The organism is Bradyrhizobium acaciae (assembly GCF_020889785.1).
GTDB classification, from domain to species: domain Bacteria; phylum Pseudomonadota; class Alphaproteobacteria; order Rhizobiales; family Xanthobacteraceae; genus Bradyrhizobium; species Bradyrhizobium acaciae.
In genome coordinates this window covers 1-57045 of sequence record NZ_JACMYK010000033.1, presented here as the reverse complement: position 1 = coordinate 57045, position 57045 = coordinate 1, and the positions used below count along the sequence as shown (strand labels likewise).

Below are 57045 nucleotides of genomic sequence, written 5' to 3'. Positions count from 1 at the left end.
TCTCTTGGAGCATTCGCACGAGCTCAATCCCTATGTGAGATGGGAAGTCGGCTTCCAGATCGAGCGCGGGCAGGAAATCGGGCCGCAGCTCCGGGCCCTGGGGATTGGTCCCCGCGACGTAAAGAAAGTCGTGCTCACCCATCTTCACATGGATCACGACGGCGGCCTTGCGCACTTCCCCAACAGCGAAATCATTGTCCCCGCCGGCGAGCTGGCGCAGGCTCGCGGATTGCTCGGGCGTATCCGGGGGTACCTTCCCCATCGTTGGCCCACATGGTTCGACCCAACACCGGTCGAGCTGCCGGCGGAACAATTTGGCTCCTTCAAGCGCAGCCAGCGGCTAACAAGGGCAGGTGACATCGTTGCGGTGGCAACCCCTGGACACACACCCAACCACATGTCTGTCATCGTTCAGGATGGCGACACCGCAATCTTCCTCGCCGGCGACACCTCCTACAATCAAGCGCTCATGCTTTCGGGCACGGTCGACGGGGTCAGCGCCGGCGTCGATATCGCCAAAGCCACACTTGATGCCATCAAGGCTTTTGCGCGAAGCCGTCCGACGATCTATCTGCCGACACATGATCCGGAATCGGGTCTCCGCCTTGTCAACCGGCAGCTTGCCGTATCGGCCGGTTAGTCGAATCGCGGGCGAGCGCGCGCACCAGCTTCAAGCAACCATTCATTAACCAATCTCGCTAACCGGCGCTCCATCTCGTTTGGATACGACTTTCGCGGGCCGGAGGTGCGCAAAAGTTACTTCCGGGCGAAACGCCTGGAAGCGATAGCGTCAGATGAATCAAAACAGCAGTGCCTCGTTCAACGTCGCCTCTGTGATCGGCAGCGGTCCGATCCGCTGGCTGATCCTCGGCGGCGCCGTGCTGATGGCTGCGATTGCGATCGGCGCCACCCTGATGGCCGAGAACTTCCGCGAGCGCGCCCTGCACAACAGCGAGCGCGAGCTCGAGAACACCGTGCTGCTGCTGGCGCGGCATTTCGACCAGCAGCTCGACGACCTCGAGGTGGTCCAGCGTGACCTGATCGCGTTCATGCACGTCAACGGGATTGCGACACCGGAGAACTATAAGCGCCGGATGTCCTCCGCCGACATCCATGCGATGCTCAAGTCCAAGATGGACGCACTGTCTAATGTCGGCAGCCTCAACGTGTTCGACGCCGATGGTGTCCTGATCAACAGCTCGGGCGCCTGGCCGCTGCCGCAGGCCTCGATCGCCGATCGCGACTACTTCAACATCTTCAGGTCCAGCCCCTACTCGCCCGACATGATGGTCGCGCCGGTGGTCAGCCGCGTCAGCGGAAATTGGACCACCGCTATCGTCCGCAAGGTCACGGGCCCGCATCGCGAGTTCCTCGGTGTGGTCGGGCGCGGCATCGAGCCGGCGACCTTCGAGAAATTCTTCTCGACCGTTGCGCTCGGCGACGGCGCCGCGATCTCGATGCACCATCGGGACGGCACGCTGCTGGCGCGCTATCCCCATGTCGAGGAGATGATCGGGAAGAACTTCCGCACCGGCCCGGCCAACCAGCAGCAGGTGTTCGAGCAGCCAGCGAGCACCTCGCGGCTGACCAGCCCGGTGGACGGCAAGGACCGCCTGATGTCGTCGCGCGCGCTCACCAAGTTCCCGATCGTGGTCGTCGCGACGACCACGACCGAAGCGGCACTCGCCAATTGGCGCGAGCAGATCGGCATCCTGATCGCGGTCACCGCCGCATCCGTGCTCGCGATCGCGATCCTGCTGACGCTCGTGGTACGCAAGCTGTTGCAGCAGCATCGCGCCCAGCAGCAGCGCCTGACCTTGGAGAAGCTCCGGCTCGACACCGCCGTCAACAACATGACGCAGGGGCTGCTGCTGTTCGATGCCGCGCAGCGGCTGGTGATCTGCAACAAGCGCTATATCGAGATGTACGGATTGTCCGTCGACGTCATCCGGCCGGGCTGCAGCTTCCGTGACGTCATCGTGCACCGCCACCTGACCGGTTCGTTCCAGGGCGACGTCGAGCGTTACGTCAACCTCGTGCTGCGCGACGTCGGCATCCGCAACACCATGGTGATCGCGACGCCCGACGGGCGCTCGATCCAGGTCGTCAACGAGCCCCTGGCCGATGGCGGCTGGCTTGCGACCCACGAGGACGTCACCGAGCGCCGCCGCGCCGAGGAGCGCATCACGCATCTTGCCCACTACGATGCGCTCACCGACCTGCCGAACCGCGCGCTGTTCCACGAGGAGATCAAGCGCGAGCTGCCGCATGTCACGCCCGACAGCCAACTGGCGGTGCTCTATATCGACATCGACGAATTCAAGGGCGTCAACGACTCGCTCGGCCACATGGTCGGCGACGAGCTGCTCAAGTCCGTGGCGAGGACGCTGAGCGGCGTGATCGGCGACGGCGATTTCGTCGCCCGGCTCGGCGGCGACGAATTCGCGATCGTGCAGACCGGCGTGAAGAGCAAGGTCGAGGTCACTGACCTCGTCGCCCGCATCTACGAGGTGATCCGCTCGCCCTATCAATGCCTCGGCCACCAGGTCACGACCGATGCGAGCATCGGCATCGCGTTGGCGCCGAAGGACGGCACCGATCTCGACCAGATCATGAAGAACGCCGACCTTGCGATGTATGCGGCGAAGTCGGCCGGCCGTCGCGTCGCGCGCTTCTTCGAGCCGGCGATGGATGCCGACGCCCGCGCCCGCCGCGAGCTCGAGATGGAGCTGCGGCAGACCATCGCCGCGGGCAGCGGGCTCGAAGTGTTTTACCAGCCCTGCGTCGACCTGCGCAGCAACGAGATCACCGGCTGCGAGGCGCTGGTGCGCTGGCGGCATCCGGTGCGCGGCATGATCTCGCCGGCCGATTTCGTGCCGATCGCCGAGGAGACCGGCCTGATCAACCAGCTCGGGGAATGGGTGCTGATGACGGCCTGCAAGGAAGCCGTCAACTGGCCCGATCACATCAGGCTCGCGGTCAACGTCTCACCGGTCCAGTTCCGCAGCGGCACGCTGGCGCTCAAGGTGATCGCGGCGCTGGCGGCGTCGGGCCTGTCAGCGAGCCGGCTGGAGCTCGAGATCACCGAGGCCGTGCTGATCCGTGACGACGAGACCGCGCTCGCCGCGCTGCACCAGCTCCGCGCCATCGGCATCCGGATCGCGCTCGACGATTTCGGCACCGGCTATTCGTCGCTGAGCTATCTGAAGCGCTTCCCGTTCGACAAGATCAAGATCGACCGCTGCTTCGTCACCGACATCGCCGATCCGCAGGGTTCGGCTGGCATCGTCGAGGCGGTCGTCAACATCGCCGCCGAGCGCAGCATGACCACGACGGCGGAAGGCGTCGAGACCGCGCAGCAGCAGCAAATGCTCCGCGAGCTCGGCTGCTCGGAAATGCAGGGCTATCTGTTCAGCCCGCCGAAGCCGGCCGCCCAGATCCGCGAGCTGCTGGCCGGGCATCGCCATGGCCCCGCCGCGGGTCCCGCCATCACACGCCGGCGCAAGCCTGTCGCCGGGGCGGCGTAAGGCCTCTCGGACGGGGCGAGCTCCAAGGGACGCCCCGCACTATTTCGGAATATTAGAAATATACCCTGAAATTGCCCGACGTGTCAAATTGACTGGTCCAGCGCCGGCCGCCGCCTGCTCCTTTGCATGGGGTTGTTTTCGATATTTTGGCAGCTGCGCAGCCCGGATGGAGCCCAACGGGTCGCGCGAACACGCGCCCGATGGGCTCTATCCGGGCTACGTCCGTCAGGTTCTAGTTCGGCACCGGCCGCTTCTGCGCAGCCTTGGTGTCGGCGTTCTTTGCGTCGGCGTTGACGGTGACGCCGCGCAGCTGGTTGAACGCCGCGGCCAGCGCCTTGTCGTTCTTCTCATCCGGCGGGACGTACGACTGCGAGCCGGTCTGCTCTGCGCCCTCGGCGGCGAGATGGCCGCGCATCGAGGCCTCGCCCTTCAACTCCGAGCGGGTCTTGAACTCGTCCGGCACGTCCTGCAGCACTTCGATGTCGGGCTTGATGCCGAGCGCCTGGATCGAATGGCCTGACGGGGTGAAATAGCGCGCCGTGGTCAGAGCCAGCGCGCCGTTGCCGGCGCCGAGCGGAATGATCGTCTGCACCGAGCCCTTGCCGAACGAGCGGGTCCCGATCAAGGTCGCGCGCTTGTGGTCGTGCAGCGCGCCGGCGACGATCTCGGACGCCGAAGCAGAGCCGCCGTTGATCAGGACGACCAGCGGCTTGCCCTTGGTCATGTCGCCGCCATGGGCGGTGAAGCGCTGGGTCTCTTCCGGATTGCGGCCTCGGGTCGAGACCACCTCGCCCCGCTGCATCAAGGTCGAGGTCACGGAAACCGCCTGGTCGAGCAGGCCGCCCGGATTGTTGCGGAGGTCGACGACATAGCCGGCGAGCTTGTCCTGCGGGATCTCCTTCTGGATCTCCGCGATCGCCTTGTGCAGGCCTTCGGTGGTCTGCTCGTTGAACGAGGTGATCCGGATATAGCCGATGTCACCGCCCTCGACGTGATACTTCACCGGGCGGACGCGGATGATCTCGCGGGTGATCGAGAGCTCGATCGGCTTGTCGGCGTCCTTGCGGACGATCTTCAGCCGGATCGAGCTGTTCGGCGCGCCCTTCATCTTGTTGACGGCCTGGTCGAGCGTCATGCCCTGGATCTGGTCATCGTCGATCGAGGTGATTACGTCGCCCGACATGATGCCGGCGCGCGAGGCCGGCGTGTCGTCGATCGGCGCCACCACCTTGACGAAACCGTCTTCCATCGTGACCTCGATGCCGAGCCCGCCGAACTCGCCATGCGTGGTCTCCTGCATCTCCGCCCAGCCCTTCTCGTTCATGTAGCGGGAGTGCGGATCGAGCGAGGAGATCATGCCGTTGATCGCCCCTTCGACGAGTTTGGAGTCCTCGGGCTTCTCGACGTAGTCGGTCTTGACCTTCTCGAACACCTCGCCGAACAGATTGAGCTGCGAATAGGTGTTGTCGGAATGCGCGGCGGCATTGGCGACGGCGAACAGATGCGCCCCCTGCGGCGAGGCCACGAGCAGGGTGAGACACGCGCCCGCAACCGTTCCGAGGAAGAAGCCAACATGTTTGCGCATTATCCGTGATCCCTTCGCTAACGGCCGGCAACGTTTCGCAATATGCGGCCTGCCTCACCCCGACGCGGGGCACCACACAACGGCTTTTTGGTCGGATCAAGGCCGCCTCGTCGCCGGACCATTACGGTCCTGTCACGATGCCCTGGTCCGCCCAAATCGGCCCCTCAAGTCAGCTCCGTGTCAGCCCAAAGTCGGCCTCTGGACCACCTTCCCGCAACCCGTTCTGCCAAGTCGAAGGCTGGGTCCCGAATCCGCGCTTGGCCCGCGTGCCCAGCCAATAGCCAAACTGCGGAGGAACATTGCGAAATGGCCCTTCAACCCCGAGTTTCAATGCCGCATCCATCGGCCAGTTGGGGTTATTGAGGATTTCCCGCCCGACCGCGATCAAATCTGCTTGTTTATCGTGCAGGATCTGCTCGGCCTGGTCGCCGTGAATAATCAACCCGACCGCCATGGTCATGATATCGGCATGGCTGCGGACATATTCCGCAAGCGGCACCTGATAGTTGTATTTGATCTCCTTGCCCAAAATCGGTGCCATCTCGCTGATTCCGCCCGACGAGCAGTCGATCACATCGACGCCCTTCGCCTTCAGGATCCTGGCCAGCCGGGCGCTCTGCTCCGGGCCCCAGCCGGCATTGTCCTCGACCGACAGCCGCACGAACAGCGGCTTGTGATCCGGCCAATGGGCTCGCACCGCCTCCGTCACCTCGATCAGGAAGCGCATCCGGTTCGATTCCGACCCGCCATACTCGTCATTGCGCTGGTTCGAACGCTCCGAGAGAAATTCGTGCACGAGATAGCCGTGGGCACCGTGCAGTTCGAGCACCTCGAACCCGGCTTGATGCGCGCGCCGCGCCGCCTGCCCCCAGGCCGCGACGAGGTCCTTCACCTCATGCGTCTCGAGCGCGCGCGGCACCGGCCAGCGCTCACTATGGGCGATCGCGCTCGGAGCCACCGGCGTCCAGGCGTCCCAATCCTCGATTGCGGCGCTGCGCTCCAGCGGACGGTCGCCCTCCCAGGGGCGGCTCGCACGCGCCTTGCGGCCGGAATGGCCGAGCTGGATGCCGGCAACCGCTCTCTGCTCCTTGATGAAGCCCGCGATGCGGCCGAGCGGCGCGATGAACTTGTCGTCCCAGATGCCGAGATCGCCGATCGTGCCGCAGCCGCGGCGCTCCACCTTGGTCGATTCGACGATCACGAGACCGGCGCCGCCGGCCGCAAACTTGCCGGCGTTCATCAGATGCCAGTCGGTCGGAAAGCCCTTCTCGGCGGAATACTGGTGCATCGGCGGCACCACGATGCGGTTCTTCAGCGTGACGCCGCGGATGGTCATCGGCGAAAACAGCAGCTTCTCGGACATCGCTTCCTCATCTGACGTCGCGACCCGGTGCGCCGGGTCGATTTTGTCGTTGCTGCCGACGATATACGCACCGTGCTGTGGCCGATAGGGGCACGGCGAAGCACGCGGAAGAAGCCTCACACCGCTTCGTTACCCGCAGGCTTTGCCGTCGCGTGTTGCGCCGTGATCAAGCTGGTCGTGTGTTCCATAGCGACAAATTCCTGCGCGCGCAGGAAATGATGGCCGCGAAGCGAGTTGTCCTAGGTAACCCAAGGAGAACTCTCATGAGGACCAGCACGATCGCGCTGCTCATCGCAGCGATCACGGCAACCGCGCCGATCGCGGCCGCGCAGAATCTGCAAAACGAAGCCGACAAGGGCGCCAAGACCCGCAACTCCGGTGAATCCGGCTATGTCGGCGATCAGCAGCGTTCCGGTGCAGCTGCCACGCCTCCGGGGCGCCCCGATGCCGCGACCGGTTCCACGGACGCCGCGACATCTCCGAGCGCCCAGAATTCCGGGACCGGCATCAGCGGGGCGCCGGGCAACAAGAACGGACCGCCCCCGGGCCAGAGCACGGTTGGCTCAGGCTCGCAAAACCTGCATGTCCAGGAGCAGGATCCGTCAAACGTCAAGGGATTGCCCGGCAACAAGAGCGGTCCGCCGGCTAAACGCTAAGCCCAGTGACGTTGACGTCAACCGAAGCGGCGCCACGCGAAACACCACGTGCGCGACGCTGGTCTGACTATCGAGCGGACTTGCTATTGAGCAGTCTTGCTATGGAGCGGTCTTGCGGATTGCGGAGACATCGGTCGGACAGCCGGCTCCGCAATCGACCGACTTCCTCTGATCGGTAACGCGCCACACCAGCAACGCGACCAGAACAACGACGGTGACGGTGAGCTTGGCCAATGCGTCGTGATTCAATGTCGGCTCCGAACAACAATCGGCATCAAGGAAAGAAACCCGCTGCAAACATGATGTGGCTCCAGCACCCTTGCGGGCCTGAAGGCCGGTGCCGAAACCGTCTATCCGACTCGCATACGATACGAGTTGGTTGACGTCATCATGATACGGTCTTGACGCGGCCTGCAACCTTCCCGGTCCGCATGGCAGCACGGCATCGCCGGCCGCAACGCGTTGGAACATCCGCACCTGTGTGCCGTTCGGTGGCTGTGCTCTGACCATTGCCCCAGAGTCACAACACCTCCTGCGGCCCCAGCCGTCACGCTGGGGCCGCAAAACCTCGAAGTTCCACGTACAGCGGAATTGATTGACGGAGTTCGCTTAGCCCATATGGGCTACGTCCTCATGGCGGCCGTCATATCCGAGCGAGCTTGGCAGCGCCCGCGGCGATCGCTTCGTTGAAGCTCGTGTCCCAGAATTTGCCAACCTCCGTGCGCGCGTCGAGCACTCCGAGCTTGAGGAAGGTGTCGGCGACCTTCTGGTGGGTTTCCGGCACGTCGGGCGTCACGCCGGCGAGCGAGAAGTCGTCGCTGCGACGGGCGAACTGGTCGAGAATGTCCTGCAACGGCAGATGGGTTTCGGCCACCTGCACGGCGGCCTAGATGGGAAAGTTCTTGTTGGCGAACGCATAGGCGCGCTGGATCCGCAGCAGCAGATCGCTCACCGCCGCGTGGCGCTGCGGATCGTCGACCGCCTTCGGATTGGCGTAGATCGGGAAGTTGCCCGAGAGATAGCCGACGCCGGTCTTGAGCAGGCGCGCACCCTGCTTGGCGATGGCGAGTTGTCCGTTGTAGCCGTAGATCGCCCAGGCATCGAGCTTGCCGGAGGCGAACGCCGAGTAGCCGTCCGACGGCGTCAGATTGATGGCCTCGATATCGCCGAACCCAAGCCCGGCTTCCTCGAGCTGCTTGGCCAGGAAATAATGAGCAGTCGTCGCGCGCACATAGCCGACGCGCTTTCCCTTGAGATCGGCAATCGAATGGATCGGCGCGTCCTTCGCCGCCACCGTGACCTGGATGTTGAGATCCTCATGGGTGACGGCAATGAAGCGCACCTTGGCGTTCTGGCGCGCGGCGAACATCGCCGGAATCTCACTGCCCGATCCGATGTCGAGCGCATCGCCGTTCAATGCCTCGATATGGAGCACGCCGTTGTTGAGCTCCTTCCATTCGATCCGGTACGGCGTCTTGTCCTCGCCCGCCGCCTCCAGCAGCGGACGCCAGCCGCCCTTGTAGTACGCCACCCGTAACGTGACGCCACCGAGATCGGCACCCCCGCCCGCTCCGGTTTCCGCGCGCGCACCACCCGCAATCAGGCTGCCTCCGAGCACACCTAGCGCGGAACGTCGAGAAAGAAGGGATGACGCAGTCACCGGCAGCTCCTGATCGGCAGTCACAACTGCCGCAAGCTTAGGTGAAAAGCCGGCGATGTATATGAGACGCTATTTCGTTTTTCGCCGCGCGCGAGAAAAGCCGTTCCAAGGATCGACGGCTTGGCGCGGTGAACCGTTTTCCGGTCAGCCTATCGTCCGCTACTTCGCAACCTCGTACACATCCGGATCGAAGCTCGAGCTCGGATGGGCGAATGCGTTGCGCAGCGCGGGCGAGATCGGGACGTTGTAGTTGATGCCCTTCGGCGGGGTCGGCTGCTCCAGCCACTTCCTGTACATCACCTCGATCTCCGGGCTCTGGTAGAGCTCCGCGGTGGCGCGGTCGGCGAGCGCCTTGAACGGCGCGTCCTCCCGGCGCAGCATGATGCCGAACGGCTCGGCCTTCGAGAAAGCCTCCTCGCTGATCATGTAGAGCGAAGGTTCTTTCGACCGCGCAATCGCGACCGCAAGCTGGACGTCGTCGAGTGCGTAGGCCTGGGCGCGATCGGTCTCCAGCATCAGGAATGCCTCGGCCTGGTCCTTGGCCGGCAGCACATTGGCACCAAGCTTGCGATCGGCATTGACCTTGATGAGCTGCGCGAGGTTCACCGATCCCGCCACCGCGGTGACCGACTTGCCCTTGAGGTCGTCGATCGAGTTAATGCCGGCGGATTTCTTGGCGGCAAAGCGCGTCGCGCTCAGGAAGTGCGTGTTGGTGAAGGTCACCTGCTTCTGGCGGTCCGCGCTGTTCGTGGTCGCCGAGCAATGCAGATCGATCGTGCCGTTGACCATCAGCGGAATCCGGTTCGAAGAGGTCACCGGGAGGTAGTCGACGGCGATGTCGGGCATGCCCAGCTCCTTCTTCACCGCATCGACGATCTTGAGGCAGATATCGAGCGCAAAGCCGATCGGCCGCGCGTTGTCGTCGAGATAGCTGAAGGGAACGGAGGCTTCCTGGAAGCCGAGCGTGACTTTCTTCGTCTCCTTGATCTTCTGCAGCGTGCCCGACAGCTCCTGCGCTGCCACGGGGCTCGCGGCGAGCGTGAGAACGAAAAGGACGGCGGGCAAACGCATCGGCAGCTCCTGTGCAGGGATCGGAGCGCGGTGATAGCGCATAGATAAGCATGGAGCCAGATGACGGCGTGTCTAACAGCTATCGCACTTTGCGATGGTCCGCCCGCGCCCTCAGACCGACCGCTGCGCTCCGCCCTCGAGCAGGCGGTCGCCGATCAGGCGAACCGCGCCGGGGGTCCAGGAATAATCGGCGCCCATCCGCAGGTCGCTGTCGTCGCGCGAAACGACCGCGCCACTGCGGGCATCGCGCAGTTGGAAGCCGACCGTGTATTCGGTCCGGCGGACCGCCTGATGACGCCGATCAGCGATTGATCCGCGCCGAGCTGTCGCGCAGTCGCAGCTTCGCGGGCCGCCGCAGTCGCGCAGCGCGCGCGCCTTGATGGGTTCCGCAGGCGCGCCGGCGGTATCGACCAGGCGGTACCGGCCCGACTGCGCAAGCTGGTCGCGCACGCCCCGGGTCACGTCGGCGAGTTTGGCGGCATCGGCGTCTGGCGGCAACGTTAGCGAAATCGCGCTTGCGATCGACGATGGCCGTGCGCTGTCGGGCAAGACCGCAATCAGTCCGCATATCGACCACGAGCTCGCGCTCAGCCACCTCGCCGGCGAGACCGCCGCCGCCGACCCGCTGACCGCGCGGGAATTCGAGGTGCTGCGTATGCTGCTCGCGGAAAAGACCACCGACGAAATCGCCGAGGCGCTGTACTTGAGCCCCAAGACGGTCGCGAACCTGCATTCCCTGATCAAGGACAAGCTCGGTATCGGCACGGATATCGAGCTGGTCCGCCTCGCGCTGCGGCAGGGCATCCTGACGCAGATCGATCTGGGCGAGCAGTGAGCCCGCGGCGGCGCCGGCTCACGATGCAAGCCCGCGCTCAGCGAGATCGGTGGCACAAAGAAAGGCCCCAGCGAGGGGGTACACACGCTGAGGCCAGAGCAACTTAGTCACCCAATCCTAGACCCCGCCCCGCTACTTTCATCTGCTCCTCCGGAGTACCGGAATCATACGGAGCCGAAGGCATGAACCCCTTTCCGCGCTCGTCCGTATCCGTACAGGTCAGGATTTTGCCATTCCTCCTGGGGTTAGAACCAACGCCGCCCGCCGTATTTCGATGCGGGCGGCGTTGTTGGTTTCCGGGCTGGAATGAAGCGAGGTGCCGATGTGCTCGCATAGCCGACATCCTCTAAAGTTCCCCGAGGAGGAACCGGAACGGACACTGACCCACGTTAGTTGGATAGAATGATTTCTCGAGACGGAGCGTCCAACGCCGTGACCCGGAAAACCTTGCAGGCACGTTCAGAGCAGGCGCTCGTCGTCATCATTCTCAGCACCGGCGCGCTCATCGGCTATCTCGGCCTGGCGCTCTCCCGGATGTGAGCCGCGCCCTTGCCCAATAGCAGAGATTCCGAAGGTCGCAGGAGGGCGAGAATCGGTCACTCATGTTCCAGGACCGGCGGCTTCCATGCGTCGGACGCCGTCTCTGGATAAATCTGCACCGTGCCAGGCTCGAAATAGCTCTCTGTCGCATATCCTTGGTCAAATCCGTACGATACCAACCAACGATTCTACCGCGCCATGATGCGCGCCGCTTCTTTGCGGCATAGTCACCCATTTGAAACTTTGCATCTGGGGGCCACTGATCGACCATCTCGCCTCCGAGCGAATTGCCTTAAAAAGAAGACATTATGGCCGGCCCACGCTTCGAAGCAATTTGCCGCGATGAGGTCGAGATCATCTCCGAGGGTTTCCACGAACGCGCCATCGTCGACGTCGGCTTCCTGCGGCGCCTGGGAGAAAAAGGGTGGCCTGACGGCTGCCCGCTGAGGCGTGCGTCGTAGGGTGAGCGGCGAAACGAAGAGCAAGACTCGGACGATTCATGTCGCGAGAATGCGGACGTATGCCCAACCAGCGGCGCCACACACTCGCTGTCGTCCCGGCGAAGGCCGGGACGACGGCAGTGTACGCGGGATCGGTCTCGCGACGAATGGAACGCCAACTGCAATTGCCCCTTACCGAAATCGAGGACGTTGCCGCCCGCCCGCAATTTTCGTACATCGTTTCACGCAATGACTTCGCACCTCTCTCCAGATTCCGTCGACGTGCTGCTGTTCGACATCGGCCGCGTCGTGCTCGACATCGACTTCGACAAGGTGATAGCGCACTGGGCGCAGCATGCCGGCTGTGCGCCGACCGAGCTCGCCGGCCGCTTCGTCGTCGACGACAGCTTCAAGCATCATGAGATCGGCCGGATCGACGACGCGGCGTTCTTCGATCACCTGCGCCGGACGCTCGGCATCGACCTCACCGATGTGCAGTTCCTCGAAGGCTGGAACGCGATCTTCACCGGCGAGATGCCGGGCATCGCCCCCCTGCTCGCGGCCGCAGCGAAGCGGATGCCGCTCTACGCCTTCTCCAACACCAATCCGGCCCATGTCGCACATTTCTCGGTCATCCATGCCGAGCTGCTCGGCCATTTCCGGACCGTGTTTCTGTCCTCGACCATCGGCCATCGGAAACCCGACGCCGCGGCCTACGATCATGTGGTAGAAGCCATCGGCGTGCCGGCGTCGCGGATCCTGTTCTTCGACGACCTGGCTGCCAATATCGAAGGCGCGCGGGCGCGCGGCCTTCATGCCATCCACGTGACATCGACGGATGACGTGGCAAGGACTTTGACCGCACTTGGGATTTGAACATTGGAATTTTGGGAGTTCTAAGCGTGGCCCTGATGCCGGTTGCCGATGCCCTGTCCGCCGTCCTCGCCGGCGCCGAACCGCTGCCGGAGGAGAAGGTCGCGCTCGATGCCGCCTACCACCGCACCCTGGCGCGCGACCTCGCGGCGCTGCGCACCCAGCCGCCGCAGCCCATGTCGGCGATGGATGGCTACGCCGTGCGAGCCGCCGACGCCGCTGACCTCTCGGCCCGGCTCAAGGTGATCGGCGAAGTCGCGGCCGGCCGGCCGTTCGGGCGGACGGTCGGTGCCGGCGAAGCGGTGCGGATCTTCACCGGCGGCGTGATCCCCAAAGGGGCCGACGCCGTCATCATCCAGGAAGATACCAGGATCGACGGCGACCACATCGCGATCACCGAGGTCGCAACCGCCGGACGGCACATCCGCCCGGCCGGCGTCGATTTCCGCGAGGGTGACGTGCTGCTCGCAGCCGGCAGCCGCCTCTCCGACCGCGCGCTGTCGCTGGCGGCCGCCATGAACTATCCCGAACTCGCCGTCCGCCGCCGTCCGAAGGTTGCGGTGCTCGCAACCGGCGATGAGCTGGTGATGCCGGGCGCACAGCCGGGCCCCGGCCAGATCGTCTATTCCAACGGCTATGCGCTGCGGGCGCTGGCCCGCGCCGAAGGCGCCGAGACCGTCGATCTCGGGATTGCCGCCGACACCGTGGAAGCAACCACCGCCGGCATCCGCCGGGCGCGCGAGAGCGGCGCCGATGTGCTGATCACGACCGGCGGGGCATCGGTCGGCGACCACGATCTGGTCAAGCAGTCGCTGGAGGCCGAGGGCGTCGACATGGCGTTCTGGCGGATCGCGATGCGGCCCGGCAAGCCGATGATGCACGGCCGTCTCGGCGCGATGCGGGTGATCGGCCTGCCCGGCAATCCCGTGTCCTCCTATGTCTGCGGCTTCCTGTTTCTGGTGCCGTTGATTCGGGCGCTGAGCGGCCGAAAGACGATCCATCATGTCCGCGCGACCGCTCTGCTTGGCCGCGACCTCGCCGCCAACGACCAGCGCGAGGACTATCTGCGCGCGCGTCTCGAAGAGCGCGAGGACGGCACGCTGATCGCAACGCCGGTGACGCAGCAGGATAGTTCACTGCTCGGGAATCTCGCTGCCGCACGGGCACTTCTCGTGCGTCCGCCGTTTGCGCCTGCTGCCGTCAAAGGCAGCGAATGCGAGATCCTGACGCTGCCTGAGTGAGGCTTTCGCGGCTCAACCGATTGCGCGTTGCAGAGCACGTTCACCGGAAATTAAGTGGTTGCGGAACACATATCGAACATATAGTGTCCGTTCATGATTTGTTTCGAGTACTGGTGTCTACAATCGGGAGGCCGCCAGGGAGCAGTGCAACGAGCGCTATGCTCCTGAGGTCAGGCCCGGCCTGCAGCCCCACCTGAAGAGTCTCGGAATCGAACGACGCTATCAACCGGGGGAATACTCGAGATGCTCACGCGCAAACAGTACGAACTTCTGCGTTTCATCAATGAACGTCTGAAAGAGGCCGGCGTGCCGCCCTCCTTCGACGAGATGAAGGATGCGCTCGACCTGCGCTCGAAGTCCGGTATCCACCGCCTGATCACTGCGCTCGAGGAGCGCGGCTTCATCCGCCGCCTGCCCAACCGCGCCCGCGCCATCGAAGTCATCAAGCTGCCCGAGCTCTCGGCCGGCGCCGGCAACGGCCGTCGCGGCTTCACGCCGAGCGTCATCGAAGGCACCCTCGGCAAGCGGACCAGCACGCCGCCGATCGCCGAGGACGACGGCAACCGGCCGGTCGCGGTCCCGGTGATGGGCCGGATCGCCGCCGGTACGCCGATCGAGGCGCTGCAGACCCGCAGCCACACCATCAGCGTGCCGCCCGACATGCTTGGCTCCGGCGAACATTATGCGCTGGAAGTGCGCGGCGACTCGATGGTCGATGCCGGCATCCTCGACGGCGACATGGCGCTGATCCAGCGCAACGACGTCGCCAACACCGGCGACATCGTGGTGGCGCTGATCGACGAGGAGGAAGCCACCCTGAAGCGCTTCCGCCGCCGCGGCGCGTCGATCGCGCTGGAGCCGGCCAACACCGCCTATGAAGTGCGCATCCTGCCGCCGAACCGGGTCCGCATCCAGGGCAAGCTGATCGGCCTTTATCGCAAATACTGAGGGCTGCGAGGAACGAGCGACACATCGGATCGTTCCTTGGAAGATAGCGCGGTATGCGGCCTGCCCGATGCGCTCCGATACCTCTCACGCAGTGTCGCGTGTTTGTGATTGAGGCGAACTCGGGCCAGTCGTACAATCGCCCAGAAACGAGCAGACGCTCGTTCGCTATCGTCCACTCTGGTAGAGGCCCCATGCCTCAAGGAGAGGCACGGGTCGCTACCTCGAAATGAGGAGCCATCCGATGTGTGACTATAGTCTGCACGCCGTGGCATCGCGCCCCGCCATTGTCGGAGAGACGCTGATCACGACGACTTTCCGCGGCACGTCGACCCGCGGCTTTGCTTCGGAGAACGACCCCACCGTCGCGGTCTGCATGCTGCCGGGCACCGAACTCGCTTTCGCCGAGAACGTTCGCTACGACAGCCGCTGGATCTGGACCAAGACGATGAATTTCCGCGTCGGTGTGTTCAACGAAGTCGAACCCGACGTTCCCGATCGTCATCACGACGCGGTCGAATTCCCCGACGGCAGCCATGTGCTGGTGACCCAGTTGGTCGAGGGACAACGCGTTAGCGTGCTGCAACTGCCGGCACTGCATCCAACCATCGAGCAGAAGCCGAAGGTCGTGGAGCGGCGCCCCTCCGCGTTCGCAACGCTGTTTTTGGGTTGAACGCATCGTCGCCGCGGAACGCGCCATTCAGCGGCGGATGACCTAGACGATTTGGAGCGACCCCGGACATCCGGTTCCGGGGCGCCACAGGAGATTTGCGTCGGCGGCCGCCTTGGCGCATCATCGTGCACGGAGGACGTGCGCGGTGGTCGACAAGGTCACTTGGCAAAAAGCTGGACGCGTCACGGAACCGGGCCGCTACATGTTCCGGTTCGGTTGGCTGACGGTGACGGCTGACGACCTGAAGGTCTGGGAGCAGTTTCCCGAGGCTTCCTTTACCCTCGTCAAGAAGCCCGACGCCGGCCCCGAATCCGACGAGTACCATCTCGGCCTGTTCGAACTGCCGGCCGGCCCCTCGCCGGACCACGGCTAATCTTCGCCCTGCAAATCCGTCTCGGCCGGGGTCGCATCGACGGCGGGCCGCGGTGCGCTGGCAGGCGCACGCAGCGTTGTCTCGCTGTCACCGTCGCCGGGAGCCGCAGGCGACCACGGCCGGTCGATCCCGCCGGGCTTGACCGCATCGATGGCGTAGCCGTCACGGGTCCTGCGCAGCACCAGAGCACCGTGGCGTCGCAACCGCTCGGCATCGATCACCGAGGCCGCGCAGCCCCGCGGCGGTGGCGGCCGGGCCGTCACGATCAGTGCCGCACGCTCGCAATCGTCAGCCAGCGCCTCAGCGCGCACGGCCAGCGCGACGAAGCCGCCGTTCGAGCTCTGGGTCACACAGCCGCTCGGATCACAGGAGACGCCCTCACCGAGCGATGCATCGGTCGCGGTCCGCGCATCGGCATCCGCCGCCAGCCATTCCTTCACCAGAAAGGCGTCCTTGGCGCTGTGCATCAGATGCAGCCGCCCGTCGCCGCCCCGCACCGCAACGTTGCGGCCGTCGGCGGAGACCAGCACGTCCGGCTGCGGCACAAGCAGCGCCCATACCGAAGCCACCACCAGCAGCAGCGCGCCCGACCAGCGCAGCGGCGTGCGCAACAGGCCGAGCAGGACGAGGCCCGCACTTGCAACGATCAGAGGCCCGATCCCGAACGCCGCCATCCGGCCGACCGCACCGGGCAGCGCGGCGACCCATTGCGTCACCAGGATCATCCAGTCGATGCCAAAGCCCATGATCGCCCAGAACACGCCGTCGAACCCGAACGGCATGGCGAGGAGCCCGAGCAGGCCGGCCGGCATCACGATCGCGGACACCACCGGCATCGCCGCGAGGTTCGCGAGCAGCCCGTACGGCGTCACGCGGTGGAAATGGAATGCAGCGTAGGGGGTGGTCGCGAGCCCCGCCACCAGCGAGGCCAGCATCAGCATCGTGAGCTCACGCCCGCCCCATAGCGCAACGCGCGCGGTCGCCGAATGATCCGGCGACGCCAGCAGGTTCGGCAGCCCGATCTGCACCAGCGCCACGAGGCCGAGCGTCGCGGCAAACGACATCTGGAAGCTCGGATGCACCAGCGCCTCCGGCGCGATCGCAAGCACGATCAGCGCCGCCACCGCCAAGGTGCGGAAGGTGATCGCGCGGCGATCGACGATCACCGCGATCAGCACCACGGCCGTCATGAAAAACGATCGCTGCGTCGCGACCTCGGCTCCCGACAGCAGCAGATAGAACGCCGCGGCGACCAGTGCGGCGGCCGCGGCCCATTTCTTGATCGGGTGTCCCGCGGTCAGCGCCGGAAACAGCGCGAGCAGCGCGCGGATCGTGAAGAACACGACGCCGGCGACCACGGCCATGTGGTAGCCGGAGATCGACAACACGTGGCCGAGCCCCGAGATGAACATCGCGTCGTTGACCGGCGTCGTGATCGCGTCGCGCCGGCCGGTCAGCAGCGCGGTCGCGATCGCGCGCTGGTCGCCATCGAGCGTGGCGCGGATGCGCGCGTCGATGGCGTCGCGCAGCCACTGCATGAAGGCGGCATAGCGCAGCGCGAGGCCGCCGGCTGCCGGCGGCTCCCTGGTCTTGACCGCGCCCATCACGAAGCCGGAGGCGCCGATGCCCTGGAAATAGAGGTCGCGGCCGAAATCATAGGAGCCCGGACGCTGCGGCCCGAGCGGCGGCATCAGCCGCGCCTTCAATTCAACGAAGCTGCCGACCTCGGGCGCGGTGCCCTTCTTCACCGAGAGCCTGACGCGCTCGAGTTTTGGAACCTCGCGCTGGCTCTCCATCGACACGACGCGCAGCACGAAGCGGTCAGTCTTCTCCCGGATATCGCGCGTCTCTACGAAACCGGTCAGCGCCACCGAGAACACCGGCCGTGCCAGCACGCCATGAGCGATCCGCGCCGTCTTCCATGTCGCCATCGCAAAGCCAGCCGCGATCGCGGCCAGCATCACGACGGCGGGAAACACGCTGCGCCGCCGCACCAACAGCGCCAGCAGGCAGAACACGATTGCGACAGCCGCCGCGACCGATAGCACCGGCTCGTGCTCGGCCGCGAAATAGAACGCAATACCGGTGCCGAACGCCACCGGCACCCACGGCAACAGCCGTCCGGCCCCCGCCTCCGCGCGCGCCCATTTCCGCATGGTCTCGACGAAAGGCCGCCAGATGCTGGCGCGCACCGGGAGATAGCCGCCGACCGGTGCAGCCGCGCGCGGCGGCCACGTCCCCGCGTAGCCGCGTTTGCCGCCCGGCGTCGTGCCCTGCTCCGCCATTCCGCTTGCGATCCCTGCCGGGCGGCAGGCTAGCGGATGCCGCAGTCACCCGACTAGCGGAACGGAACCGAAACACGCAACCGAAGGCTGTGACTTGCGAGGATAGTCGGCGCTCGTCGACGACAGGGGCCGATCAGGACTACCGGCGCGCCTAGATCAGCGGCGTCTGTGACGAGACGTGATGGCAGGCGATCTTCCAGTCGCCGTCCTCACGCGTCATGACCCAGGTGATCTTGACGGCGAGAGAGGGCGCATCGCCGTTGAGGAAGAAGGATGCGATGCCCACCATGTTGACGAGATCGGCATTCACCCGGTCGGTCCTGACCTCGCTGAACTGAACGCGCGGCGCTTGCCAACGCGGCAGGCCGTCAAAGTAGGCTTTGACGCCGTCGCGGCCGCGATAGAGCGTCGGATTCGAGCCGAAGAAGAACGCGCTGTTGGAATAGAGCGCGGCCAGCATGTCCGCATCGAGCTTGCTGAAACCCGCAGACCATCTAGTGATGACGGCGGAGGCGATTTCGTCGGCTTCATCAGGCATCGATCGCCTCCGTCCGTTGTCCGCGCTGGAGCGCCTAAGCCTTGCCGCCGACTTCCTTGGCGAAGGTGTCGCGCAGGCCGATGGTGCGGTTGAACACGAGCTTGTCCGGCGTCGAGTCCGCGTCGCGCACGAAATAGCCCTGCCGCTCGAACTGCATCGCGTCGGGTGAATTGCTCTCGGCGATGGCAGGCTCGACCCGTGCATCGGTCAACACTTCCAGCGAGTGCGGGTTGAGGTCGGCGGCGAAATCGGCGGCGTTCGGGCTCGGGTTGGCGAACAGCTGGTTGTAGATCCGGATCTCCGCCGGCTTCGACTGCGCCGCCGGCAGCCAGTGCATCGTCGCCTTCACCTTGCGGCCGTCGGGTGCGTTGCCGCCCTTGGTTGAGGGATCGTAGGTCGCGCGGAGCTCGACGATCTCGCCGGCGTCGTTCTTGATCACGCCGGTACACTTGATGAAGTAGGCGTAGCGCAGCCGCACCTCATTGCCGGGCGAGAGACGGAAGAACTTCTTCGGCGGGTTCTCCATGAAGTCGTCGCGCTCGATGTAGAGCTCGCGGCCGAATGCGATCTTGCGGGTGCCGGCTTCCGGATTGTCGGGATGGTTGATCGCCTCGATCTCCTCGACCTGTCCTTCCGGATAATTCTCGATCACCACCTTGAGCGGCCGCAGCACCGCCATGCGGCGCAGCGCCGTGCGGTTCAGCTCCTCACGGATGCAGAATTCGAGCATGCCGACATCGACCACGCTGTTGGCCTTGGCGACGCCGATGCGCTTGATGAATTCGCGCACCGCAGCCGGCGGTACGCCGCGCCGCTTCAGGCCGGCGACGGTCGGCATCCGCGGATCGTCCCAGCCCGAGACGTGCCCGTCACGGACGAGTTGGGTCAGCACACGCTTGGACAGCAGCGTGTAGGTCAGATTGAGACGCGCCATTTCGTACTGGCGCGGCTTCGAGGGCACCGGCAGCTTGTCGAGCAGCCACTCATAGAGCGGGCGGTGATCTTCGAACTCCAGCGTACAGATCGAATGGGTGATGCCTTCAATGGCGTCCGACTGGCCGTGCGCGTAGTCGTAGCTCGGATAGATCGACCATTTATCGCCGGTGCGCGGATGGTGGGCGTGCAGGATGCGGTACAGCACGGGATCGCGCAGGTTGATGTTGCCGGACGCCATGTCGATCTTGGCACGCAGCACGCGGGCGCCGTTCGAGAACTCCCCGGCCTTCATGCGGCGGAACAGGTCGAGGTTCTCCTCGACCGAACGGTCGCGGAACGGCGAGTTCTTGCCGGGCTCGGTCAGCGTGCCGCGGGAAGTGCGGATCTCCTCCTGCGACTGGTCGTCGACATAGGCATAACCGGCCTTGATCAGGCCCTCGGCCCAATCATACAGGCGCTCGAAATAATCCGACGCGAAGAAGAGATTGGTTCCCCAATCGTAGCCGAGCCAATGGACGTCGGCCTGGATGGAGTCGATGTACTCCTGCTCCTCCTTGGTCGGATTGGTGTCGTCGAAGCGCAAATTGCACTGGCCGCCGAATTCCTGCGCGATGCCGAAATTCAGGGCGATCGACTTGGCGTGGCCGATATGCAGGTAGCCGTTCGGCTCCGGCGGGAATCGGGTCACGATCCGGTTGTGCTTGTGGGAGGAGAGATCGGCCTGGACGATGTCGCGGATGAAGTCGCGCCCTGCCTCTGCCGTCGTGTCAGTTGTCATCAATGGGTTCCCTGGAGGATTAAGCCCAACCTTCTGCCAAATTCGGGCGGCCCGGCCAAGCCTGGTTTCGAGTGTGCTTTCAAGCCTGGTTTGACGGGCAAAAGGCCAACCGAGGCTTTAGTTATGTCCGGTTCCTGCTATACACCACCGCCCATTCCAGCATACGTCGCACGCGATCATGACCAATTCCGTCGTTACCCGCTTCGCCCCCTCACCGACCGGCTTCCTCCATATCGGAGGCGCCCGTACCGCGCTGTTCAACTGGCTCTATGCCAGGAAGCTCGGCGGCAAGATGCTGCTCCGGATCGAGGACACCGACCGCGAACGCTCGACCAAGGAGGCGATCGACGCCATCCTGGACGGCTTGAAATGGCTCGAGCTCGATTGGGACGGCGACGTCATCTACCAGTTCAGCCGCGCCGCCCGCCACCGCGAGGTCGCCGAGGGCCTGCTCGCCGCCGGCCGGGCCTACTACTGCTACGCCACGCCGGAGGAGCTGGCGGCGATGCGCGAGAAGGCGCGCGCCGAGGGCCGCACCCGCCTCTATGACGGCATGTGGCGCGACCGCGATCCGGCCACCGCTCCGGCCGGCGTCAAGCCGACCATCCGCCTGAAGGCGCCGCAGACCGGCGAGACCGTGATCGAGGATCAGGTGCAGGGCCGCGTGGTCTGGCAGAACGAGAACCTCGACGACCTCGTCCTGCTGCGCGGTGACGGCACCCCGACCTACATGCTCGCAGTCGTGGTCGACGACCACGATATGGGCGTCACGCACATCATCCGTGGCGACGATCACCTGATCAACGCCGCGCGGCAGAAGCAGATCTACGACGCGCTGGAGTGGGAGCTGCCGAGCATGTCCCACATTCCGCTGATCCACGGGCCCGACGGCTGGAAGCTGTCGAAGCGCCATGGCGCGCTCGGCGTCGATGCCTACCGCGCGCTCGGCTATCTGCCGTCGGCGTTGCGCAACTACCTGGTCCGGCTTGGCTGGAGCCATGGCGACCAGGAGATCTTCTCGACCCGGGAGATGATCGACGCGTTCGACCTCTCGGGCATCGGCCGCTCGGCGGCACGGTTCGACTTCGCCAAGCTGGAGAACCTCAACGGTCACTATATCCGGCAGAGCGACGATCAATCCCTCGTGACCCAGTTCGAGAGCGTGCTGGATTATGTTCCTGAGGGTGCCGCGCTGAAGGCCAAGCTCAACGATACCACCCGCGCGCAATTGCTGCGGGCGATGCCGAGCCTGAAGGAGCGTGCCAAGACGCTGATCGAGCTGATCGCGAGCGCTTACTTCATTTTCGCCGATCGGCCGCTTGAGCTCGATCCGAAAGCGGCAGCGCTACTCACGCCGGAAACACGCGCGTTGATCGGGCGCCTGCGCACCGCGTTGGAAGCCGTGAGCGACTGGACGGCGGAGACCACCGAGACCGCCATGCGGAATTTGGCCGAGCAGAACAATCTGAAACTTGGCGCCGTCGCCCAGCCGTTGCGGGTGGCGCTGACGGGACGCACGACGTCGCCGGGCATATTCGACGTGCTGGCCGTCCTGGGACGCCAGGAGTGCCTCGCCCGCCTCGCCGATCAGGCGGCGTGATCCTGCATGGACCCCCTCCAGGGTCCATCTTGCAGCGCACATTGCAATGAGCTACCCAATCCCGGACGCCTTCTCAACAAGCCGTTCCGCCCCGCCATGGGCCGCAATTTAGCGACTGGGCAAGGTCGGTTTTCGCAACGAATTCATCGGGGATATCGCGATGGACGCAAAATCCAGCAAGACAGCCACACTCACCATCGGCAACAAGAACTACGATTTCCCGATCCTGAGCGGCACGGTTGGGCCTGATGTCATCGACATCGCCAAGCTCTACGGCCAGGCCGGGGTGTTCACCTACGACCCCGGTTTCACCTCGACCGGCAGCTGCCAGTCGAAGATCACCTACATCGACGGCGACGCCGGTATCCTCGAATACCGGGGCTACCCGATCGAGCAGCTCGCCGAGCACGGCGACTTCCTCGAGACCTGCTACCTGCTGCTCTACGGGGAGCTTCCGACCCCGGCGCAGAAGAAGGATTTCGACTATCGCGTGATCCATCACACGATGGTGCACGAGCAGATGGCCCGCTTCTTCCAGGGCTTCCGCCGCGACGCGCACCCGATGGCGATCATGGTCGCAGCGGTCGGTGCGCTCGCCGCGTTCTACCACGACTCCACCGACATCAACGATCCGAAGCAGCGCATGATCGCCTCGATGCGGATGATCGCGAAGGTGCCGACGCTGGCGGCGATGGCCTATAAATACACCATCGGCCAGCCCTTCGTGTATCCGAAGAACTCGCTCTCCTTCGCCGAGAACTTCCTGCAGATGTGCTTCGCGGTGCCGTGCGAGGACTACAAGATCAACCCGGTGCTCGCCGACGCGCTCGACAAGATCTTCATCCTGCACGCCGACCACGAGCAGAACGCGTCGACCTCGACGGTGCGTATCGCCGGCTCCTCCGGCGCCAACCCGTTCGCCTGCATCGCGGCCGGCATCGCCTGCCTGTGGGGCCCGGCCCATGGCGGCGCCAATGAGGCGGCGCTCGCGATGCTGTCCTCGATCGGAACGGTCGACAAGATCCCCGAGTTCATCGCCAAGGTGAAGGACAAGAACAGCGAAGTCCGCCTGATGGGCTTCGGTCATCGCGTCTACAAGAACTACGATCCGCGCGCCAAGATCATGCAGAAGATGTGTCACGCGGTGCTGGCCGAGACCGGCCATGGCGATGACCCGATGCTGAAGGTTGCGCTCGAGCTCGAGAAGATCGCACTCAGCGATCCCTATTTCATCGACCGAAAGCTCTACCCGAACGTCGACTTCTATTCAGGCATCACGCTGAAGGCGATGGGCTTCCCGACCTCGATGTTCACCGTACTGTTCGCGGTCGCCCGCACCGTCGGCTGGATCAGCCAGTGGAGCGAGATGATCGAGGATCCGCAGCAGAAGATCGGCCGCCCGCGCCAGCTCTACACCGGCGTAGCGCGCCGCGACTATGTGACGATCGACAAGCGCAAGTAGGCTTCGTCCCTAACGACGATCCGAGACGGCGCCATCAATTCTGATGGCGCCGTTTTCGTTTGCCCCGCGCAACTTCGGTCGCCAGCGCGTCGAGGCGCGGCAGCCACAACGCGCGGAACCGGTCGAGCCAGTCGTCGACCTCGCGCAGCCGTCCCGGCTCCACGGCATAGATGCGACGGGTGCCGTCGGCGCGCACCGACGCGAAACCGGCGTCCCGCAAGATTCGCAGCTGCTGCGAGACCGCCGATTGGGTGATGCCGAATTCGCGCTGCACGACGGCTACGACATCGCCCGAACTGTGCTCGCCGGTCGCCAGCAGTTCCAGAATGCGCCGGCGAACGGGATCGCCGAGAATGTCGAAGGCGTGCACGGCGGCTAGCCTCCGCCGCCCGGCTCGGGCTCACCCAGGTAGAACGCCGTCGTGTTGGCCCCGGCCCTGCGCGCCGCCGCGTCGTCCGTGCCTGATTTGATCGAGGCGCTGCACCAGTCCGCGCTGCTGCGGCGAATGAAATCCCTGCCGTCTTCGGAGCCGGGCCACGCTTCCGCGGCGGCGCGATCGAACTGCCCGCCAGGGCCCGCGGCGACGTAGAGCGCAAGCCCGATCAAAGCGAGGTCCCAGCCGACACCGACCGCGCCGGGTCCGTAACGATCCCAGAAGTCGCCCTCGATCAGCGAGAGATGCTCCAGTTCGAGCCGTGTGCCGCCGGCGCCATCGCCGGCGAGGGTCACCGTAACCCAGCTGACGGTGCCCATCGCTTCCCAGGTTACGGCAAGCCGGCGCGGCGGCTCGCACGTCGTGATTTCGCCACCCGCCTGCCCCTGGAACTGGTAGCGGCCACCAGGCTTCAGATCGCCCGAGATCGGCAGGAACCAGCGCGGAATCCGTTCGGGGTTGGTCAGCGCGTCCCAGAGGTCCGCGATGTCGGTGTCGTAGCTGCGGGTCGCGATCACCACCCGCGCCGGCTTGCCGTCGCGCTCCCGGACGGCGACTTCGCGAATGACGGCTCCGACATAGGCGACAGGATCGATCCTCATGGCAGGCTCCACCTAATATTAGCTGTAGCTAATATTAGTATGGTCTAAATATTCGAGGCAAGCGGAACAGTTGCGGCCGTATGTCGCCGCTGACGCGGTCATGATCGATGGCTAGGTCGAATGCCGGCCCATTTCCGCCAGCACGATTTCGGCGGCGCGGACGCTCGGCGGCTGGTCGCCGGTCGACATCTTTCCGTCCATCGTGGCGAAAGCCACGAGCTGCCGCAATCGCTCGGGCGAGTCCGCGAGCACATCGGCGAGCGCCGGCACGAGCTTGTCCGGCGTGCAGTCCTCCTGCAGGAATTCGGGGATGATGTCGCTGCCGATCACGAGATTGGCGAGGATCACGGACGACACGCGAATGGCACGGCGCAGGATGAATGCCTCGGCAGCGCCGACGCGATAGGCCGTCACCATCGGAATGCCCGACAGCGCGAGCTCCAGCGTCACCGTACCTGACTTTGCGAGCGCGGCGCGTGCCACGCGGAAGGCTGCGCGCTTCTCCGTCTCGCCGATCGCAAGGCGCGGCACCACCGGCCACGATGCGACGCCTTCGCGCACCATCGCCTCGAGATGCGGCATGGTCGGCAGCACGAGCTCGAACGGCGTTTGCTTGCTGAGCTGGCCGAGCGCCGCACCGAACAGCGCCAGATGATGCCTGATCTCGCTGCGCCGGCTTCCCGGCAGAACCAGCAGGACCGGCGGCTGAGCATCGCGCCGCCTCTGCTCCTCCTCGTTCGGCCGGAGCGAAGCGAACTGCTCGGTCAAGGGATGGCCGACATAACTGCACGGCGGTCCCTGCAGCTTGCGATATTCCTCAGGCTCGAACGGCAGCAGCGCGAGCACGTGATCGACATAGCGTCGCATCGCGCGCGCCCTGCCCGGCCGCCAGGCCCAGACCGATGGCGACACGTAGTCGACGATCGGGATGTTCGGGTTGCGGGCGCGAACGCGGCGCGCGACGCGATGCGTGAAGTCAGGGCTGTCGATGATGACGAGCATATCGGGCGCGTCGGCGAGCACGGCATCGGCCGTGCGGCGGATCAATCGCAGGATCTTCGGCAATTGCTTGACGACGGCGGCAAAGCCCATGATCGAGAGGTCTTCGATCGGAAACAGCGGCTCGATGCCCTCGGCGGTCATCGCCCGGCCACCAACACCGGAAAATTGCACGGCATCGCCGAGCCGCTGGCGCAGCACCTTCATCAGCGCTGCACCGAGGCGGTCGCCGGATTCCTCGGTTGCGATGAGGAAGATCTTGCGGACGGTGCTGGGACTGTGCGCCTGCATCAGCCGGCCAGCCCGATGACGAACAGCCCTTTTGCGTCAGCAGCTTCGATCAGGGCCTGCGGCTCGGCAGCCAGTGTGTTGCCGGCGATCACCGCGATCCCCGCGATACCCGCCGCCGCCGCGCCCTCGACCGTCCGCGGGCCGATGGTCGGCAGATCGAAGCGCAGATCCTGCTTGCTCTTCGGCGCCTTCACCAGCACGCCGCGGCCGGCCTTGGCACGAATGCGGCCCTCGGCGCGCAGCCGCGCCACGCGCGCCAGCAATCCGTCGGTGCCCTCGATATCCTCGACCGCAACCACGTGGCCGTCGATCACGACAGCTGCCTGGCCGATGTCGAACGGGCCGAGCGCGTCGAGCACGCCGCGTCCGCGCGCGATGTCGGCGAGCGCGGTGCTATCCGGCGTCGTGCGCGTCACGGCGCCCTCCGGCATCAGGAGATCGGGCGCGACATCCTTGATGCCGACCATGCGAAATCCCTGCTGCTCGAGGATGCGCCCGACGCTCGACAGCAGATGATCGTCGCCGCCGCGAAACGCGCGCACGACGTGACCGAGCAGGCGCAGCGTGCCCCAGTCGAGCCGGATCTCCGACAGCGCCGGGCGAACCAATGTGCCGATGAAGATCAGGTCCCGGCAACCCTCGTCGCGGAACAGCCGGGTCGCCCGCCCGAGCTGGCCGACCGAGATCCAGCGGTGACGAAAACGTTGTGCGCGCGCCGGATCGCAGGCGCCGCGCAGCGCGAACAGCACCGGCGTGATGCCGCGCGCGGCGAGCTGATCGGCAACCGCGAACGGCATGGCGCCGCCGCCGGCGATCACGCCGACCGGCGAGGAAAGCGAGGGAGCCGCTGACGTCATGCTGGCGGCCATCCCCTGCTCAGTTGGTATCGGCGGGAAGACAGAGCGGCCGCAGCTTGCCGCCCTCGATGAAGGTGAGGATTTCCGCGATCGCCGGATCCTCGCCCGCCAGCGGCTGCACCGAGGCCAGCCGCTCGGCGAAGATGCCGGGGCCGTGGAACAGCCTCTGATAGAACGCACGCACCACAGCCAGCCGCGCCTTGGTGAACTGGCGCCGCCGCATGCCGATGATGTTGAGTCCTTCGAGCACCGCGTACTGACCGTTGGCCAAACCGAACGGGATGATGTCGCCGCGCACGCCGCAGACGCCGCCGATCATCACCTGCGAACCGACGCGGGTGAACTGGTGCACCGCCGACAGGCCGCCGATATAGACGAAGTCGCCGATCTCGCAGTGGCCGCCAAGCGTCGCCGACGTCGCGAAGATCACGCCGTTGCCGACCATGCAGTCATGGCCGACATGGCTGTTGTTCATGAAGAAGCCGCGATCGCCGACGCGGGTAAGCCCGCCGCCCTTGATCGTGCCGACGTTCATCGTCACGCCTTCGCGGATCGTGCAGGCCTCGCCGACTTCGAGACGGGTCGGCTCGCCGCGATAGCTCAGATCCTGCGGCGGTCCCCCGAGCGCGGCAAATGGCGAGATGACGCAGCCGGCGCCGATCTTCGTATGCCCGCTGATCGTGACATGCGCGATCAGCTTGCAGTTCTCGCCGAGCACGACATTGGGGCCGATGATGCAGTACGGACCGATCTCGGTGCCGGCCCCGATCACGGCGCCATCCGCAATCCGCGCAGTGGGGTCGATCATGCTCATGAAGTTTCGATCCGGAATTCGTTAACGGTGCCAAGGTGCTATCAAGACGCGATGCTGTCGATTTGGGCGGTCGTTAGCGCGACTTTGCCCGCCCTGTCCAGTGACGTATCATGACGGCCTGTTGCAAACGAGAAGGTCGCAACCGACAGATGGTCCGGGCCGCCGCGCTGATCCTCAGCCTGTTATCTCTGCCGATCGGTCCGGAGACGGCCGATCTCGGCGACAGCACGACCGTCGATCTGTCGACATTCGAATGCCGCGACGTCAATCGCAGCACGATCGTCCAGCGGGTCTGCTACAGCCCAGGCGAGCGCATGCTGCTGGTCGCGGTGCGAGGCAGCTACCAGCACTATTGCAACGTCCCCACTGAGACCCACGATGCGCTGATGAACGCATCCTCGATGGGCGTCTACCTCAATCGCGTCCTGCGGATCGCAGCCGCGGACGGCCGATATGCCTGCACGACGTCGTGACCTGAGTAGCGCGCTTTAATCCGTCAGCATCGCACCGACATCGGCCTCGGCGACGACCTGGCCGTTGACCTTGGCATCGCCGTGAAACCACCACATCGTCTTGCGGCGACCGAGCGAGCGCATGTGGTATTCGATGGTGTCGCCGGGCATCACCGGCTTCCTGAATTTGCACTTGTCGATGGTGAGGAAATACACCGCGCGCGGCTTTTCGGTGCCTTCGACCGACTTGATGCCGATCACACCGGCGGTCTGCGCCATCGCCTCGATCATCATCACGCCCGGGTACACCGGACGATCCGGGAAATGCCCCTGGAACGGCGGCTCGTTGAACGTGACGTTCTTGATGCCGATGCCGCTGTAGTCGGTGCGGATCTTGATCACGCGGTCGATCAGCAACATCGGAAAGCGATGCGGGAGCGTCTTCAGGATATCGTTGATATCCACGAGCTCGAATTTGACCGGTGCCTCCTCCATCACTCCTGTTCCTTGCCTTTGGTTTCGTTGTCGCGCACCAGGCGCTCCACCGCGATAATTTCCCTGAACCACTGCTTGGTCGGCTTGGCGAAATGCCCGCCCCAGCGACCGTTGGCCGGAATGTCGTCCTTGACCGCGCTCATCGCCGTCACCTGGGCGCCGTCGCCGATCTTGAGGTGGTTGTTGATGCCCACCTTGGCGCCAAGCGCAACATTGTCGCCGATCGTCAGGCTGCCGGCGAGGCCGATCTGGGCCGCGAGCAGGCAGTGCCGGCCGATGGTCACATTGTGGCCGATCTGGACCTGGTTGTCGATTTTGGTGCCCTCGCCGATCACGGTGTCGCGCAAGGAACCGCGGTCGATGGTCGAGGCGGCGCCGACCTCGACATTGTTCTGGATCACCACGCGGCCGGTCTGCGGCACCTTCACGTGGCCCTTCGGCCCGAAGAAGATGAAGCCGTAGCCGTCCTGGCCGATATTGCAGGCCGGGTGGATCAGCACGTTGTTGCCGATCAGGGCGAACTGGATGGTGGTCTTGGCGCCGACATTGCAGTCGCGGCCGATCTTGACGTCGGCGCCGATCACAGCACCTGCGCCGATGATGGTGCCGGCACCGATCTCGACCCGCGGGCCGATCACGACCAGGGGATCGACGACGACGCCGTCCTCGAGACGCGCGGTGGGATCGATGATCGCCGACGGCGCGATGCCCTCGGTCCCGAACCAGGATTGCGGCCGCAGCGCGTCGGCATGCCATTCGCGGGCGAGTTCGACGAACACCTGGAACGGCTTGGCGGCCCGCAGCACGGCCGTGCCCTTCGGTACCTGCGCCTCGAAGCGCGGGCTGACCAGACAGGCGCCGGCCTTGGTCGCAGCGAGCTGGTCGGCATATTTGAGATTGTCGAAAAAGGCGAGATGCATCGGACCGGCCTCGTCGAGCGAGGCCAGCCCCCTGATCTCAAGCGCGCCCCTCGCGGGGTCGACCAGTTGCGCCTTCGTCAACGTGGCTATTTCTGCCAGCGATGACGAAGGAGGACTCTTGAAGAAGTTCGGCTGCGCCATTCCATCCGTCGCAGTCCGGTCGGGCAGCGGTGTTAGAAGGTCGTACCGCCACCAAACCGGAATTCTTGCACGCGGTCATACGCACCCTTGGTCAGCGGCACGGCGTAGTCGAAGCGCAGCGGACCAAACGGCGACTGCCAGATCAGACCGACACCGACCGAGGTACGGACAACCTTGCTGTCGTCATAGCTCAGACCAAGGCAGGTGCCCGGAGACGGCGGGTTGTTCGTCGGCTTGATGCAGCCGGGCTGGTTGACTTCGCCCGTCGCCGCCCACGAGGTCGGGCCCTTGTAGTCGTACAGGCCGCCGGCGTCGGCATAGACCGCGCCCTTGAGTCCGACTTCCTTCGGCAGGAACCAGAACGGCATCTGCAGTTCCGCCGACACGCCCCAGTACTTGGTGCCGCCGACGGCGTCCATGGTGCCGTACGGGTTGATGTCACGCGGACCGATGCCGTTCGGCGCGAAGCCGCGGACCAGGTTCGGGCCCATCTGGAAGTGATCGAGCATGCGCAGATCCTGGCTCCCGAGCTTGTTCAGGATGCCGCCCTGGGCGTGGATCACGCCGACGATGTCGGAGACCAGCGGAGTGTAGTACTTCGCGTCGATCGCGGACTTGATGTAGCTGACGTCGCCGCCGACGCCGGCGAAGTCCTGCTTGAAGTCGACGATCAGACCGTCGGTCGGGTTCTTGTTGTTGTCGAGGGTGTTGTAGTTGAGCGTGTAGCCCAGCGCCGACGTCAGCGTCTTGCCACCCGCCAGTTCCTTGCGGACCGGCAGCGAGGCCTCGCCGTCGAAGAAGCAGCCGAGACCATTGGTCGACACCAGGCTGATCCCGTTCAGGTTCGCATAGGCCGGGCTCGGATTGAACGCCGGATTGGGCGTCACACCGTCAGCGAGGAACGGCACGTTGTTACAGTTGTTGAGCGCCGACGGCAGGGTGATTTCCTGCTGATAGATCGAGTAGCGCAACTGCAGCGACAGGTCTTCCCGCAGACTGAAGCCGAGCCGCGGGCTGAAGCCCAGCGTCTTGGTGCCGTAGGCGATGTAGCTGTTGGACAGCTGCTGGCGCTGATAGAAGTCGAGGCCGAGCGCGACGCGGTAGTCGAGCAGATAGGGCTCGACGAACGACAGCGAGTAGCCGCGGGCATACTGGCCGTAGGTCACCGACGCCTTCGCGAACAGGCCGCGGCCGAGCAGGTTGCGTTCCGAGACGCTGACTTCAGCCAGCGCGCCGTCGGTGGTCGAATAACCGCCCGACACCGAGAAGTCACCGGTCGACTTCTCCTCGAGATCGACGATCAGGATGACGCGATCGCTGGAGGAGCCCGGCTCCGTGGTGATCTTCACCGTCTTGAAAAAGTCGAGGTTCTTCAGCCGGCGCTCGGCACGATCGACCAGCGCACGATTGTAGGCGTCGCCTTCAGAGATATCGAATTCGCGACGGATCACGTAGTCGCGGGTGCGGCTGTTGCCGCGGATGTTGATGCGCTCGATATAGGTGCGCGGGCCCTCGTCGATCGCGAAGGTGATCGACACCGTGTGATTGTCGAAATTGCGATCGCCGCGCGGGCGGACCACCGCGAACGCGTAGCCGCGGCGGGACGCTTCGATCTGCATTTCCTCGACCGACTTCTCCAGCGCCTCGGCGTTGTAGAGCGAGCCGACATTGACGCGCGAATAGGTGCGCAGCGCGTTCGGATCGAGCGTATTGATCGACGAGGTGAAGTTGACGGATGCAACGCGATACTGCTGGCCCTCTTCGATCTTGAAGGTAACCAGGAAGCCCTTCTTGTCGGGATCGTATTCGGTCAGCGCGGCCACGACCTGGACGTCGGCATAGCCGTTCTTGAGGTAGAAGCGGCGCAGCAGGTCACGGTCGGCCTCGACCCGGTCGGGGTCGTAGACGTCGTTGCCGCCGAGGAAGCTCAGGAGATTCGATTCGCGGGTCTTGATGACGTCGCGCAGACGGGACGCCGAATAGGCATTGTTGCCCACGAACTCGATCGACCGCACGCCGGTCTTCACGCCTTCATTGACCTCGAAGATCAGGTCGACGCGGTTGTTCGGCTGCTCGATGATCTGCGGATTGACCCGCACATCGTAACGGCCCGAGCGACGGTAGATTTCGGCGATGCGCAGGGCATCCGACTGAACCATCGGGCGCGAAAAGGTGCCGCGCGGCTTGGACTGGACTTCGGCGGTGAGCTGCTCGTCCTTGACCTTCTTGTTGCCCTCGAATGCAACGCGACCGATCACGGGATTCTCGACCACGACCACGACGAGGCGCCCGCCCCGCTGATCGATGTGGACGTCCTGAAACAGCCCGGTCTCGATCAGCGCCTTCAGACCGTCGTCGATCTGCGCCTGACCCAGCCGGCCGCCCGGTCCGGGATGGAAATAGGAGCGGATGGTTTCGACTTCGACGCGGCGGTTCCCCTCCACCGTGATCGAATCGACCGTCTGCGCATACGCAGGCGCAGACACAGCTACGGCCGCCAAGGTGGCCGCCACTGGCGCGGCGAACATGACCAAGGCGGCAAACAAGCCCCCCCTCACTCGCATTCCAAACATCATGCGCAACGCGCCCTTATCTTAGCAATGCCGGACCGTTCCCCAACGACCCGACAGATTCCCAACCTGCCGCTCAGCTTGTAGCCAACTTTGCCGAGGGGGCAAACTTCCTACAGCTGAACATTTCCATTTTCGTTCCAAGACGTTGCCCATCGGCAACGCCACAAAAAAGCCCGTTTCAGGACCCGGCGATCCTGAGGATGTCGTTGTATGTCGCAAATACCATCAGCATCAAAACCAAACCCAATCCGATTCGGAAACCCACCTCTTGCGTCCGCTCCGACAGCGGACGGCCACGAACCGCCTCGGCGCTGTAGAACAGAAGGTGTCCGCCATCCAAAAGCGGGATCGGAAACAGGTTCAGCAGCCCGATCGAGACCGACAGGATGGCGCAAAGGTTGACCACGAATTGGAAACCGGCGCTCGCCGCCTGCCCCGACAGCTTCGCGATTCCGATGACACCGCTCACCTCTCCCGGATTGCCGGTCCCAACGAACAGCGAACCCAGGAACTTGAAGGTGCTGGCAATGATGTACCAGACCTGCTCGACGCCGATCTTCAGGGCTTCAAAGACGCCGACCGGAGCGCTGGAGGCTTCGCCAACCTGAGCCTTGTGCTCGATTCCGAGCACACCGATTCGGTGCGCATTGCCGAAGGGGTCCTTGACCTCCTTGAGCGCCGGCGTCGCCTTGAGCGCGACGACCGCGCCATCCCGCTTCACTTTGAAGCCAAGCTCTGAACCGGCGTTCGAAGCTACGATCCGCTGCATGTCGGCGAAGCTCTGGATCGCGCTGCCGTCGATATCCACGACGACGTCGCCGACCTTGAAGCCTGCATTCGCGGCGACGCTTTCGGCCACCAGGCCGTCGACCCGGGCGATCGTGCTCGGCTTGCCGTAATACAGCGCCATGCCCGCGAAGATCAGGGCGCCGAGAATGAAATTCGCGACCGGGCCGGCCGCAACGATGGCAGTGCGTCTTCCGACCGACTTGTGATGGAAGCTGCCTTCGCGCTCCTCCGCCGTCATCGCGGCGAGCGATTCGGTCGACGGCGTCGATGCCTCGCTGTCGTCGCCGAAGAATTTGACGTAGCCGCCGAGCGGTATCGCCGAGATCTTCCAGCGCGTGCCGTGCCGGTCATTGAAGCCGGCAAGCTCCGGCCCGAAGCCCAGCGAGAACGTCAGCACCTTCACGCCAGCCCAGCGCGCGACCAGAAAGTGGCCGAGCTCGTGAAAGAAGACGACGATGGTCAGGACGAAGAGAAAGGGAATGATATAGCCGAGGAGCCCATGGCTCAACGCATTGATACTATGAAGAAAATACTCGGGCATCTGACTCCCCTCGACAAGAGCGATTAAGCTCCGTCCCCGACCCTCTAGGTTGCCTTTAAGGCAATTTGAGGCAATAGGGCGGCAGCTTTATTTCGCGCGATATGGTCAATGGAAATCGCATCATCCGCCGAGTGCAGTGGTGGCTGATTCCCTGACCTGATCCAATCATTCATCGTTGCCTCGACCAGCCGGGCGATCGCACCGAACTTGATCTTGCCGGCGATAAACGCGGCGACCGCAATCTCGTTCGCGGCATTGTAGACCGTCGTCGCACCGTGCCCGGTGCGCAGCGCCTCGTAAGCCAGCCGCAGCCCCGGGAAGCGCTGAAAGTCCGGCGCCTCGAAGGTGAGCTGACCGATCTTGGCGAGATCGAGCTTGGCTGACGGCCCGACGACCCGGTCGGGCCAGCCGAGGCAGTGCGCGATCGGGATCCGCATGTCGGGCGTGCCGAGCTGGGCGACCACCGAGCGATCGGAGAACTCGACCATACCGTGGATGATCGACTGCGGGTGCACCAGCACGTCGATCTCGTCCGGCGCCAGCGCGAACAGATAGGACGCCTCGATCACCTCGAGGCCTTTGTTCATCATCGAGGCGGAATCGATCGTGATCTTCTGCCCCATGCTCCAATTGGGATGCTTCAGCGCCTGCTCCAGCGTCGCCTGCTCGATGTCGGCGGGTGCCCAGGTTCGGAACGGTCCACCGGACGCGGTGATGATCACCCGCGTCAGTTCCTCGCGATTGCCGGAGGCCAGCGCCTGGAACAGCGCGTTGTGCTCGGAGTCCGCCGGCAGGATGCAAGCGCCGGCCTTCTTGGCGCGCTCCATGAAGATGTCGCCGGCGCAGACCAGGCACTCCTTGTTGGCGAGTGCAACCGTGGCGCCGCGATCGACCGCGGCAAGCGCGGGCTTCAGTCCGGCAGCGCCGCTGACCGCCGCCATCACCCAATCCGCAGGCCGAGCGGCCGCCTCGATGATCGCGCTCTCCCCGGCCCCGCATTCGATCCGGGTTCCGGCCAGCGCATCCTTCAGCTCTGACAGCTTCGCCGGATCGGCAATGGCGGCGAACCGCGCACCGAACTCCTTGGCCAACTTGGCGAGGCCCTCGACATTGCTGTTCGCGGTCAGCGCCTCGACCTGGTAACGATCGCGCGCGCCACGCAGCAGATCCATCGTGCTGTCGCCGATCGAGCCGGTGGCACCAAGGACGGTCACGGTCCGCACGGCGGATGCCGCCGCGGCCTTGTTGTTACGCAACGGAACAGCGCTCATCTCATCACCAAACCATAAGACCGCGTCCGACGCCATCGGCACCACCGCGGAGAAAGCCGAAAATCGCCGCCACAATGACGGCTGCGACAAATCCGTCCAGGCGATCCAGAAGGCCGCCATGGCCGGGAATAACGTGACTGGAATCCTTCACTCCGAACCGCCGCTTCACAGCGGATTCGAAGAGATCGCCAAGCTGCGAGACCACCGACAACATGGCTCCGAGCAACAGCAGCGGACCGGTCGTCCCGATCTCGAGGGCGGCAAAGCCGGCCGCAATAAGCAGGCTCGCCACGAAGCCGCCGACCGCGCCGGCCCAGGTCTTCTTCGGACTGATCCGCACCCACAGCTTCGGCCCGCCGATGCTGCGGCCCGCGAAATAGCCGCCGATATCAGTGACCCATACGATCAGCAGCACGAACATCAGCGCGGCAAAGCCCTTCGCCGGATCATGGCGCAGCAGCACCGATGCGATCTCGGCCCCTGCCGCATAGAGCAATCCCGCAATCGCCCAGTTGCGCCGCGCGCCCGATGTCAGCGCCACAACGACCGCACCGACCGCGAGCACGACCAGTGCCGCATCGATACGGCCCGCCATCAGGCAAAGTCCGGCGAGCAGCAACGTAACAACGCCGGGCACCACGACGCGGAGCTCGCGTCCGAGCCCGGTGACGGCAAGCCATTCCGCGAACAGGCCGATCGCAACCAGCGTCACCAGGAGCGACCAGGCGATGCCGCCGATATAGGCCAGTGCGATCGCGACCGGCGCCAGCACCAGCGCAGCAGCCACGCGCATCACGAGGTTGCGCGATCCCTGCTCGCCGGCTGGCGGCGGCTGCTCGCTTGCTGCCGCCGACGCGGCCTCGCCCTCGGTCACGAGCCGGTTTTCGCGGCGAGCCCGCCGAACCGGCGCTCGCGCTTGCCGTATTCCGCAATCGCGCCTTCGAGTGCCGCCTTGTCGAAATCCGGCCAGTGGATCGGCACGAACACCAGCTCGCTGTAGGCGGCCTGCCACATCAGGAAGTTCGACAGCCGCTGCTCGCCGCTGGTGCGGATGATCAGATCCGGATCGGGAATATCGGGCGCATCGAGATATTGCCCGAGCGTGTCGGCATCGATGGAGTTGGCGTCCCGCTTCCCGTCGGCGACCTCGCGCGCAAGCCGCCGGGCTGCGGCAGCGATCTCCGCCCGCGAGCCGTAGTTGAAGGCAACCACCAGGTTGAGCTTGACGTTATTCCGCGTCAGCTCCTCGGCCTCGCTGAGCAGCGCGCAGATGTCGGGGTCGAGCCCGTCGCGCTCGCCGATCACCCGCACCCTCACCCCGTCACGATGCAGCGTCGCCAGATCGTTGCGGATGAAGCGACGCAGCAGGCCGAACAGATCGCCGATCTCGGTGGCGGGCCGCGACCAGTTTTCCGAGCTGAAGGAAAAGATCGTGAGATAGAGGATGCCGAGTTCATGGGCCGCACGTACCACGCGGCGCAGCGCCTCGACGCCGCGGCGATGGCCCTCGACGCGCGGCAGGCCGCGCGAAGCGGCCCAGCGCCCGTTGCCGTCCATGATAACAGCCACATGCAACGGACTGCCGGAGCGATCCGGTCCGTCAGTTGCTGGGGCCGCGGCGTTCGACATCGGCTGGTTCCCGTAGGCCTTCAGACCGTCAGGATTTCCTTTTCCTTGGCGGCAAGCAGCTGATCGACTTCGGCGATCACGCCGTCGGTCGCCTTCTGCACCTCGTTCGACAGGCGCTCCTGGTCGTCCTCGGAGATCTCGTGATTCTTCTCGAGCTTCTTGATGACGTCGAGGCCGTCGCGGCGGACGTGGCGGACCGCGACCTTGGCCGCTTCGGCGTATTTGTGCGCGACCTTGACGAGCTCCTTGCGCCGCTCCTCGTTGAGCTCGGGGATCCGCAATCGCAGCACCTGTCCTTCGGTCGCCGGCGACAGGCCGAGGTTGGAGTCGACGATTGCCTTCTCCACCGCCTTGACCATCGTCTTGTCCCAGACCTGCACCGAGAGCAGGCGCGGCTCGGGTACGCTGATGGTCGCAACCTGGTTCAGCGGCATATGCGAGCCGTAAGCCTCGACCTGGACCGGCTCCAGCATGGACGCCGCGGCGCGGCCGGTGCGCAGGCCACCGAGCTCGTGCTTGAGCGATTGTGTGGCGCCCTGCATGCGGCGCTTCACGTCGTTGATGTCAAAACCAGCTGCGGCCATGACGTTTCTCCCTTTACTAGAAACCGGCGATCGACGCCCTCGGGTCCAGAGTCCGGACCCGGAGGCGCGGCAATCAGCCGGCGACGACCGTACCGTGTCCGGTACCGCGCAGAATTGCACCGATCGAGCCGGGCTCCGCGATCGAGAACACGATGATAGGCAGCGACGTCTCGCGGGCAAGTGCGAAAGCAGTCGCGTCCATGACCTTGTAGCCGCCCTCGATCGCCTGCGAATGGGTCAGGCGGTCGAAGCGCTTGGCTTTGGGGTCCTTCTTCGGATCGGCGCTGTAGACGCCGTCGACATTGGTGGCCTTCAGCACCGCCTGCGCGCCGATCTCGGCCGCACGCAGCACGGCGGTGGTATCGGTGGTGAAGTACGGATTGCCGGTTCCGCCACCGAGCAGGACGATGCGTCCCTCGGCGAGATATTTGTGCGTCGCACCACGGGTGAACAGCTCGGAAATCTCCGGCATCACGAATGCCGACAAGGTCCGCGCCGGGGTCCCCTTGCGCTCGATCGCCGCCTCGAGCGCGAGGCAGTTCATCATAGTCGCAAGCATGCCCATGGTATCGCCGGTCGGCCGGGACACGCCGCGCGAGGACACCTCGACGCCGCGGACGATGTTGCCGCCGCCGATCACGACGGCGACCTCGATCCCAAGATTGCGGGCCGCGATCAGGTCGTCGGCGACGCGGTCGACCGTCGGTTGATCGATACCGAAGCCGTGGGAGCCGGCCAGAAATTCGCCGGACAGCTTGATCACCACGCGACGATAGATCGGCTCAGCCATGATGCGATCGCTTTCTTATCCCGCGCAGGCAGGCTTCCGGCGGCTACGCCGGACGCCCGGTGTCAGCGGTTACTTCTTGCCGCTGGCGGCCGCGACTTCGGCGGCGAAGTCGCTTTCCTGCTTCTCGATTCCCTCACCGAGAGCATAGTTCACAAAGCCAGCGATTTTGATCGGCCCGCCGACCTTACCCTCAGCTTCTTTCACCGCCTGGGCAACCGACTTGCCGCTGTCGTGGATGAAAGCCTGATCGAGGAGGCAGACCTCCTTGTAGTAGGTCTTCAGGCCGGAATCGACGATCTTCTCGATGACGTTCTCCGGCTTGCCCTGCTGGCGGTACTTGTCGGCCAGCACGTCCTTCTCACGTTTGACGGCCTCCGGATCGAGCCCGGTCGGGTCGAGCGCGAGCGGCTTCGCCGCCGCGACGTGCATGGCGAGCTGACGGCCGAGGGCCGCGAGTTCGTCGGTCTTGCCGGTAGACTCCAGCGCCACGATCACGCCGATCTTGCCGGCGCCATCGATGACGGCGTTATGGACGTAGCTCGACACCACGCCCTTGCTCACCTCGAGCGAGGCAGCGCGGCGCAGCGTCATGTTCTCGCCGATGGTCGCAATCGCGTCGGAGATCGCGGTCTCGACGGTGGCGTCACCGACCTTGGACGCCTTGATGGCCTCGACATCGGCTCCATGCTTCAGCGCGACCTGGGCGATCATCTTGACCAGGCCCTGGAACTGCTCGTTGCGCGCAACGAAGTCGGTCTCGGAATTGACCTCGACGAGCACGCCCTTGGTACCTTGGGTCAGCGCGCCGATCAGGCCTTCAGCCGCCACGCGGCCGGACTTCTTGGCGGCCTTGGTGATACCCTTCTTGCGCAGCCAATCCTGCGCCTCCTGCATGTCGCCGTTGTTCTCGGTCAGCGCCGCCTTGCAATCCATCATGCCCGCGCCGGTCGACTCGCGGAGCTCCTTGACCATTGCTGCTGTGATCGTCGCCATCGTTCAATGTCCTTCTTGCCTGTACAGGAACCGCGGCGCCCGATGGCGCCGCTGTCAGTGACAGGGAAATCGTTGTTCGTGGAATGGAAGCGGCGGCCGGGCGAGGCCCGGCCATGCCGCGTAACTTTTATTCCGCTTCGGCGAGCGTCTTGGCCTGAGCGACCCAGGCGTCGGCACGGCTCGGCAGACCGACTTCTTCGCCGATCTTGTGCGCGGTGTCGTGATCGAGCTCGGCAAGCTGCCAGTAGTGGAAAACGCCGAGGTCGTTGAGCTTCTTCTCGATCGCACCGGACACGCCGGTGAGCTTCTTGAGGTTGTCGGCAGTGCCGCGCGGGCCAGCCAGCCCCTGGAAGCCGGACGGCGCAGCCGCCGGAAGGTCTTCCTGCACGGGCGCAGCCGACGCACCGATGTCGATGCCGGAATCGCCCTGGGCGCGCGAGATGCCGTCGATGGCGGCGCGCGCCACGAGGTCGCAATACAGCGAGATCGCGCGGCCGGCGTCGTCATTGCCCGGCACCACATAGGTGATGCCCTTCGGGTCCGAGTTGGTGTCGACGATCGCTGCGACCGGGATGTTGAGCCGCTGGGCTTCCTGGATCGCGATGTCTTCCTTGTTGGTGTCGATCACGAAGATCATGTCGGGAAGACCGCCCATGTCCTTGATGCCACCGAGCGAACGGTCGAGCTTGTCGCGCTCGCGCTGCAGCGTCAGCCGCTCCTTCTTGGTGTAGGAGTTGGCTTCGCCCGACGAGAGAACGTCGTCGAGATGACGCAGGCGCTTGATCGAGGCCGAGATCGTCTTCCAGTTGGTCAGCGTGCCGCCGAGCCAGCGCGAATTGACGAAGTACTGCGCCGAACGCTTGGCAGCATCGGCAACGCCGTCCTGCGCCGAGCGCTTGGTGCCGACGAACAGGATGCGGCCGCCCTTGGCGACCGTATCGCTGACCGCCTGCAGGGCACGGTGCAGCATCGGCACGGTCTGCGCGAGGTCGATGATGTGAATGTTGTTGCGGGCGCCGAAGATGTAATCCTGCATCTTCGGGTTCCAGCGGTGGGCCTGGTGGCCAAAGTGAACGCCAGCTTCAAGCAACTGACGCATAGAAAAATCGGGTAGCGACATAGTGATAATTCTCCGGTTGGTTCCTCCGGAAACGTGTGAGCAGACGAGCCTTATGGCCCGGCTGCCACCGGACGGCCTTTTGAGCCATGTTTCCGTGTGAGATGGCGCGCTATATAGCCTGATTTGAGCCAGAAGCAAGGAAATACGGCCGGTTACCGCGGCCGGATGAGCCCTTTGCACCTGGAACCGACCCGTTTTGACCCGAATTGGCCCGGTATGGCCCCGGCCACGCGCGATCCTGGCCGGGCAGCCCTACTGCGCCAATTGCAGGTCCGCCAACGTCGTGCGCGCAGTCGCCTCATCCAATGCAACGAAATCGGCCGGCCCGGGATTGCCGGCGTTCGCAGTCGCGGCCGATGCGACGACGGCACCGACCAAACCTCCCACCATTGTCACTCCCGCGACGGAATCATGCCGCTCGCTCGATTTCACCAGAAAGAAATAGGTGCGGCCCGGCTCGGTTGCGAAGTTGTGCGTGGTCTCGCCGGGAAACATGACCTCACTCGCAACCAGTTGATGCCGGCCGGCGGGACGATCGGCGAACGCGTAGGTTCCGATGGCGATCTTGCCGATCGTCTCACCATCGAGCTTCACGTCGCAGGCACAGATCGCCATGCTCAGTCCCTTGCGCTTCTCCTGCAGCACGACGACACGGGAATGTCCCGGCTTCGGTGGCCCAAACTTCTGCGAAGTCGCCGCATAGTCGGTGCCGACACCATCGCTCACGCAGCCCGCCACCATCAACACACCGGCCAGCAAGGCCGCATAACGTCCAAACATTCCGCCCCCGAAATTCCCCTCGGGCGCGACCATAGAAAGAAGCACGGTGTGGTTGCAATAGTGCTTAAGCCGAAGTTGGCTTTCCGCAGCGTCGCCGGGACCGTCGGCTACAGCGTCTGCACGTCGACCACGCCGGCGACCGCCTTGATCGCGCCGGCGATCTGCGGCGAGACCTTGTAGCGGCCCGGCAGCTTCATCTCGACCTCGGTTTCGAGGTCCAGCATGATCACCAGCGACACGTCGCCATCGGCCCCCGCCGCGAGTGGCGGCGCAGCGGCAGGCTTCACCGCCGGCAGCTTTGCGGCGCTGCCCGTGGCCGGCGCGGCTTCCGGCATGTTGAGGCGGCGGGCGATCGAATCCAGCGGCTTGGTGTCGCGCACAAAGATGCGCAGGCCCTTCTGCGTCTTGGCCGCAGCGTGATCCAGCGGCTCGGCGTGCAGCACCCGCGCCCGCACGTCCTCGCCCTGCAGCTCGGCGCCGAGTTGCAGCAGCACGGCAGCCCCAGGCTCCAGCACATCGCGATACTGCGCGAGCCCCTCGGAGAACAGCACCGCCTCGAAATGGCCGGTCGGGTCGGACAGGCCCATGATGCCCATCTTGTTGCCGGTCTTGGTGCGCCGCTCCATCCGCGACACCACGGTTGCCGCGACCTTGCCCGCGGTGGCGCCGGTCTTCACCGCGCGCGAGAACTCCGCCCAGGATTGCACCCGCAGCCGCTTCAGCGCGGTCGCGTAATCGTCGAGCGGATGGCCCGACAGGAAGAAGCCGATCGCGTCATATTCGCGCCGCAGCCGGTCCGCGGGCAGCCACGGCTCGACCTGCGGCAGCATGATGCTGGGCGCGTCCGGCGCGCTGCCGAACATGTCGTTCTGGCCCGAGGTCGCCGCCTCGTGGCTGCGCTGGCAGGCGGCGAGGATCGAATCGGCGCCGGCGAAGACGCGGGCACGGTTCGGGTCCAGCGTGTCGAAGGCGCCGGCCGCCGCAAGGCTCTCGATGATCCGCTTGTTGACCGCACGCGGGCTCACCCTTGCTGCGAAATCGGCGAGCGAGGTGAAGGGGCCCTTCTTGTTGCGCTCCTCGATGATCTGCTCGACGGCCTGGATGCCGACGCCCTTCAGCGCGGCGAGCGCGTAATAGATCGTGTTGCCGCTGACCTCGAAGGTCGGGCCCGAACGATTGATGTTGGGCGCTTCGACCTTGATGCCGAGCCGCTGCGCCTCGGAACGGAATTCGGACAGCTTGTCGGTGTTGTTGAGTTCGAGCGTCATCGACGCCGCGAGGAACTCGACCGGGTAATGCGCCTTCATGTAGGCGGTATGGTACGACACCAGCGCATAGGCCGCCGCGTGGCTCTTGTTGAAGCCGTAGTCGGCGAACTTGGCGAGCAGCTCGAAGATCGTCTCGGCTTGGCCCTTGCCCACGCCGTTCTTCATCGCGCCGGCGACGAAGACGTCGCGCTGCTTGTCCATCTCGGCGCGGATCTTCTTGCCCATCGCGCGGCGCAGCAGGTCAGCCTGGCCGAGCGAGTAGCCGGCCATTTGCTGCGCGATCTGCATCACCTGTTCCTGATAGATGATGACGCCGAAGGTCTCCTTCAGGATCGGCTCCAGGATCGGATGCAGATATTCCGGTTCCTCGTCGCCGTGCTTGCGCGCGCAATAGGTCGGGATGTTCGCCATCGGGCCCGGGCGATACAGCGCCACCAGCGCGATGATGTCCTCGAAGCGGTCCGGCCGCATGTCGATCAGCGCGCGCCGCATGCCCTGGCTTTCCACCTGGAACACGCCGACGACATCGCCGCGCGCCAGCATCTGGTAGCTCGGCGCGTCGTCGATCGGCAGCGTCGCGAGATCGACATGGACGTCGCGCTGCTTGAGCAGTTTCACCGCGACGTCGAGCACCGTCAGCGTCTTCAAGCCGAGGAAGTCGAACTTCACGAGGCCCGCCGGCTCGACCCATTTCATGTTGAACTGGGTGACCGGCATGTCCGATTTCGGATCGCGGTACATTGGCACCAGCTCGCTCAGCGGCCGGTCGCCGATCACGATGCCGGCGGCGTGGGTCGAGGCGTGGCGCGTCAGGCCCTCGAGGCGCTGCGCGATATCGAACGCGCGCGCTACCACCGGATCCTCGTCGCGGAACGCCTGCAGCTTCGGCTCGCCTTCGATGGCCTGCGCCAGCGTCACGGGAGCCGCGGGATTCTGCGGCACCAGCTTGGTCAGCTTGTCGACCTGCCCGTACGGCATCTGCAGCACGCGCCCGACGTCGCGCAGCACGCCGCGCGCCTGCAGCGTACCGAAGGTGATGATCTGCGCCACCTGCTCGCGTCCGTACCGCTCTTGCACATACTGGATCACCTCGCCGCGGCGGTCCTGGCAGAAGTCGATGTCGAAGTCCGGCATCGAGACGCGTTCGGGATTGAGGAAGCGTTCGAACAGCAGCGCAAACCGCATCGGATCGAGGTCGGTGATGGTGAGCACCCACGCGACCAGCGAGCCAGCCCCCGAGCCGCGGCCCGGTCCGACCGGAATGCCCTGCGCCTTCGCCCATTTGATGAAGTCGGAGACGATCAGGAAATAGCCCGCATATTTCATGCGCATGATGACGTCGAGCTCGAACGCCAGCCGCTTGCTGTAGTCCTCCTCGGTCATTCCCGGCGAGAGCCCGTGCACCCGCAGGCGATTGGCGAGCCCCTCCTCCGCCTGGCGCTTCAGCTCGGCGGCTTCGTCGGCAGCGGCGTCAGCGCTCGCCGCGCCACCGACCGTGAAGAACGGCAGGATCGGCTTGCGGGTCTTCGGGCGGAACGAGCAGCGTTCGGCGATCTCCACCGTCGAGGCCAGCGCTTCCGGAATATCGGCGAATAGCACCGCCATCTCGGCGCGGGTCTTGAAGCGGTGATCCGGGGTCAGCTGCTCGCGGTTGGTCTCGGCGATCAGGTGGCCGCCGGCGATGCACAGCAGCGCATCGTGCGATTCATAGTCGTCACTGCTGGCGAAATACGGCTCGTTGGTCGCGACCAGCGGCAGGCCCTTCGCATAGGCCAGATCGATCAGGCCGCCCTCGGTGCGGCGCTCCTTCTCGGCGCCATGGCGCTGCAATTCTATGTAGAGGCGATCGCCGAACAGGCCGGCCAGGCGTTCACAGCGGGTGGTCGCCAACGCCGCCTGCTCGGCACGCAGCGCCAGCGCGATCGGCCCGTCGGGCCCGCCGGTCAGGGCGATCAGGTCTTCGGCGTGGTCGGCCAGCCAATCGATCTTGATGTGCGGGGTCTGGTTGACCGGGGTCTCCAGGAACGCCCGCGAGTTCAGCCGCATCAGGTTCTGATAGCCACGTTCGCGCGCCGCCAGCAGCACGATGCGCGCAGGTCCGTTCGTTGCCAGGATGCTGCGCGTATTGGGGTCGACGTCGCCAAAGTCCACCGCCAGCTCGCAGCCGACGATCGGCTGGATGCCGTAGCCGGCCATCTTGTCGGAGAATTCCAACGCCCCGAACATGTTGTCGGTATCGGTGAGCGCCAGCGCCGGCTGGCGGTCCGCCTTCGCGAGCTCGCCGAGCTTGGCGATCTTGATCGAGCCCTTCAGCAGCGAATAGGCGGAATGAACGTGAAGATGAACGAATCCGGCGTTCGGCATGGCTGCTCGAGGGATCTCTTTGAGTCAGGGACGGCGCGAGTACCAAAGCTGGAACCCGAAAGCATCAGGCTCGACTCGCATCCCCATCGTGGAGCTTCGCCCCCGCCAAGTCCACGCCCAACGCGGCGTGGCGGCCGGTCCTCCCGCTTATCCCCAGGGCCAGGCTATGCCTCTGGCGCTGCGGGCGCATTTTCAGAATTGGGTGATCAGTTGGGCCCAAACCGCGATCATCCCGACGAACAGCGTGATCGATGCCAGCGCTGCAGCTTCCTGCACGAAAATCTTCAACATGGCCGCTCTCCCTGAACTGGAACGTATGCAGAACATTGTTCCTTTTTTGTTCCTGGAGTCAAGCGAGGGTCTTGGGTCAGTTTGAAAACTGACCCCGAAAGAATTCCCGTGGTTAACCGTGGCGGGAGCTGGCAGCGTAAGGTCCGCGTCAGACGTGCGGCCTAGCATTCGCGCCCATGACGCGCGATCTGCTTTATTTCCGGTTATCGCTGGTTTGGGTGGCGATAGTGACCGCCGGCTTGGTCTGCCTGCTGGTCGCGTGAGGCTGCCTTCCTAGTTGATGCCGCGGCGGACGCGTGCTGTCCCAACCAGACGTCCATCGGCGGCGACCGGAGGATGCCCGACATTGAGCCCTACCCGTACGATGCCAGTACGCGGCGTGAGCTGAGGAAAACGCCCCGGCGAGGTCCAGGATCGAGCGGCGGAGTGTCCCGGCCTCGCCGACGAACCAGGAACGACGCGCCGCCATCGCGGCCGATGGTTCGATCCGTCAAGCCAACAAAAAACCCCGGGCCGAAGCCCGGGGTTTTCGACGCTGCTTGAATGAAGCGAGCGATCAGTAACGCGCGATGACCGGGCCACCGAACTTGTAGTTCAGACGGCCGAGGACCATGTCGGTGTCGCCACCGGTGTGGAAGCCGGTCACGCCAACACCAGCCGGGGTCACGAAGGTCGCGCCGTGGGTGTCTTCGAAGATGTGGTTGTACTCGATGCCGAGCGACCAGTTCTGGGCGAAGGCGAATTCGAGGCCAACACCAACCGTCGGGCTCCAACGGGTGTCGTAGCCGGTCTGGGACGCCAGCGCGCCGCCGGGAGCCAGGAACTGGTAGTTGCGATCGGTGACCGCAGCACCGCCCTTGGCGTACAGCAGAACGTTGTTCCAGGCGTAGCCGATCTGGCCGGTGAACAGGCCGAACGCATCCGTCTTCGAACGGACGACGCCGCCCGGGACGACCAGGTTGCTGGTGCTGCCCGTCAGGTCAGCCCAGTTGCCCTGAGCTTCGAGACCGAACACCCAACCACCGGTCTGCCAGCGGTAGCCGACCTGGCCACCGACGGTGCCGCCGTTGGCGTCGTAGCTGCCGACGCCGCCGAGGCCATCGACCGAACGGTTGTCGTGGCTCTGGGCCCAACCACCGTTGATACCGATGTAGAACCCGGTCCAGTCATAAACAGTGGCGACGATCGGCGGCGGAGCCTTCGTGTAAGGGCGAGCCGCGAGGTCAGCCGCGGAGGCAGCCGTCGCGCTGAGCGCAATCATGCTGGCGGTGACAAGCAAAATCTTTTTCATTTTCCCGTTCCAACTTTTTTCTACAGGCCCCCAAGGCCGCGAGACATCCTCATAGCAGCCCTCGACGGAATTGCTGTAACTTCGCTGCAACAGGCAGGGTCAAACGACTTCTCTCAAATTTTAAGTTAATACTGTATTACAAGCACTTCTTGGAACTTTTGCCACATAGCCGCCGCACAATTTTCACAATTCAATTCTGTGTGCGCGGCTGCGCGCAAGATCGTGTTGACCGGAACCGGCTTGTCCGATTTGGATCGTGGTCGAAATCGAATCTGCGCAGCAAAAGGAATGCACATGCGGACGATGATTCTTGCTGCTGCCGCATCGGTGGTCGCGTTCGCAACGCTGGGTACCGCGCCCACCCATGCCGTCGGCGTGCGCTACCCGTTCTGCATTCAGGGCGACCGCTATCCCGGTCTGAGCGCCTGCTCGTATCCGTCCTATGAGGCGTGCCTGGCCACCGCTTCGGGCATCGGGCAGACCTGCGTCGCCAATCCCTATTATGCCGGCGACAACGACCCGCGCTCGTATCTGCATACGCGCGCGCGGGAGCGCGGTGACAGCTTCTTCGATCTGTTCATCCACTGACAGCCCAGGCTTCGGGTGACGGCTACGGGAATGTGACTTGATGCACATTCACGCCAGGCTGCCTATTCACGCGCGCCCGGCACGAACGCGCCGGCACCTGATCGACAGGAGATCCTGATGCGCAGCTTGATTCTGGCAGTCGCGGCCCTCGGCATCGTCGCCAGCGCACCAGCCAACGCCCAGAAGTACGATTCGACCTCGCCGGTCTGCAAAACCAACTACCGATGGGGCGGCGAGGATACCGACTGCGGCTACACGTCGCTGGAGCAGTGCCGCGCCTCGGCGTCGGGCCTGGCGGCCATGTGCATCAACAACCCCTATTATGCCGGGGCGCCGATCGACCGTCGTCCGAGCCAATCCGGCAGACGGCGCCACCCGGCCTACTAAAGCATGATCCGGAATAGTTCGAAGCGGTTTTCCGAAAAGATCATGCTCAAACAAAGAGCTAAAGCGCGATGACGATTCGACCTCATCTCATCGCGCTTTAAGGGCCCAACTCTTTTTGAGGCCAAAGTTTTTTTGAGGAACCCAAGTCTTTCTTAACGGCCAGGGTCTTTCTTGACGGCCAGAGTCTTTCCGCTCCGATTGAAGCGGAACGAAAAAGGCTTCAGATTCCTGTCTTTAGCGCATTTTCTTCACACGAACCGCGACCCGCTTCACTCGAAACTATTCGAGCTCGACGACCTGTCCGTTCGAAAGCGACACCCGGCGATCCATCCGGGCGGCGAGATCCAGATTATGGGTCGCGATCAGCATCGCGACCCGGGTCGCCTTCACGAGCTGCATCAGCGCATTGAAGACGTGATCGGCCGTGCCCGGATCGAGGTTCCCGGTCGGCTCGTCCGCAAACAGCACCCGCGGTGCGTTGGCAACCGCGCGTGCGATCGCCACACGTTGCTGCTCGCCGCCCGAGAGTTCGGCCGGACGATGGGTGATGCGGTCGCCGAGCCCGAGATAGGACAGGATCTCGGTCGCCCGTTTTACGGTCTCGGAGCGTTTGAGCCCACGAATCATCTGCGGCAGCATGACGTTCTCGAGCGCCGAGAACTCCGGCAACAGCCGGTGCGATTGATAGACGAAGCCGATATCGGAACGGCGAATCTGCGTGCGGTCGATATCGGACATCTGCGAGGTCGGCGTACCCGCGACATAGACCTCGCCTTCATCGGGGGTCTCCAGCAGGCCCGCGATGTGCAGCAGCGTCGACTTGCCCGATCCGGACGGCGCCACCAGCGCCACCGATTGACCGGGCCACAGCGCGAGCTTGGCGCCGTTCAGGATCGTCAGCGTCGTTTCGCCCTGGCGGTATTCCCGCTTGATGTCATGAAGATAGATGACCGGTGTGTCTTCCGCCCCCTCCGCCATGTGCGCTCCTTATTCGTACCGGAGCGCATCGACCGGATCGAGGCGCGCGGCGCGCCACGACGGGTAGAGTGTCGCAAGGAAGGACAGCGTCAGCGCCATGATCAAGACGGCGAGCGTCTCGCCGAAATCGACCTCGGCCGGCAGCTTCGACAGGAAATACAGCTCGGGCGAGAACAGCTCGGTGTTGGTCAGATACGACAGGAACTGCCTGATCGATTCGATGTTCAGGCAGATCAGCATGCCGACCGCGAAGCCGGTCAGCGTTCCGACCACGCCGATCGAGGCGCCGGTGATCAGGAAGATCCGCATGATCGAGCCCTGCGAGGCGCCCATGGTGCGCAGGATCGCGATGTCCTGCCCCTTGTCCTTCACCAGCATGATGAGCCCCGAGACGATGTTGAGTGCCGCGACCAGCACGATCATGGTCAGGATCAGGAACATCACGTTGCGCTCGACCTGCAACGCATTGAAGAAGGTCGAATTGCGTTGTCGCCAGTCGACCAGGAAGACCGGTCTCCCGGCCGCCTCCGTCACCAGCTTGCGGTAGGTGTCGATCTTGTCCGGATTGGTGGTGAACACCTCGATCGAGGACACGTCGTTGTTGCGGTTGAAATAGGCCTGCGCCTCGGCCAACGGCATGAACACGAAGGTCGAATCGTATTCCGACATGCCGATCTCGAACACCGCGGTGATCTTGTAGGGCTTGATGCGCGGCGTGGTGCCCATCGGCGTCACCGCGCCCTTCGGCGAGACCAGCGTGATCATGTCGCCCGCATGCAGCGAGAGCTGATCGGCAAGCCGGCGGCCGATCGCAACCCCCTGCCCCTCGTCAAAGCCCTCGAGCGAGCCCTGCTTCACGTTCTTGGCAATCGAGGTAAGATTGTTGAGATCGTCGGCGCGAATGCCGCGGATGAAGACGCCGGCCGCGTTGAACGGCGACGATCCGAGCCCCTGCCCGTCCACGACCGGCGCGGCGAGCCGGATGCCCTGCACCTGGCTGATGCGGTCGGCGACGTCCTTCCAGTCGGTCAGCGGCGATTCCAAGGGCTGCACCAGAAGATGCCCGTTGAGGCCGAGGATCTTGTCGAGCAGCTCCTTGCGGAAGCCGTTCATGACGGCCATCACCACGATCAGCGTGGCAACGCCGAGCATGATGCCGAGGAACGAAAAGCCGGCGATGACTGAAATGAACCCTTCCTTGCGGCGCGCGCGCAAATAGCGTCCGGACAGCAGCCATTCGAATGGCGCAAAAGGCGGGGTGCGGACTGGCTCGTTCATGGTCTCATCCATCTTTCGATAATCCCATGATTCGGGCCAAATGTGGCCGGATTACCCCGCCGACAGCGCGGCGTGAATAAACTTTAACCCGCGAGCTTCGCGACCACGTCGGCGGGGCTCATATTGTCGCGCGAACCGTCGCTGCGGCGCTTCACCTCGACCTTGCCGTCGGCAAGCCCCTTCGGTCCGACCAGAATCTGCCAGGGGATGCCGATCAGATCGGCGGCGGCGAACTTGGCCCCGGCGCGCTGATCGGTGTCGTCGTACAGCACGTCGACACCCTTCGCCGAGAGGTCGCGATAGAGCTGCTCGCAGGCGCCATCGACCGCGGCGTCACCCTGCTTGAGGTTGAGGATCGCGACACGGAATGGCGCGACCGCCTCGGGCCATTTGATGCCGGCTTCATCGTGACATGCCTCGATGATCGCGCCGACCAGGCGCGACACGCCGACACCGTAGGAGCCGCCATGGATCGGCACGTCGACGCCATCGGGCCCCGCCACCATCGCCTTCATGGTGTCGGAATATTTGGTGCCGAAATAGAAGATCTGGCCGACCTCGATACCGCGAGTGTTGAGCCGCTTTGCCTCGGGCACTTCCTGTTCGAAGCGCGCGGCTTCGTGGACGTCCTCGGTCGCAGCATAGACCGAGGTCCACTGCTTGATGATCGGCGTGAGGTCGCCGTCATAGTCGACATCCTCGCCCGGCACCGGCAGGTCCAGCACATCGCGGTTGATGAAGACGCCGGACTCGCCGGTCTCCGCGAGCACGATGAACTCGTGGCTGAGGTCGCCGCCGATCGGACCGGTCTCGGCACGCATCGGGATCGCCTTCAAGCCCATCCGCGCAAAGGTGCGCAAATACGCAACGAACATCTTGTTGTAGGAGCGCCGCGCGCCGGCCTCATCGAGATCGAACGAATAGGCGTCCTTCATCAGGAATTCGCGGCCGCGCATCACGCCGAAGCGCGGACGCTGCTCGTCGCGGAACTTCCACTGGATGTGGTAGAGATTGAGCGGCAGGCTCTTGTAGGACTTGACGTAGGAGCGGAAGATCTCCGTGATCATTTCCTCGTTGGTCGGCCCGTACAACAGCTCGCGCTTGTGACGATCGAGGATGCGCAGCATCTCCGGGCCATAGGCGTCGTAGCGGCCGCTTTCGCGCCAGAGGTCGGCGAGTTGCAGCGTCGGCATCAACAGCTCGAGCGCACCGGCGCGGTCCTGCTCCTCGCGCACGATCTGCTCGATCTTCTTCAACACCCGGAAGCCAAGCGGCAGCCAGGCATAGATGCCGGCGGCCTCCTGCCGCATCATGCCCGCGCGCAGCATCAGCCGATGCGAGACGATCTCCGCCTCTTTCGGGTTTTCTTTCAGGATAGGCAGGAAAAACCGCGACAATCGCATGGCGTTACTCGGGAATCAGGAAAGCGTGGGAAGAGCTGCAGTGAAACCGGATCGGGTGCGAAAACACAAGGCCGCCAAATGACAAAAACCCTTCAAATCAGGCGATTTTCGGCCATTTGAGCGATTTGCGTCCCGCCGAGGTACTGAGCTCGCTGACCGTGGCTTTACCTGACCTCAAAATCGTCTTCCAGTGTCACTTTCTTGAAATCGCTCACCAGAGCGTCGATCTGCATGTGCCAGCGGCCCGGGACCGTCAACGGCACCTTGCGCACGTGCCAATAGCCGTCGGGACCAAGCGCGGCGGCGCGTTCCATCGGTTCGACGCCACGCTCGGGCAGGCTCAGCGTCAGCGTCGCCTCCTTGGCCGCGAACGGGCTGGCATCGCCGTTCATCAATTGCAGGACGAAGTCGTTCTGCCCGACCTTGCCCGGTGCGATCAGCACCTGGAACATCGCGGCATCGGTGTGAATGTGAACCGCGAGCGGAACATCGTCCGACATCGCCAGCACGCGCGGCGGCGGCGTGAAGCGCCATAACGCAACCAGGCCGAGGATGCCGATCATCAGCACGAACTCGAGCGCGATCGAGCGTTGCAGCGGCCGCGTGCGGTGGAATTCGCGCGCGATGGCCGGTGTGAACACCAACCGGTTCAGCGCAGCGAGCCCGAGCAGCAACACCACCAGCCCGAGTTTCGCGACGAGGACGTTGCCGTATCCGGTGTCGATCAGCGCGCGAAGACTTTCGAGCTGGATGACCGCGAGCACGAGGCCCGACAAGGCTATCAACGCGACGACCGGCACCGCGAGCATCGAAAAGCGCCGGAGCACGCGGAGCAGTGAATCCTTGCGCTGCCAGGCGAGCACAGCCAGCGGCCCAAGAGCCCCCATCCAGAACGCCAGACCGACGCCATGGATGAACAGTGCGGTCCGCGTCAGCCATTGCGGCGAGGCGGTGGCGGCATGGCCGCTGACCGCAAACGACAGCCCGACACAGATCATTGCGACGGCAGTGCGGATAAAGGCCGCGCCGAACGACGGGCTGCGCCAGGCAATCGCCGCGATCAACATCGCGGCAATCGCAAGCAGCAGGGCGGGAAACAGGCTGGTGCCGGCGGCACTGGCCCATGCCGCCCATGTCAGAATGCCCGAGAGCGGCAGGTTCAGCAGATCGACGCCCTGCAAGCCAAGTGAGGCGACCGCGCCGACAAGGCCGATTCCGAGCGACCACATGATCAGCCGTTCGCCTGCCGGACCCTGCCCGATCCAGGCGGCAAAGAACACTCCGCCGACGCCGGCAAACAGCCCGAGATAGAGCCCGAGCCGCGCCAGCCAGATCAACGCATGGAGCACGCCGTCGCCTGACGGCGCCGCCGAGCCGGTGACGACGCCGATCGAGAACAGCAGCGAGCCCGCGACGGGATGGCCATCCTGCGACACCACGCGATAGCTCACCACCTGCGTACCCTGCGGCAGGTCCGCCGGCAGCGTCACCATCACCGATTGGTCCACGGCGCGGAACGCGACGTCGCGTGGTTTGCCTGTAGCGTCGAGCAGGCTGACTGCCGTCGGCGCCACCGCTTCGTTGAAGCGAAGCACCACCGTCTTCGGCGCTTCCGCCACCACGCTGCCGTCGGCCGGCTCGGCCGCAATCAGGACGGCATGCGCATGGGCGGCGGTCGCAACGCACAGCGCCACGACGAGCGCAGCTAGCATTGCGACCAGCCGCACGGCTTTAGGACTTCGGCAGCAGCTTGACGCCGGGCGCCGGTGTCTTGCTGCCATGGTCGTGCCCGCCGCCCTGCCCTTCGGCCGGAATATCGATCCAGCGGCTGACGCCTTGTTCGCACTCCTGCACGACAGGGAAATACAGCGTGGTGTTGGGCTTCAACGTGTCGGTGAGAAACGTCTGCATCACGAACTCGTCGTAGTTATGGTCCGCGAGCTTGCCACCACTCCAGGCGACTTCCTTGACGCCCTCGGAGAGCTTGGCACCGTGGTAATCATATTGGGCCGCGTATTTGCCGGTGACCGTATCGAGAGTCCAACCGGGCTTCGGCATCGGCTTCACACCGATCACGCCTTCCGGAATCTGCACCCGGATCTTGATCGTTGCCGACCCCGCGCAGCCATGCGGCACGGCGAACACCGCCTTGTAGTACGAGCCGACCGGCGCCTGCTTTCCTTCAAGCGTGATATGCGCAAGCGCAGGCTGCGCTGCGAGCAGCGCAGCCGCGGCAATGAGGAGCGTGTGTGATCTCATGGCTCCCTCACATCTTCTTCATGTCCATGTGACCGGAATGGTCGCCATGGCCGGAATGATCGGCGCCTCCAGGAGATTGCGCGCCGACGGCCTGCACGTCCAGCGAGACCGCGACCTTGCCGGCTTTCTCGAATTCGAGCGTGACCGGCACCTTGTCGCCCTGCTTCAACGGGTTCTTCAGGTCGAACATCATCAGATGGAAGCCGCCGGGCGCGAGCTTCACGGTCTTGCCCGGCTCGATGGTCAATCCCTTGTCGAGCGCGCGCATCTTCATGACGCCGTTGTCCATCGACATCTCGTGGACTTCCACCTTGCCGGCGACGTCGGCGGAGCCCGACACCAGCCGGTCAGCCGTCGTTCCCTTGTTCTCGATGGTCAGATAGCCGCCGCCGATCTTGGCGCCGTTCGGCGTCGCGCGCGTCCACGCCTGCGTGATCACGAGGTCGCCAGCCTTGACGTCCTCCGCCCGTACGGAGGTCGACGCCAGTGCGGCAGTCAGCGCGGTGAGAGCGAGGATGCGGGAGAAAGTGTTCATGGCGGCTGGGTCCTTTCAGATTGAAGTTGTCGTGTTATCGGATCGTTGCAGCCTGGGCGTCAGACCATTTGTTCAAATCGGCGATTTCAGCTGAGCCTTCGATCGTCGTGATCGTTCCGTCACGGGCAATCAGCATGGTTCGCGGGATATCGCCCTGCCATGCCGGGTCGATCTCAAACCGCAATCGCTCGGCAAAGCCGTCGTCGAAAATCCAGTTCTCGGCCGATCCTAGCCCGGCGCGATCGAGCATCGATCGGGTCGCATCCGGCAGGTTCGGAACCAGATCCGCACTGATCGTGACGACGTCGATACCGGGATGATCCTTCATGAACTGGCCGAGCTGCGGCAGCTCCACCTTGCATGGGCCGCAGGTGACGCCCCAGAAATGCACCAGGGTCGGATGACCGGCGTGCGCATGCAGCAGCTTTTGCCAGCTGCCGCGTTCGAACGGCCTCGGCGCGCCCTCTCCGGCCGCGAGTGCTGACGGCAGCGTCGCCAGCAGGATGAGCACAGCGAGCAAGTGACGTTTCATGGTTCGCCCTCGATCGCTTGAAGATGGTAACCGTCGGCCTTTGTCATCCACGACAGGTAGGTCTGCCGGCGATCCGAGACCAGCAGCGGATGGTCGGAGCTGTCGGCGGTGTCGGCGATAACGCTGGGCTTCGACCAGGTCGCTCCATCGTCATGCGATGTCATCAGATTGATTGATGTCTTCTGCCCGTCGAACTCTTTCCAGACCATCACGAGCCCCTGCGGCCCCGCGGCGATCTGCGGCCGTGACGGGCTTCGATTTGGCTGACCGACCGCGAGCGGATCGGAGAACGTTTTGCCGCCGTCGCGCGACCGCGCATAGAACAACCCCTTGCGCGCCTTGCCGTTGGTGTACCAGGTCACATGGTAGGTTCCTTCAGGCGAAATGGTCAGGCTGGGACCGTGGTGCGGACATGCCGCGATCTGCCCGTCGTCCCGGCTCACCCGATGCAAATCGCCGGGTGTGGCCAGACCGGAGAACGTCACGATCGCATGGTCGCGCACGCCGCCCTCGAAGATGTTCCGGAACACCACCACCGGATGGCCTGCGCCATCGAATGCCAGGGCGAGACGGCAGCACTCGCAGGTATTGTCGGCTGCAAGCTGCGCATCGGAATAGGTCGCGCCGCCGTCCTTCGACGAAGCAAAGAACAATCCGGCCCCGTCATACTTCTCGCCGCGCTGCTGCGCCGGGACACGGTTGCGCTTGTCGAGCCACGCCGCAAACACGGTGCCGGCGGGATCGAAGCCGATCACCTCGAAGCGCTGGCTCTCATTGTTTACGGTGATCGGTTTCGGCGGATCAAAGCTGCGGCCGCCATCGGTCGACCGCGTGGTCAGAACCTGGCCGTTGAAGGCCTGATCGCGAAAGGTCGAAAAGGCAATGGCGATCTCGCCCTTCGCATCGATCGCAAGCTTCGGCCGCGCGTCCGGTCCCCAATCCAGGTTGAGGCGGTCCCGGGTGACCTGCACCGGAGCGGAAAAGCTCTTGCCCTGGTCCTTCGAGCTCGCGACGGAGATCTGGCCTCCGGCCATCCACGTCAGCCACAAGGTCCCATCCGGCCCAAAGGCGGGAGTGACCTTGGTCGCGCAGCGCAGGACGGTCTCCTCGCAGGCCGCCTCGGAGGCGTGCTGATGGCTCATCTGCGCGACCGCGAGGTTCGGCACGGCCGCAAGCATGACCGTTGCCAGCACCATCAGAGCCGCAGGCTTTCGGTATGACATCGATGCGCTGCTCATCTGAACGCAATCCTCATGCCCGCCACGAAGGCGCGCGGCGATCCGGCATAGATCGAGTTGGTCGAGTTCGCCAGTACACTCGCGGGATTTTGAATGCCGGCCGCGGTCACCGAATTTGCGATGTTGTTTGCCGAAGCCACATAGGTCCGGTCGAACACGTTCCGGACCTCGACATACAGATTCATCGACTTGAATGAATCGGAGACGAGATCGGTCTTGTAATGCAGATTGAGGTTGACGAGCTCGTAGCCGGGCGCCTTCAGGAGATTGGCATTATCCATGTAGAAGCTGTCCTTCCACTGGACTTCGACAAACCCGCCGAGCCCCTGCAACGGACCCGACAACTGGTCGTAACCCAACCGCGTGGTCAGCTCGTTCGGCGAAATGCCGGGGATCTTGTTGCCGGCGCGATTGAAGCCGAACACCGCGCCGTTGCTGATGTTCTCGACGTACTCAGTGTAGACCTCGTCGAGATAGGTGTAGGCGGCCGAGAACCGCCAGCCCGGCAGGAACGTCCAATCGGCGGCCAGTTCGACGCCGCGATGCTCCGATCGTGGCGCGTTGAACGTGTAGGAAATACCCGATTGCGGGGTCGCCTGCGAAACAAGCTCGTCCTTGAAGAATTCGTAGAACCCGGTGACGCTCACCTTGAGCGCATTGTTCGGCGTCCAGTCGGCCCCGAGGTCGTAGCCGAGATTCTTCTGCGTCCGCAGCTGGGTGTTGTTGCCCGAAAAGCCACTCGGCAACACGAACAAATTGCTGACCTGCGGCGTGCCGTATCCCGTTGCCACCCGTCCGCGGAACTGCCAATCGCTGTTCACTCGGTAGAGCAACGCGAGCTCAGGCGCGGTGTTCTGGAATTGCCGGTCCGCCGTCGTGATTGCGGTGGACGTAGCGCCAGCGGCACCGGCGTAGCTGTAGGCGGTGTTTCGCCCCGTGAGATTGGTGGTCTCCCAGCCGATGCCGGCGATGGCCGTCAACGCGGGCGTGAGCTTCAACTCCTCGCGTGCACGCAGGCCGTAATTCGTCGTCGTGCTGAACAGGTTGCTGGACAGGCTTCCAAGCGTCGCATTGCCGCCCGGCACCACATTGCGGGTATCGCTCGAAGCCGTGAGCGTGTTGTAGAAGCCGCCGAAATAGGCCGTCGAATCCATCCCGAAGATATCGCCGCGCCTGACGACATCGCTCATGTAGTTGTAGGACGGGAAGTCGCCGATCGCGCTCGTCGATCCCGTCGGCTGGCTGATGTTGCGGTCGTCGAACACGAACTGGTTGCGCCACATGGTCTGGTTGTCGAAGTCGTGCTCCCAGCGACCGCCGACGATGGTGCGCCGGTCGTCGCGACCGAGGCCGGCCTGGACCGCGGTTTCCTTGTCGGTCCCCGCCGCGGAATTGAAACCGTTGTTGAACAAGGTCACGGTTCCGCACCCCGGTGCGGCGGTCGCACCCGTCGCGCAGCCCTGCTGGAACGGGTTCTGATAGAACTGATTGAGCGACGAGCGGATCGGCAGGCGTGCCGTCAGGTCGTTGTTGATCAGCTTCACCGTGAAACGGTCGTCCGGCGTGACCTGCAGGGTGCCGAGGAAATTGACGGTCTGGGTATTGAACCAGCTGTTGCCGATATAGCCGTCACCGCGCGCGTCGCTCGCGAACAGCGAGCCCTCGAAATTGCCGACCTTCTTGCCTGCGGCGAGATAGTTGTTGAGATAGCCGAAGCTGCCGCCGTCGACGCCGTATTCCACACCGTCGATGGTCCCGCCGGGCCGGGTCCGGAAATTCAACGCACCGCCGGTCGCGTAATTGCCATACAGCGCCGATGACGGGCCGCGGACCACGTCGATCGCGCCGTACGCATGCGGATCGATCAGGTCGCTGCGCGACAGGCCGTCCGGCTGGGTGACCGGGAAGCCGTCGTCGAAGATGACGAGGTTACGGATGCCGAAGCCGTTCCGGGCGTTAGACCCGCGGATCGAGATACCGAAATCGCGCGGGCCGTTGCCCTGCTTGATCGAGATGCCCGGACTGTCGCGCAGCACGTCGGCGACCGAGAACGACGGCCGGTTGTCGAACCGGCTGCGGTCGATGGTGGTCTGGGTCTGGCCTGCGGGCGCCCGGTTCAAGCCGTCGCGGGTCGCGGCAAGCGTCTCCCCCGGACTCTCGCCAGCCGCCGGGGCTGCG

The 57045-nt window shown here is 64.5% G+C and carries 52 protein-coding genes and 2 pseudogenes (1 of these 54 only partly in view); 15 read left to right on the top strand and 39 right to left on the bottom strand.

Features of this window, described 5'->3' with window-relative positions:
* Positions 1–640, top strand: the 3' portion of a protein-coding gene (locus H8A92_RS15935; protein ID WP_229196663.1) for an N-acyl homoserine lactonase family protein. 182 nt of this gene lie to the left of the window's left edge; only the last 640 of its 822 coding nucleotides appear in the window; the start codon falls outside the window, past its left edge; the stop codon is at positions 638–640.
* Between the two features lie 154 nt (positions 641–794).
* Complete coding sequence (locus H8A92_RS15930; RefSeq protein WP_229196662.1) at positions 795–3527, top strand: bifunctional diguanylate cyclase/phosphodiesterase; 2733 nt, start codon at positions 795–797, stop codon at positions 3525–3527.
* A 232-nt stretch (positions 3528–3759) separates the two neighbouring features.
* Here H8A92_RS15930 and H8A92_RS15925 read toward each other — a convergent pair whose 3' ends face one another.
* Both H8A92_RS15925 and H8A92_RS15920 read right to left on the bottom strand, forming a co-directional pair.
* Positions 3760–5112 carry a S41 family peptidase gene (locus H8A92_RS15925; RefSeq protein ID WP_229196661.1) on the bottom strand — a complete coding sequence of 451 codons (1353 nt, stop codon included), beginning with the start codon at positions 5110–5112 and terminating at the stop codon, positions 3760–3762.
* A 169-nt stretch (positions 5113–5281) separates the two neighbouring features.
* Positions 5282–6475 carry an NADH:flavin oxidoreductase/NADH oxidase gene (locus H8A92_RS15920; protein WP_229196659.1) on the bottom strand — a complete coding sequence of 398 codons (1194 nt, stop codon included), beginning with the start codon at positions 6473–6475 and terminating at the stop codon, positions 5282–5284.
* A gap of 263 nt (positions 6476–6738) precedes the next feature.
* On the opposite strand from H8A92_RS15920, the gene H8A92_RS15915 reads away from it, so the two are divergent.
* Positions 6739–7131 carry a hypothetical protein gene (locus H8A92_RS15915; protein ID WP_163152144.1) on the top strand — a complete coding sequence of 131 codons (393 nt, stop codon included), beginning with the start codon at positions 6739–6741 and terminating at the stop codon, positions 7129–7131.
* A 99-nt stretch (positions 7132–7230) separates the two neighbouring features.
* Here the strand turns inward: H8A92_RS15915 and H8A92_RS15910 are convergent, their stop codons facing one another.
* The 5 genes from H8A92_RS15910 to H8A92_RS15890 form a co-directional block, all read right to left on the bottom strand.
* Entirely contained in the window at positions 7231–7380 is a 150-nt protein-coding gene (locus H8A92_RS15910; RefSeq protein WP_229196658.1) for a hypothetical protein, read from the bottom strand.
* 394 nt (positions 7381–7774) lie between these two features.
* On the bottom strand, positions 7775–8011 hold the full coding sequence (locus tag H8A92_RS15905) for a hypothetical protein (protein WP_229196657.1): 237 nt from the start codon (positions 8009–8011) through the stop codon (positions 7775–7777).
* A 6-nt stretch (positions 8012–8017) separates the two neighbouring features.
* The gene (locus tag H8A92_RS15900; RefSeq protein WP_229196656.1) at positions 8018–8791 is read right to left on the bottom strand and encodes an ABC transporter substrate-binding protein; all 774 of its coding nucleotides are present in this window, start codon (positions 8789–8791) and stop codon (positions 8018–8020) included.
* A gap of 159 nt (positions 8792–8950) precedes the next feature.
* Positions 8951–9862, bottom strand: a complete 912-nt coding sequence (locus H8A92_RS15895; protein WP_229196655.1) for an amino acid ABC transporter substrate-binding protein — start codon at positions 9860–9862, stop codon at positions 8951–8953.
* Positions 9863–9973: 111 nt separating this feature from the next.
* The gene (locus tag H8A92_RS15890) at positions 9974–10312 is read right to left on the bottom strand and encodes a DUF2380 domain-containing protein (RefSeq protein ID WP_229196654.1); all 339 of its coding nucleotides are present in this window, start codon (positions 10310–10312) and stop codon (positions 9974–9976) included.
* Between the two features lie 88 nt (positions 10313–10400).
* Here H8A92_RS15890 and H8A92_RS15885 point away from each other — a divergent pair.
* Positions 10401–10697: pseudogene (locus H8A92_RS15885) on the top strand (response regulator transcription factor); the annotation flags it as partial.
* A 596-nt stretch (positions 10698–11293) separates the two neighbouring features.
* On the opposite strand, the pseudogene H8A92_RS15880 reads toward H8A92_RS15885, so the two are convergent.
* A pseudogene (locus H8A92_RS15880) lies at positions 11294–11487 on the bottom strand (hypothetical protein); the annotation flags it as partial.
* 58 nt (positions 11488–11545) lie between these two features.
* Here H8A92_RS15880 and H8A92_RS15875 point away from each other — a divergent pair.
* From H8A92_RS15875 to H8A92_RS15850, 6 genes are all read left to right on the top strand, one after another.
* Positions 11546–11698, top strand: coding sequence for a hypothetical protein (locus tag H8A92_RS15875; protein WP_229196652.1), 153 nt, complete (start codon positions 11546–11548; stop codon positions 11696–11698).
* A gap of 228 nt (positions 11699–11926) precedes the next feature.
* Complete coding sequence (locus H8A92_RS15870) at positions 11927–12553, top strand: HAD family hydrolase (RefSeq protein WP_229196651.1); 627 nt, start codon at positions 11927–11929, stop codon at positions 12551–12553.
* A 26-nt stretch (positions 12554–12579) separates the two neighbouring features.
* A complete protein-coding gene (locus H8A92_RS15865) occupies positions 12580–13791 on the top strand; it encodes a molybdopterin molybdotransferase MoeA (RefSeq protein ID WP_229196650.1) in 1212 nt (403 codons plus the stop codon).
* Positions 13792–14034: 243 nt separating this feature from the next.
* A complete protein-coding gene (lexA, locus tag H8A92_RS15860) occupies positions 14035–14739 on the top strand; it encodes a transcriptional repressor LexA (protein WP_163152134.1) in 705 nt (234 codons plus the stop codon).
* A gap of 241 nt (positions 14740–14980) precedes the next feature.
* Positions 14981–15409, top strand: a complete 429-nt coding sequence (locus H8A92_RS15855) for a hypothetical protein (protein WP_229196649.1) — start codon at positions 14981–14983, stop codon at positions 15407–15409.
* A gap of 145 nt (positions 15410–15554) precedes the next feature.
* Entirely contained in the window at positions 15555–15782 is a 228-nt protein-coding gene (locus H8A92_RS15850) for a hypothetical protein (protein WP_229196648.1), read from the top strand.
* On the opposite strand, the gene H8A92_RS15845 is transcribed toward H8A92_RS15850, so the two are convergent.
* The 3 genes from H8A92_RS15845 to H8A92_RS15835 all read right to left on the bottom strand — a co-directional run bounded on the left by H8A92_RS15845 (position 15779) and on the right by H8A92_RS15835 (position 20319).
* Positions 15779–18067, bottom strand: a complete 2289-nt coding sequence (locus tag H8A92_RS15845) for a ComEC/Rec2 family competence protein (RefSeq protein ID WP_229196647.1) — start codon at positions 18065–18067, stop codon at positions 15779–15781. The two genes, H8A92_RS15850 and H8A92_RS15845, sit on opposite strands and share 4 nt — an antisense overlap.
* Before the next feature lie 151 nt (positions 18068–18218).
* Positions 18219–18605 carry a YybH family protein gene (locus tag H8A92_RS15840; RefSeq protein WP_229196646.1) on the bottom strand — a complete coding sequence of 129 codons (387 nt, stop codon included), beginning with the start codon at positions 18603–18605 and terminating at the stop codon, positions 18219–18221.
* 34 nt (positions 18606–18639) lie between these two features.
* Entirely contained in the window at positions 18640–20319 is a 1680-nt protein-coding gene (locus H8A92_RS15835; protein ID WP_229196645.1) for a glutamine--tRNA ligase/YqeY domain fusion protein, read from the bottom strand.
* A gap of 178 nt (positions 20320–20497) precedes the next feature.
* Between H8A92_RS15835 and gltX the strand changes: the two genes are divergently transcribed.
* Both gltX and gltA read left to right on the top strand, forming a co-directional pair.
* The gene (gltX, locus tag H8A92_RS15830) at positions 20498–21919 is read left to right on the top strand and encodes a glutamate--tRNA ligase (RefSeq protein ID WP_229196644.1); all 1422 of its coding nucleotides are present in this window, start codon (positions 20498–20500) and stop codon (positions 21917–21919) included.
* Positions 21920–22079: 160 nt separating this feature from the next.
* Positions 22080–23381, top strand: coding sequence for a citrate synthase (gene gltA / locus H8A92_RS15825; protein WP_163152086.1), 1302 nt, complete (start codon positions 22080–22082; stop codon positions 23379–23381).
* Between the two features lie 34 nt (positions 23382–23415).
* Here the strand turns inward: gltA and H8A92_RS15820 are convergent, their stop codons facing one another.
* The 5 genes from H8A92_RS15820 to lpxA form a co-directional block, all read right to left on the bottom strand.
* Complete coding sequence (locus tag H8A92_RS15820) at positions 23416–23751, bottom strand: ArsR/SmtB family transcription factor (protein ID WP_229196643.1); 336 nt, start codon at positions 23749–23751, stop codon at positions 23416–23418.
* 5 nt (positions 23752–23756) lie between these two features.
* Positions 23757–24416: an SRPBCC family protein gene (locus tag H8A92_RS15815; RefSeq protein WP_229196642.1), complete on the bottom strand. Its 660-nt coding sequence runs from the start codon at positions 24414–24416 to the stop codon at positions 23757–23759.
* A 111-nt stretch (positions 24417–24527) separates the two neighbouring features.
* Complete coding sequence (gene lpxB, locus H8A92_RS15810; RefSeq protein ID WP_229196641.1) at positions 24528–25706, bottom strand: lipid-A-disaccharide synthase; 1179 nt, start codon at positions 25704–25706, stop codon at positions 24528–24530.
* Entirely contained in the window at positions 25706–26563 is an 858-nt protein-coding gene (locus H8A92_RS15805; RefSeq protein ID WP_229196668.1) for an LpxI family protein, read from the bottom strand. Before H8A92_RS15805 ends, lpxB begins: the two co-directional genes overlap by 1 nt.
* A 19-nt stretch (positions 26564–26582) precedes the next feature.
* Positions 26583–27377: an acyl-ACP--UDP-N-acetylglucosamine O-acyltransferase gene (lpxA, locus tag H8A92_RS15800; RefSeq protein WP_229196640.1), complete on the bottom strand. Its 795-nt coding sequence runs from the start codon at positions 27375–27377 to the stop codon at positions 26583–26585.
* Positions 27378–27526: 149 nt separating this feature from the next.
* Between lpxA and H8A92_RS15795 the strand changes: the two genes are divergently transcribed.
* Complete coding sequence (locus H8A92_RS15795; protein WP_229196639.1) at positions 27527–27850, top strand: KTSC domain-containing protein; 324 nt, start codon at positions 27527–27529, stop codon at positions 27848–27850.
* Between the two features lie 15 nt (positions 27851–27865).
* Here H8A92_RS15795 and fabZ read toward each other — a convergent pair whose 3' ends face one another.
* The 14 genes from fabZ to H8A92_RS15725 form a co-directional block, all read right to left on the bottom strand.
* Positions 27866–28324 (bottom strand): 3-hydroxyacyl-ACP dehydratase FabZ, encoded by a 459-nt coding sequence (gene fabZ / locus H8A92_RS15790; RefSeq protein WP_016841580.1) that lies wholly within the window; start codon positions 28322–28324, stop codon positions 27866–27868.
* Positions 28324–29385 (bottom strand): UDP-3-O-(3-hydroxymyristoyl)glucosamine N-acyltransferase, encoded by a 1062-nt coding sequence (gene lpxD / locus H8A92_RS15785; protein WP_229196638.1) that lies wholly within the window; start codon positions 29383–29385, stop codon positions 28324–28326. Before lpxD ends, fabZ begins: the two co-directional genes overlap by 1 nt.
* Positions 29386–29417: 32 nt before the next feature.
* Positions 29418–31961: an outer membrane protein assembly factor BamA gene (gene bamA, locus H8A92_RS15780; RefSeq protein WP_229196637.1), complete on the bottom strand. Its 2544-nt coding sequence runs from the start codon at positions 31959–31961 to the stop codon at positions 29418–29420.
* 175 nt (positions 31962–32136) lie between these two features.
* Positions 32137–33288: an RIP metalloprotease RseP gene (rseP, locus tag H8A92_RS15775; protein WP_229196636.1), complete on the bottom strand. Its 1152-nt coding sequence runs from the start codon at positions 33286–33288 to the stop codon at positions 32137–32139.
* Positions 33289–33332: 44 nt separating this feature from the next.
* Positions 33333–34559, bottom strand: a complete 1227-nt coding sequence (gene dxr, locus H8A92_RS15770; protein WP_229196635.1) for a 1-deoxy-D-xylulose-5-phosphate reductoisomerase — start codon at positions 34557–34559, stop codon at positions 33333–33335.
* A 4-nt stretch (positions 34560–34563) separates the two neighbouring features.
* Positions 34564–35433: a phosphatidate cytidylyltransferase gene (locus H8A92_RS15765; protein WP_229196634.1), complete on the bottom strand. Its 870-nt coding sequence runs from the start codon at positions 35431–35433 to the stop codon at positions 34564–34566.
* A complete protein-coding gene (locus tag H8A92_RS15760; protein ID WP_229186614.1) occupies positions 35430–36188 on the bottom strand; it encodes an isoprenyl transferase in 759 nt (252 codons plus the stop codon). The genes H8A92_RS15765 and H8A92_RS15760 overlap by 4 nt, the downstream gene beginning before the upstream one ends.
* Positions 36189–36208: 20 nt before the next feature.
* Positions 36209–36772: a ribosome recycling factor gene (frr, locus tag H8A92_RS15755; RefSeq protein WP_028334007.1), complete on the bottom strand. Its 564-nt coding sequence runs from the start codon at positions 36770–36772 to the stop codon at positions 36209–36211.
* A gap of 73 nt (positions 36773–36845) precedes the next feature.
* Complete coding sequence (gene pyrH, locus H8A92_RS15750) at positions 36846–37562, bottom strand: UMP kinase (protein ID WP_229196633.1); 717 nt, start codon at positions 37560–37562, stop codon at positions 36846–36848.
* Between the two features lie 69 nt (positions 37563–37631).
* Positions 37632–38555, bottom strand: coding sequence for a translation elongation factor Ts (gene tsf / locus H8A92_RS15745; RefSeq protein WP_229196632.1), 924 nt, complete (start codon positions 38553–38555; stop codon positions 37632–37634).
* Positions 38556–38682: 127 nt separating this feature from the next.
* Entirely contained in the window at positions 38683–39675 is a 993-nt protein-coding gene (locus H8A92_RS15740) for a 30S ribosomal protein S2 (protein WP_029879753.1), read from the bottom strand.
* A 252-nt stretch (positions 39676–39927) separates the two neighbouring features.
* Positions 39928–40455, bottom strand: coding sequence for a DUF2846 domain-containing protein (locus H8A92_RS15735; RefSeq protein WP_229196631.1), 528 nt, complete (start codon positions 40453–40455; stop codon positions 39928–39930).
* Positions 40456–40562: 107 nt separating this feature from the next.
* Positions 40563–44087, bottom strand: a complete 3525-nt coding sequence (dnaE, locus tag H8A92_RS15730) for a DNA polymerase III subunit alpha (protein ID WP_229196630.1) — start codon at positions 44085–44087, stop codon at positions 40563–40565.
* Positions 44088–44934: 847 nt separating this feature from the next.
* On the bottom strand, positions 44935–45669 hold the full coding sequence (locus tag H8A92_RS15725) for an outer membrane protein (RefSeq protein ID WP_229196629.1): 735 nt from the start codon (positions 45667–45669) through the stop codon (positions 44935–44937).
* A gap of 294 nt (positions 45670–45963) precedes the next feature.
* Here H8A92_RS15725 and H8A92_RS15720 point away from each other — a divergent pair, with 294 nt between their 5' ends.
* Both H8A92_RS15720 and H8A92_RS15715 read left to right on the top strand, forming a co-directional pair.
* Positions 45964–46257, top strand: a complete 294-nt coding sequence (locus tag H8A92_RS15720; protein WP_229196628.1) for a DUF3551 domain-containing protein — start codon at positions 45964–45966, stop codon at positions 46255–46257.
* Positions 46258–46374: 117 nt separating this feature from the next.
* Positions 46375–46644 carry a DUF3551 domain-containing protein gene (locus H8A92_RS15715; protein ID WP_229196627.1) on the top strand — a complete coding sequence of 90 codons (270 nt, stop codon included), beginning with the start codon at positions 46375–46377 and terminating at the stop codon, positions 46642–46644.
* Positions 46645–46923: 279 nt separating this feature from the next.
* On the opposite strand, the gene H8A92_RS15710 is transcribed toward H8A92_RS15715, so the two are convergent.
* The 9 genes from H8A92_RS15710 to H8A92_RS15670 all read right to left on the bottom strand — a co-directional run bounded on the left by H8A92_RS15710 (position 46924) and on the right by H8A92_RS15670 (position 56987).
* Positions 46924–47622, bottom strand: a complete 699-nt coding sequence (locus H8A92_RS15710; RefSeq protein ID WP_229196626.1) for an ABC transporter ATP-binding protein — start codon at positions 47620–47622, stop codon at positions 46924–46926.
* A gap of 9 nt (positions 47623–47631) precedes the next feature.
* Entirely contained in the window at positions 47632–48912 is a 1281-nt protein-coding gene (locus H8A92_RS15705) for a lipoprotein-releasing ABC transporter permease subunit (RefSeq protein ID WP_163153491.1), read from the bottom strand.
* A 71-nt stretch (positions 48913–48983) separates the two neighbouring features.
* Positions 48984–50303, bottom strand: a complete 1320-nt coding sequence (gene proS / locus H8A92_RS15700; protein ID WP_229196625.1) for a proline--tRNA ligase — start codon at positions 50301–50303, stop codon at positions 48984–48986.
* Between the two features lie 164 nt (positions 50304–50467).
* The gene (locus tag H8A92_RS15695; RefSeq protein WP_229196624.1) at positions 50468–52030 is read right to left on the bottom strand and encodes a copper resistance CopC/CopD family protein; all 1563 of its coding nucleotides are present in this window, start codon (positions 52028–52030) and stop codon (positions 50468–50470) included.
* 4 nt (positions 52031–52034) lie between these two features.
* Complete coding sequence (locus tag H8A92_RS15690; RefSeq protein WP_229196623.1) at positions 52035–52562, bottom strand: YcnI family copper-binding membrane protein; 528 nt, start codon at positions 52560–52562, stop codon at positions 52035–52037.
* A gap of 7 nt (positions 52563–52569) precedes the next feature.
* Positions 52570–53097 carry a copper chaperone PCu(A)C gene (locus tag H8A92_RS15685; RefSeq protein ID WP_229196622.1) on the bottom strand — a complete coding sequence of 176 codons (528 nt, stop codon included), beginning with the start codon at positions 53095–53097 and terminating at the stop codon, positions 52570–52572.
* A 34-nt stretch (positions 53098–53131) separates the two neighbouring features.
* Positions 53132–53629, bottom strand: a complete 498-nt coding sequence (locus H8A92_RS15680; protein ID WP_229196621.1) for a TlpA family protein disulfide reductase — start codon at positions 53627–53629, stop codon at positions 53132–53134.
* Positions 53626–54852, bottom strand: coding sequence for a sialidase family protein (locus H8A92_RS15675; RefSeq protein WP_229196620.1), 1227 nt, complete (start codon positions 54850–54852; stop codon positions 53626–53628). Before H8A92_RS15675 ends, H8A92_RS15680 begins: the two co-directional genes overlap by 4 nt.
* A gap of 11 nt (positions 54853–54863) precedes the next feature.
* Positions 54864–56987, bottom strand: a complete 2124-nt coding sequence (locus H8A92_RS15670; RefSeq protein WP_229196667.1) for a TonB-dependent receptor family protein — start codon at positions 56985–56987, stop codon at positions 54864–54866.
* Positions 56988–57045 lie beyond the last annotated feature (58 nt).

What these genes read in the sequence shown, in the direction of transcription:
- H8A92_RS15930 (WP_229196662.1), top strand. Translation starts at nt 795, where the DNA reads ATGAATCAAAACAGCAGTGCCTCGTTCAACGTCGCCTCTGTGATCGGC.
- H8A92_RS15925 (WP_229196661.1), bottom strand. Translation starts at nt 5,112, where the DNA reads ATGCGCAAACATGTTGGCTTCTTCCTCGGAACGGTTGCGGGCGCGTGT.
- H8A92_RS15920 (WP_229196659.1), bottom strand. Translation starts at nt 6,475, where the DNA reads ATGTCCGAGAAGCTGCTGTTTTCGCCGATGACCATCCGCGGCGTCACG.
- H8A92_RS15915 (WP_163152144.1), top strand. Translation starts at nt 6,739, where the DNA reads ATGAGGACCAGCACGATCGCGCTGCTCATCGCAGCGATCACGGCAACC.
- H8A92_RS15895 (WP_229196655.1), bottom strand. Translation starts at nt 9,862, where the DNA reads ATGCGTTTGCCCGCCGTCCTTTTCGTTCTCACGCTCGCCGCGAGCCCC.
- H8A92_RS15875 (WP_229196652.1), top strand. Translation starts at nt 11,546, where the DNA reads ATGGCCGGCCCACGCTTCGAAGCAATTTGCCGCGATGAGGTCGAGATC.
- H8A92_RS15870 (WP_229196651.1), top strand. Translation starts at nt 11,927, where the DNA reads ATGACTTCGCACCTCTCTCCAGATTCCGTCGACGTGCTGCTGTTCGAC.
- lexA (WP_163152134.1), top strand. Translation starts at nt 14,035, where the DNA reads ATGCTCACGCGCAAACAGTACGAACTTCTGCGTTTCATCAATGAACGT.
- H8A92_RS15855 (WP_229196649.1), top strand. Translation starts at nt 14,981, where the DNA reads ATGTGTGACTATAGTCTGCACGCCGTGGCATCGCGCCCCGCCATTGTC.
- H8A92_RS15845 (WP_229196647.1), bottom strand. Translation starts at nt 18,067, where the DNA reads ATGGCGGAGCAGGGCACGACGCCGGGCGGCAAACGCGGCTACGCGGGG.
- H8A92_RS15840 (WP_229196646.1), bottom strand. Translation starts at nt 18,605, where the DNA reads ATGCCTGATGAAGCCGACGAAATCGCCTCCGCCGTCATCACTAGATGG.
- H8A92_RS15835 (WP_229196645.1), bottom strand. Translation starts at nt 20,319, where the DNA reads ATGACAACTGACACGACGGCAGAGGCAGGGCGCGACTTCATCCGCGAC.
- gltX (WP_229196644.1), top strand. Translation starts at nt 20,498, where the DNA reads ATGACCAATTCCGTCGTTACCCGCTTCGCCCCCTCACCGACCGGCTTC.
- gltA (WP_163152086.1), top strand. Translation starts at nt 22,080, where the DNA reads ATGGACGCAAAATCCAGCAAGACAGCCACACTCACCATCGGCAACAAG.
- H8A92_RS15815 (WP_229196642.1), bottom strand. Translation starts at nt 24,416, where the DNA reads ATGAGGATCGATCCTGTCGCCTATGTCGGAGCCGTCATTCGCGAAGTC.
- lpxB (WP_229196641.1), bottom strand. Translation starts at nt 25,706, where the DNA reads ATGCAGGCGCACAGTCCCAGCACCGTCCGCAAGATCTTCCTCATCGCA.
- H8A92_RS15805 (WP_229196668.1), bottom strand. Translation starts at nt 26,563, where the DNA reads ATGACGTCAGCGGCTCCCTCGCTTTCCTCGCCGGTCGGCGTGATCGCC.
- lpxA (WP_229196640.1), bottom strand. Translation starts at nt 27,377, where the DNA reads ATGAGCATGATCGACCCCACTGCGCGGATTGCGGATGGCGCCGTGATC.
- H8A92_RS15795 (WP_229196639.1), top strand. Translation starts at nt 27,527, where the DNA reads ATGGTCCGGGCCGCCGCGCTGATCCTCAGCCTGTTATCTCTGCCGATC.
- fabZ (WP_016841580.1), bottom strand. Translation starts at nt 28,324, where the DNA reads ATGGAGGAGGCACCGGTCAAATTCGAGCTCGTGGATATCAACGATATC.
- lpxD (WP_229196638.1), bottom strand. Translation starts at nt 29,385, where the DNA reads ATGGCGCAGCCGAACTTCTTCAAGAGTCCTCCTTCGTCATCGCTGGCA.
- bamA (WP_229196637.1), bottom strand. Translation starts at nt 31,961, where the DNA reads ATGATGTTTGGAATGCGAGTGAGGGGGGGCTTGTTTGCCGCCTTGGTC.
- rseP (WP_229196636.1), bottom strand. Translation starts at nt 33,288, where the DNA reads ATGCCCGAGTATTTTCTTCATAGTATCAATGCGTTGAGCCATGGGCTC.
- dxr (WP_229196635.1), bottom strand. Translation starts at nt 34,559, where the DNA reads ATGAGCGCTGTTCCGTTGCGTAACAACAAGGCCGCGGCGGCATCCGCC.
- H8A92_RS15760 (WP_229186614.1), bottom strand. Translation starts at nt 36,188, where the DNA reads ATGTCGAACGCCGCGGCCCCAGCAACTGACGGACCGGATCGCTCCGGC.
- frr (WP_028334007.1), bottom strand. Translation starts at nt 36,772, where the DNA reads ATGGCCGCAGCTGGTTTTGACATCAACGACGTGAAGCGCCGCATGCAG.
- pyrH (WP_229196633.1), bottom strand. Translation starts at nt 37,562, where the DNA reads ATGGCTGAGCCGATCTATCGTCGCGTGGTGATCAAGCTGTCCGGCGAA.
- tsf (WP_229196632.1), bottom strand. Translation starts at nt 38,555, where the DNA reads ATGGCGACGATCACAGCAGCAATGGTCAAGGAGCTCCGCGAGTCGACC.
- H8A92_RS15740 (WP_029879753.1), bottom strand. Translation starts at nt 39,675, where the DNA reads ATGTCGCTACCCGATTTTTCTATGCGTCAGTTGCTTGAAGCTGGCGTT.
- H8A92_RS15735 (WP_229196631.1), bottom strand. Translation starts at nt 40,455, where the DNA reads ATGTTTGGACGTTATGCGGCCTTGCTGGCCGGTGTGTTGATGGTGGCG.
- dnaE (WP_229196630.1), bottom strand. Translation starts at nt 44,087, where the DNA reads ATGCCGAACGCCGGATTCGTTCATCTTCACGTTCATTCCGCCTATTCG.
- H8A92_RS15725 (WP_229196629.1), bottom strand. Translation starts at nt 45,669, where the DNA reads ATGAAAAAGATTTTGCTTGTCACCGCCAGCATGATTGCGCTCAGCGCG.
- H8A92_RS15720 (WP_229196628.1), top strand. Translation starts at nt 45,964, where the DNA reads ATGCGGACGATGATTCTTGCTGCTGCCGCATCGGTGGTCGCGTTCGCA.
- H8A92_RS15715 (WP_229196627.1), top strand. Translation starts at nt 46,375, where the DNA reads ATGCGCAGCTTGATTCTGGCAGTCGCGGCCCTCGGCATCGTCGCCAGC.
- H8A92_RS15710 (WP_229196626.1), bottom strand. Translation starts at nt 47,622, where the DNA reads ATGGCGGAGGGGGCGGAAGACACACCGGTCATCTATCTTCATGACATC.
- H8A92_RS15705 (WP_163153491.1), bottom strand. Translation starts at nt 48,912, where the DNA reads ATGGATGAGACCATGAACGAGCCAGTCCGCACCCCGCCTTTTGCGCCA.
- proS (WP_229196625.1), bottom strand. Translation starts at nt 50,303, where the DNA reads ATGCGATTGTCGCGGTTTTTCCTGCCTATCCTGAAAGAAAACCCGAAA.
- H8A92_RS15690 (WP_229196623.1), bottom strand. Translation starts at nt 52,562, where the DNA reads ATGAGATCACACACGCTCCTCATTGCCGCGGCTGCGCTGCTCGCAGCG.
- H8A92_RS15685 (WP_229196622.1), bottom strand. Translation starts at nt 53,097, where the DNA reads ATGAACACTTTCTCCCGCATCCTCGCTCTCACCGCGCTGACTGCCGCA.
- H8A92_RS15680 (WP_229196621.1), bottom strand. Translation starts at nt 53,629, where the DNA reads ATGAAACGTCACTTGCTCGCTGTGCTCATCCTGCTGGCGACGCTGCCG.
- H8A92_RS15675 (WP_229196620.1), bottom strand. Translation starts at nt 54,852, where the DNA reads ATGTCATACCGAAAGCCTGCGGCTCTGATGGTGCTGGCAACGGTCATG.